The 56034-nt window shown below is 61.1% G+C and carries 56 protein-coding genes and 4 pseudogenes (2 of these 60 only partly in view); 18 read left to right on the top strand and 42 right to left on the bottom strand.

The genetic code is table 11. The features are described 5' to 3' along the window. Nucleotides 1–207, top strand: the 3' end of a protein-coding gene (locus KHO23_RS24490) for an amidohydrolase (RefSeq protein ID WP_211613948.1). The gene continues 1260 nt to the left of window position 1, outside the view; 207 of the gene's 1467 nt are visible here — the last part of the coding sequence; its start codon lies off the left edge, out of view; its stop codon occupies nucleotides 205–207. Between the two features lie 87 nt (nucleotides 208–294). Here the strand turns inward: KHO23_RS24490 and KHO23_RS24495 are convergent, their stop codons facing one another. The 17 genes from KHO23_RS24495 to KHO23_RS24575 all read right to left on the bottom strand — a co-directional run bounded on the left by KHO23_RS24495 (nucleotide 295) and on the right by KHO23_RS24575 (nucleotide 16394). Beyond that, the gene (locus KHO23_RS24495; protein ID WP_211613949.1) at nucleotides 295–1410 is read right to left on the bottom strand and encodes a porin; all 1116 of its coding nucleotides are present in this window, start codon (nucleotides 1408–1410) and stop codon (nucleotides 295–297) included. Between the two features lie 63 nt (nucleotides 1411–1473). Then, nucleotides 1474–2166: an ethyl tert-butyl ether degradation protein EthD gene (locus tag KHO23_RS24500; RefSeq protein WP_211613950.1), complete on the bottom strand. Its 693-nt coding sequence runs from the start codon at nucleotides 2164–2166 to the stop codon at nucleotides 1474–1476. Between the two features lie 7 nt (nucleotides 2167–2173). Beyond that, nucleotides 2174–3634, bottom strand: a complete 1461-nt coding sequence (locus KHO23_RS24505; RefSeq protein ID WP_211613952.1) for a M20 family metallopeptidase — start codon at nucleotides 3632–3634, stop codon at nucleotides 2174–2176. After that, complete coding sequence (locus KHO23_RS24510; RefSeq protein ID WP_211613954.1) at nucleotides 3631–5124, bottom strand: amidohydrolase; 1494 nt, start codon at nucleotides 5122–5124, stop codon at nucleotides 3631–3633. The genes KHO23_RS24505 and KHO23_RS24510 overlap by 4 nt, the downstream gene beginning before the upstream one ends. A gap of 288 nt (nucleotides 5125–5412) precedes the next feature. Next, a complete protein-coding gene (locus KHO23_RS24515; protein WP_211613956.1) occupies nucleotides 5413–6372 on the bottom strand; it encodes a LysR family transcriptional regulator in 960 nt (319 codons plus the stop codon). Nucleotides 6373–6736: 364 nt separating this feature from the next. Further along, nucleotides 6737–7822, bottom strand: a complete 1086-nt coding sequence (locus tag KHO23_RS24520) for a porin (RefSeq protein WP_211613958.1) — start codon at nucleotides 7820–7822, stop codon at nucleotides 6737–6739. Between the two features lie 65 nt (nucleotides 7823–7887). Then, nucleotides 7888–8595 (bottom strand): hypothetical protein, encoded by a 708-nt coding sequence (locus tag KHO23_RS24525; RefSeq protein ID WP_211613960.1) that lies wholly within the window; start codon nucleotides 8593–8595, stop codon nucleotides 7888–7890. A 55-nt stretch (nucleotides 8596–8650) separates the two neighbouring features. Beyond that, nucleotides 8651–9781: an asparaginase gene (locus KHO23_RS24530; protein ID WP_211613962.1), complete on the bottom strand. Its 1131-nt coding sequence runs from the start codon at nucleotides 9779–9781 to the stop codon at nucleotides 8651–8653. Beyond that, a complete protein-coding gene (locus KHO23_RS24535) occupies nucleotides 9778–10149 on the bottom strand; it encodes a non-heme iron oxygenase ferredoxin subunit (RefSeq protein WP_211613964.1) in 372 nt (123 codons plus the stop codon). The genes KHO23_RS24530 and KHO23_RS24535 overlap by 4 nt, the downstream gene beginning before the upstream one ends. After that, the gene (locus tag KHO23_RS24540; RefSeq protein ID WP_211613966.1) at nucleotides 10146–11084 is read right to left on the bottom strand and encodes a dihydroorotate dehydrogenase; all 939 of its coding nucleotides are present in this window, start codon (nucleotides 11082–11084) and stop codon (nucleotides 10146–10148) included. Before KHO23_RS24540 ends, KHO23_RS24535 begins: the two co-directional genes overlap by 4 nt. Continuing rightward, a complete protein-coding gene (locus KHO23_RS24545; protein ID WP_236066978.1) occupies nucleotides 11078–12019 on the bottom strand; it encodes a dihydroorotate dehydrogenase electron transfer subunit in 942 nt (313 codons plus the stop codon). Before KHO23_RS24545 ends, KHO23_RS24540 begins: the two co-directional genes overlap by 7 nt. A gap of 14 nt (nucleotides 12020–12033) precedes the next feature. Then, entirely contained in the window at nucleotides 12034–12618 is a 585-nt protein-coding gene (locus KHO23_RS24550) for a nuclear transport factor 2 family protein (RefSeq protein ID WP_211613970.1), read from the bottom strand. Beyond that, a complete protein-coding gene (locus KHO23_RS24555; RefSeq protein WP_211613972.1) occupies nucleotides 12618–13877 on the bottom strand; it encodes an NAD(P)/FAD-dependent oxidoreductase in 1260 nt (419 codons plus the stop codon). The genes KHO23_RS24550 and KHO23_RS24555 overlap by 1 nt, the downstream gene beginning before the upstream one ends. Further along, complete coding sequence (locus tag KHO23_RS24560; RefSeq protein ID WP_211613974.1) at nucleotides 13874–14248, bottom strand: cupin domain-containing protein; 375 nt, start codon at nucleotides 14246–14248, stop codon at nucleotides 13874–13876. Before KHO23_RS24560 ends, KHO23_RS24555 begins: the two co-directional genes overlap by 4 nt. Next, nucleotides 14245–14661, bottom strand: coding sequence for a cupin domain-containing protein (locus KHO23_RS24565; RefSeq protein WP_211613976.1), 417 nt, complete (start codon nucleotides 14659–14661; stop codon nucleotides 14245–14247). Before KHO23_RS24565 ends, KHO23_RS24560 begins: the two co-directional genes overlap by 4 nt. Nucleotides 14662–14694: 33 nt before the next feature. Further along, nucleotides 14695–15099 (bottom strand): hypothetical protein, encoded by a 405-nt coding sequence (locus tag KHO23_RS24570; protein ID WP_211613978.1) that lies wholly within the window; start codon nucleotides 15097–15099, stop codon nucleotides 14695–14697. A 5-nt stretch (nucleotides 15100–15104) separates the two neighbouring features. After that, on the bottom strand, nucleotides 15105–16394 hold the full coding sequence (locus tag KHO23_RS24575) for an aromatic ring-hydroxylating oxygenase subunit alpha (protein WP_211613980.1): 1290 nt from the start codon (nucleotides 16392–16394) through the stop codon (nucleotides 15105–15107). A 188-nt stretch (nucleotides 16395–16582) separates the two neighbouring features. Here KHO23_RS24575 and KHO23_RS24580 point away from each other — a divergent pair, with 188 nt between their 5' ends. The 3 genes from KHO23_RS24580 to KHO23_RS24590 all read left to right on the top strand — a co-directional run bounded on the left by KHO23_RS24580 (nucleotide 16583) and on the right by KHO23_RS24590 (nucleotide 19619). Continuing rightward, on the top strand, nucleotides 16583–17173 hold the full coding sequence (locus KHO23_RS24580) for a TetR/AcrR family transcriptional regulator (protein WP_211613982.1): 591 nt from the start codon (nucleotides 16583–16585) through the stop codon (nucleotides 17171–17173). A 234-nt stretch (nucleotides 17174–17407) separates the two neighbouring features. Further along, nucleotides 17408–18757 (top strand): MFS transporter, encoded by a 1350-nt coding sequence (locus KHO23_RS24585; RefSeq protein ID WP_211613984.1) that lies wholly within the window; start codon nucleotides 17408–17410, stop codon nucleotides 18755–18757. A gap of 88 nt (nucleotides 18758–18845) precedes the next feature. Next, a complete protein-coding gene (locus KHO23_RS24590; protein ID WP_211613986.1) occupies nucleotides 18846–19619 on the top strand; it encodes a maleate cis-trans isomerase family protein in 774 nt (257 codons plus the stop codon). 39 nt (nucleotides 19620–19658) lie between these two features. Here the strand turns inward: KHO23_RS24590 and KHO23_RS24595 are convergent, their stop codons facing one another. The 6 genes and pseudogenes from KHO23_RS24595 to KHO23_RS24620 all read right to left on the bottom strand — a co-directional run bounded on the left by KHO23_RS24595 (nucleotide 19659) and on the right by KHO23_RS24620 (nucleotide 26339). Next, a complete protein-coding gene (locus tag KHO23_RS24595; RefSeq protein ID WP_211613988.1) occupies nucleotides 19659–20897 on the bottom strand; it encodes a dienelactone hydrolase family protein in 1239 nt (412 codons plus the stop codon). Between the two features lie 51 nt (nucleotides 20898–20948). Next, the gene (locus KHO23_RS24600) at nucleotides 20949–21665 is read right to left on the bottom strand and encodes an SDR family oxidoreductase (RefSeq protein ID WP_211613990.1); all 717 of its coding nucleotides are present in this window, start codon (nucleotides 21663–21665) and stop codon (nucleotides 20949–20951) included. Nucleotides 21666–21732: 67 nt separating this feature from the next. Next, nucleotides 21733–22035 carry a zinc ribbon domain-containing protein gene (locus KHO23_RS24605; RefSeq protein WP_211613991.1) on the bottom strand — a complete coding sequence of 101 codons (303 nt, stop codon included), beginning with the start codon at nucleotides 22033–22035 and terminating at the stop codon, nucleotides 21733–21735. Beyond that, nucleotides 22032–23210, bottom strand: a complete 1179-nt coding sequence (locus tag KHO23_RS24610; RefSeq protein WP_211613992.1) for a thiolase family protein — start codon at nucleotides 23208–23210, stop codon at nucleotides 22032–22034. Before KHO23_RS24610 ends, KHO23_RS24605 begins: the two co-directional genes overlap by 4 nt. Nucleotides 23211–23235: 25 nt before the next feature. Further along, nucleotides 23236–24580 (bottom strand): annotated as a pseudogene (locus KHO23_RS24615) (MFS transporter). A 112-nt stretch (nucleotides 24581–24692) separates the two neighbouring features. Next, nucleotides 24693–26339, bottom strand: a complete 1647-nt coding sequence (locus tag KHO23_RS24620) for an ATP-dependent acyl-CoA ligase (protein WP_211613993.1) — start codon at nucleotides 26337–26339, stop codon at nucleotides 24693–24695. 86 nt (nucleotides 26340–26425) lie between these two features. Here KHO23_RS24620 and KHO23_RS24625 point away from each other — a divergent pair, with 86 nt between their 5' ends. Beyond that, complete coding sequence (locus KHO23_RS24625; RefSeq protein ID WP_211613994.1) at nucleotides 26426–27334, top strand: LysR family transcriptional regulator; 909 nt, start codon at nucleotides 26426–26428, stop codon at nucleotides 27332–27334. A 100-nt stretch (nucleotides 27335–27434) separates the two neighbouring features. On the opposite strand, the pseudogene KHO23_RS35150 reads toward KHO23_RS24625, so the two are convergent. From KHO23_RS35150 to KHO23_RS24665, 7 genes and pseudogenes are all read right to left on the bottom strand, one after another. Then, nucleotides 27435–28395: pseudogene (locus KHO23_RS35150) on the bottom strand (ISKra4-like element ISBte1 family transposase); the annotation flags it as partial. Nucleotides 28396–28749: 354 nt separating this feature from the next. Next, nucleotides 28750–28988: pseudogene (locus tag KHO23_RS24640) on the bottom strand (IS5/IS1182 family transposase); the annotation flags it as partial. Nucleotides 28989–29181: 193 nt separating this feature from the next. Beyond that, nucleotides 29182–29931 (bottom strand): GntR family transcriptional regulator, encoded by a 750-nt coding sequence (locus KHO23_RS24645; RefSeq protein WP_201129549.1) that lies wholly within the window; start codon nucleotides 29929–29931, stop codon nucleotides 29182–29184. Between the two features lie 82 nt (nucleotides 29932–30013). After that, nucleotides 30014–31396 carry an MFS transporter gene (locus KHO23_RS24650; protein WP_407946070.1) on the bottom strand — a complete coding sequence of 461 codons (1383 nt, stop codon included), beginning with the start codon at nucleotides 31394–31396 and terminating at the stop codon, nucleotides 30014–30016. Between the two features lie 175 nt (nucleotides 31397–31571). Next, nucleotides 31572–32381 (bottom strand): sterol desaturase family protein, encoded by an 810-nt coding sequence (locus KHO23_RS24655; RefSeq protein ID WP_211613997.1) that lies wholly within the window; start codon nucleotides 32379–32381, stop codon nucleotides 31572–31574. 47 nt (nucleotides 32382–32428) lie between these two features. Further along, nucleotides 32429–33706 carry an iron-containing alcohol dehydrogenase gene (locus KHO23_RS24660; RefSeq protein ID WP_211613998.1) on the bottom strand — a complete coding sequence of 426 codons (1278 nt, stop codon included), beginning with the start codon at nucleotides 33704–33706 and terminating at the stop codon, nucleotides 32429–32431. Nucleotides 33707–33724: 18 nt separating this feature from the next. After that, nucleotides 33725–34423: an alpha/beta fold hydrolase gene (locus tag KHO23_RS24665; RefSeq protein ID WP_211613999.1), complete on the bottom strand. Its 699-nt coding sequence runs from the start codon at nucleotides 34421–34423 to the stop codon at nucleotides 33725–33727. Between the two features lie 168 nt (nucleotides 34424–34591). On the opposite strand from KHO23_RS24665, the gene KHO23_RS24670 reads away from it, so the two are divergent. The 3 genes from KHO23_RS24670 to glcF are packed head-to-tail and all read left to right on the top strand — an operon-like array spanning nucleotide 34592 to nucleotide 38446. After that, entirely contained in the window at nucleotides 34592–36067 is a 1476-nt protein-coding gene (locus KHO23_RS24670) for an FAD-linked oxidase C-terminal domain-containing protein (protein ID WP_211614055.1), read from the top strand. Further along, a complete protein-coding gene (glcE, locus tag KHO23_RS24675) occupies nucleotides 36067–37203 on the top strand; it encodes a glycolate oxidase subunit GlcE (protein ID WP_211614000.1) in 1137 nt (378 codons plus the stop codon). Before KHO23_RS24670 ends, glcE begins: the two co-directional genes overlap by 1 nt. 4 nt (nucleotides 37204–37207) lie before the next feature. Continuing rightward, on the top strand, nucleotides 37208–38446 hold the full coding sequence (gene glcF, locus KHO23_RS24680) for a glycolate oxidase subunit GlcF (RefSeq protein WP_211614001.1): 1239 nt from the start codon (nucleotides 37208–37210) through the stop codon (nucleotides 38444–38446). Here the strand turns inward: glcF and KHO23_RS24685 are convergent. From KHO23_RS24685 to KHO23_RS24710, 6 genes and pseudogenes are all read right to left on the bottom strand, one after another. After that, nucleotides 38367–38602, bottom strand: a pseudogene (locus KHO23_RS24685) (transposase); the annotation flags it as partial. The gene glcF and the pseudogene KHO23_RS24685 overlap by 80 nt on opposite strands. 67 nt (nucleotides 38603–38669) lie before the next feature. Further along, entirely contained in the window at nucleotides 38670–39158 is a 489-nt protein-coding gene (locus tag KHO23_RS24690; RefSeq protein ID WP_211614002.1) for a hypothetical protein, read from the bottom strand. A gap of 1299 nt (nucleotides 39159–40457) precedes the next feature. Next, nucleotides 40458–43700 (bottom strand): LPD7 domain-containing protein, encoded by a 3243-nt coding sequence (locus KHO23_RS24695; RefSeq protein ID WP_211614003.1) that lies wholly within the window; start codon nucleotides 43698–43700, stop codon nucleotides 40458–40460. 4 nt (nucleotides 43701–43704) lie between these two features. Continuing rightward, nucleotides 43705–43932 (bottom strand): hypothetical protein, encoded by a 228-nt coding sequence (locus KHO23_RS24700; RefSeq protein WP_211614005.1) that lies wholly within the window; start codon nucleotides 43930–43932, stop codon nucleotides 43705–43707. A gap of 11 nt (nucleotides 43933–43943) precedes the next feature. After that, nucleotides 43944–44309, bottom strand: coding sequence for a plasmid mobilization protein (locus tag KHO23_RS24705; RefSeq protein ID WP_211614007.1), 366 nt, complete (start codon nucleotides 44307–44309; stop codon nucleotides 43944–43946). After that, on the bottom strand, nucleotides 44309–44566 hold the full coding sequence (locus KHO23_RS24710) for a hypothetical protein (RefSeq protein WP_211614008.1): 258 nt from the start codon (nucleotides 44564–44566) through the stop codon (nucleotides 44309–44311). Before KHO23_RS24710 ends, KHO23_RS24705 begins: the two co-directional genes overlap by 1 nt. 333 nt (nucleotides 44567–44899) lie before the next feature. Between KHO23_RS24710 and KHO23_RS24715 the strand changes: the two genes are divergently transcribed. Next, nucleotides 44900–45421 carry a hypothetical protein gene (locus tag KHO23_RS24715; protein ID WP_211614010.1) on the top strand — a complete coding sequence of 174 codons (522 nt, stop codon included), beginning with the start codon at nucleotides 44900–44902 and terminating at the stop codon, nucleotides 45419–45421. 344 nt (nucleotides 45422–45765) lie between these two features. Here the strand turns inward: KHO23_RS24715 and KHO23_RS35155 are convergent, their stop codons facing one another. Genes KHO23_RS35155 through KHO23_RS35165 form a run of 3 tightly spaced genes read right to left on the bottom strand, consistent with a single transcriptional unit; the run spans nucleotide 45766 to nucleotide 47814 of the window. Then, entirely contained in the window at nucleotides 45766–46923 is a 1158-nt protein-coding gene (locus KHO23_RS35155; protein ID WP_236066979.1) for a hypothetical protein, read from the bottom strand. Continuing rightward, nucleotides 46805–47344, bottom strand: coding sequence for a hypothetical protein (locus KHO23_RS35160; protein ID WP_236066980.1), 540 nt, complete (start codon nucleotides 47342–47344; stop codon nucleotides 46805–46807). Before KHO23_RS35160 ends, KHO23_RS35155 begins: the two co-directional genes overlap by 119 nt. A 53-nt stretch (nucleotides 47345–47397) precedes the next feature. Then, a complete protein-coding gene (locus KHO23_RS35165; protein ID WP_236066981.1) occupies nucleotides 47398–47814 on the bottom strand; it encodes a ParB/Srx family N-terminal domain-containing protein in 417 nt (138 codons plus the stop codon). Nucleotides 47815–48034: 220 nt separating this feature from the next. Here KHO23_RS35165 and KHO23_RS24725 point away from each other — a divergent pair, with 220 nt between their 5' ends. The 8 genes from KHO23_RS24725 (at nucleotide 48035) to KHO23_RS24760 (ending at nucleotide 52780) form a co-directional block, all read left to right on the top strand. Continuing rightward, nucleotides 48035–48448 (top strand): antirestriction protein, encoded by a 414-nt coding sequence (locus tag KHO23_RS24725; protein ID WP_211614012.1) that lies wholly within the window; start codon nucleotides 48035–48037, stop codon nucleotides 48446–48448. Between the two features lie 62 nt (nucleotides 48449–48510). Beyond that, entirely contained in the window at nucleotides 48511–49344 is an 834-nt protein-coding gene (locus KHO23_RS24730) for a DUF932 domain-containing protein (protein ID WP_097397483.1), read from the top strand. A 51-nt stretch (nucleotides 49345–49395) separates the two neighbouring features. Further along, nucleotides 49396–49695, top strand: coding sequence for a hypothetical protein (locus tag KHO23_RS24735; protein ID WP_097397482.1), 300 nt, complete (start codon nucleotides 49396–49398; stop codon nucleotides 49693–49695). 45 nt (nucleotides 49696–49740) lie between these two features. Continuing rightward, on the top strand, nucleotides 49741–50103 hold the full coding sequence (locus KHO23_RS24740; RefSeq protein WP_097397481.1) for a single-stranded DNA-binding protein: 363 nt from the start codon (nucleotides 49741–49743) through the stop codon (nucleotides 50101–50103). Nucleotides 50104–50550: 447 nt separating this feature from the next. Then, nucleotides 50551–50787 (top strand): hypothetical protein, encoded by a 237-nt coding sequence (locus KHO23_RS24745; protein ID WP_211614014.1) that lies wholly within the window; start codon nucleotides 50551–50553, stop codon nucleotides 50785–50787. A gap of 4 nt (nucleotides 50788–50791) precedes the next feature. Further along, nucleotides 50792–51385, top strand: a complete 594-nt coding sequence (locus tag KHO23_RS24750) for a DUF7673 family protein (RefSeq protein WP_211614016.1) — start codon at nucleotides 50792–50794, stop codon at nucleotides 51383–51385. Between the two features lie 182 nt (nucleotides 51386–51567). After that, nucleotides 51568–51834 (top strand): XRE family transcriptional regulator, encoded by a 267-nt coding sequence (locus KHO23_RS24755; RefSeq protein ID WP_115783782.1) that lies wholly within the window; start codon nucleotides 51568–51570, stop codon nucleotides 51832–51834. 385 nt (nucleotides 51835–52219) lie between these two features. Further along, nucleotides 52220–52780: a hypothetical protein gene (locus KHO23_RS24760; RefSeq protein WP_236066982.1), complete on the top strand. Its 561-nt coding sequence runs from the start codon at nucleotides 52220–52222 to the stop codon at nucleotides 52778–52780. A 211-nt stretch (nucleotides 52781–52991) separates the two neighbouring features. Here KHO23_RS24760 and KHO23_RS24765 read toward each other — a convergent pair whose 3' ends face one another. The 3 genes from KHO23_RS24765 to KHO23_RS35480 form a co-directional block, all read right to left on the bottom strand. Continuing rightward, nucleotides 52992–53468: an RES family NAD+ phosphorylase gene (locus tag KHO23_RS24765; RefSeq protein ID WP_201141711.1), complete on the bottom strand. Its 477-nt coding sequence runs from the start codon at nucleotides 53466–53468 to the stop codon at nucleotides 52992–52994. Continuing rightward, on the bottom strand, nucleotides 53468–53908 hold the full coding sequence (parS, locus tag KHO23_RS24770) for a type II RES/Xre toxin-antitoxin system antitoxin (RefSeq protein WP_211614019.1): 441 nt from the start codon (nucleotides 53906–53908) through the stop codon (nucleotides 53468–53470). The genes KHO23_RS24765 and parS overlap by 1 nt, the downstream gene beginning before the upstream one ends. Nucleotides 53909–54247: 339 nt before the next feature. Next, complete coding sequence (locus KHO23_RS35480; protein WP_268963576.1) at nucleotides 54248–54376, bottom strand: hypothetical protein; 129 nt, start codon at nucleotides 54374–54376, stop codon at nucleotides 54248–54250. Between the two features lie 716 nt (nucleotides 54377–55092). On the opposite strand from KHO23_RS35480, the gene KHO23_RS24775 reads away from it, so the two are divergent. Then, a protein-coding gene (locus tag KHO23_RS24775) for a ParA family protein (protein ID WP_236066983.1) crosses the window boundary here: on the top strand, nucleotides 55093–56034 show its 5' portion. 291 nt of this gene lie beyond the right edge of the window; only the first 942 of its 1233 coding nucleotides appear in the window; the start codon lies at nucleotides 55093–55095; its stop codon lies beyond the right edge, outside the window.

Consider the following 56034-nt stretch of genomic DNA (forward strand, 5'->3'; position numbering starts at 1 on the left):
GGCATGCTGCTCGCCGCCAAGACGCTTGCCGCCACCGGCATCGACCTCGTGGGACAACCCGCGACCTTGCGCGCTGCCCGTGAAGAACTGCATCGAAAACGCGGTTTGAAGCCGTATCAATGTCCAATACCCGGCGACGTCACTCCGCCGCCCGCACGCGCTGCGGGCACGCCCGCAGCGCGTGCGTCGCAAGACGTGATTGCCTGAGATCACTTCACAGTCAATTGTTCAATGGGATAGCTCGCCCCACCCAAACGCGTAGGGCGAGCTATGTTTAAAACGATCGTGGCCCAGTTAGAAGCGTTTGCGAATACCGATCGCGACCACGCTTTGATCATCGCCCGGTTGGCTCAACGAGCCGTTCGCCAGCGTGGCGATTGCATTCTTCTGGTTGACGACATAGCCGAGGCGCACATAGAGGGCCGTCACTTTCGACAGGTTGTAGTCGTAACCAAGCCCGAGTGCCAATGAATTCGATGCGGACCTGCCCGCGACATTGCGATAGACGGCGGAGAACTTGATGTCGTTGGTCCCTTGCCGCGCATTCACGCCGATCATGTGCGTCGTAGCAACGTAATAGTGCGCGTAATCTGGGACTGTCATATTGAACTCATACGACAGCCTAACGGCGCCAAAGTCGTACATCGCGCCGGCGCCAAGCCACTTGTTCTTCACCGAAGGCAATGCCGCCGTCGGGTCCGTGTGGATCACATCATAGAACACACCGAGATACAGCGGTCCGTTCAGGTATTCCAGTTGGGTGCCCTGAAAGTAGCTTTCCGGATAGCCCGGGGTCGTGACGCCGCGCGGCGCGGCCATTACTTCGAACTGGAAGCCGCCAAAGACCGGCGTCATATATGCGACCGCATTGCTGATCCGGGAGTCACCGATCGTCGCCGCCGCGCCGAGATCCAGGCTGAGCGACGCCAGCGAAGCATACGGAGAAAACGCGCCGACGGCGTAGAACGGATCGAGCGAAAGATTGAGCTCGGTTGGATACTGCCGGCCCATTCTGATGCGCCCCCAGTCGTTCGAAATGAGTGAGATATTCGCTTCGCGACTGAAGAACGTGCTTTCGTTCTGCGCCGTAGTGCTACCCGCCGTACCGTTCGTCAGCTTCAAGGCCGACTCCAGGTTAAAGCGCACATAGAGGCCGCTGCCCAGTTGCTCGACGCCAAGAAAACCGAATCGTGACGTTGCCCCCGCGCCACTTTCCATGCTCAGAACTTCCTTGCTGCCCGCATGGCTGTATTGCAGGCCGGCATCGGCGACGCCATAAAGGATCGTTCCACTCGTCCCTGCGAACGCATCCGGCACCAGAATCTGAAATGACTCACCCGCCCATGCATGTGATGCGAAAAGCAGGTCCGAAACGACTAACGCGATGAGGGTCTTTTTGCATTTTCTCATTATATGTACTCCGAACCAATTGAAATATTAATAGTTATTTGAATCGAACTTCCCCGCGACTGATCAAATCCCGTTCACGAAAGACGTGCACATCGCAAAGTGCTTCGCGCCACCGAAGAACGCGGGAAAGTTCTGGTTATCCTCCTGCATCCGCGCGTGCACGGGCGACTTGAGCGCGAGCATCAACGCGTCGATCGAAGGGAACGTCAACTGGTTTCGCTGCATGTGCGAGACGCGCTCGAAAGGCATCACGTCGCACCAGTCAAGACGGGTGAAGACCTGCACCTGCATCACACCGGGATAGTCGAGCATGATCTGCGGATGGTGGCTGACGTAGTAGGTTAGCCAAGCGTTAAAATCCTCCGCCTGTCCGGGGTAGTGCACGAGGTAGCTGCATGTTTGCTCGCTATCCGCGCCTTGCGGCAGGCGGCCGAGCGGCAGGAAAGTCCGCGTAAGCATGGCCTGCTGCGTCATTTGCTCGCCCGCAACATGCCGCCATAACGCGGAGCCCGCGAATTCGAGCAGTCGGCCTCCGGGCATCAACTGCGACTCCAGCGCCTCGATCGAATCGAATGCGAGTCTCATCGCCGCACGCGGCGCGGGGCCGTCGCGATGATAAGTTTCGACGGCCGCCGGCCTGTGCAATTCGCCACAGCGCAAATGCGGAATCCGCGCGAGCTCTGCGCGGAACTCGGCAAAAGCGTCGGCCTCCGCCGGTGACGTGTGTTCCCGGGCAGTCAGGAAGTAGGAAATCATGGTTACTTCAAACGTTCGCTTGTTCGGTTTCGGGATGCTTCGCCTCTCGCACGGGCGGCGCCTGTACGTCGGGAGGAATCGGGCTGACGTAGGGACGCCCGTTCGTATGAAGTACGAGCTCGGCTTTCGCGGCCCCGAGATGTGTGGGATCGATGCACAACTGGACCGCCGTGCCTGCCATGACCTTCGCGGCGTGCACCATGCCCTTGTGCGCAGCCGGCAGCTTGCCTTGAGCTACGAGCTGCCACGTGTGCATGTTCGTGCCGATCGCGTAGCATGCGCCTAGGTACTGCGCCGTGGGCACAATCCAGCTCACATCACCGACGTCGCTCGAGCCCGTCAGCGTGCCAGGCTCCTCGTGCAACACAAGTGCGCGCACGCTCAGGCCACGCTCGTTCGGATCACCACGATACGACTCGATGCACTCGCGCAGATCGGCGTCGGTAATCCGCTCTGTCAGTTCGTTCGCGAATGCCTGGTCGACTTCGTCAAAAGGCGGTGCGCCGAGCGTCGCGAGCATGTCCATCATCAATCGCTCGATCACGCCATTGCGCAGCACATTCGAGCATGCGCGATCGAATTCGATGCTAAGCTGCGTATCGGTCATCAGCGCCGCGGCACGGCCAATCTGCTCGACGCGGGCTGCCAGTTGGCGGGTGTCGTCGAGATCGGGAGACCGCACGACGTACAACACTTCAGCATTGGCCTGCACCACGTTCGGAGCGTATCCACCAGCATCGGTGATCGCGTAGTGCACCCGCGCATCCGGTGGCATGTGCTCGCGCATGAAGTTCACGCCGACGTTCATGAGTTCGACCGCGTCCAACGCGCTACGGCCGAGATGCGGCGACGCGGCCGCGTGAGACGCGATCCCCGAGAAACGGAACGCCATCTGAATGATGGCGAGGGATTTGTACTTGAATACGCCCGAATAGGGACCCGGATGCCAGGCCAGTGCCGCGTCGAGGTCGTCGAATGCATTTGCACGCGCCATGTAGGTCTTGCCCGCGCCCCCCTCTTCAGCGGGACAACCGTAATAACGCACGATGCCGGGAAGCCGGTGGCGCGCGAGATAATCGCGCGTCGCAATCGCCGCCAGCATCGCGCCGGCGCCGAGCAGGTGGTGGCCGCACCCGTGACCATTTGCGCCCTCGCAAGCCGGCATCGGCTCGACCGCTCCTGCGACCTGGCTCATATCCGAAAGCGCATCGTACTCACCGAGAAAGCCGATGACGGGACCATCCTCTCCGCACTGCGCGCTGAACGCCGTCGGAATGCCGCCGACATTGCGCGTCACGTGGAATCCTTCGCGCTCAAGCACGGCGATCTGCTCCTTAACGGATTGAAACTCCTGCCAGCGAGTTTCGGCGAGCCCCCATATCTCGTCAGACAACCGGATCAGGCCATTTTTCTTCGCATCAACGAGAGCAGCTATTTCGGCCACGCGCTCATTCAACAATTGACTCACGATTGCACTCCTGCGTATTGCGACGGAAAGCCGCCGCGCAACGTACCGCGCCGACGCGCATCAACGGCCGCTACGGCGACGGGCGGTTCGACATCGGAAGGAATGGGACACTGGTATGCCGCGTCGGCCGACTGTTCCTGTAGCGCCCGCTTCGCGGCGGCGAGAGTGGTCGGATCGTGATACAGCGCTGCCGCCGTGACGGCCAGCACCTTGGCGGTATGCGTCATCCCCTTGTGGGCAAGCGACGACTTGCCCTGTGCGACCAGTTGCCATGAGTGGAACGGTGTGCCGAGCGCGAAGCATGGCACGAGGCAGCGGGCCGTCGGCACCACCCAACTAACGTCGCCCACGTCGGTCGATGCGGGCAGCACGGGCGGCATCCGCTCCTCCGGCAAGATGGCGTCGTGGAGCTCGCCCTTCAGATGCGCAGCGCCGAATATGGCGAGACTCGCGCGCGCCTCTTCCTTTGAAATGGCTTGCTGCATCCGGTGCGCGAAAGCCCGGTCGTGGTCGTCGAACGGGACTGGGCCCAGTGCCTGCATGCGCACATACATCAGCTCCGAAATCGCGGGATTCGGGCGCATATTCGACATCGCCTTCTCGACGCGCACCTGCATCGCAGTCTCGGACATCATCGCGGCGCCCTCGGCGATCCGTACCAGACGCGCATGGATGGACTGCACGACTTCAAGTTCGGGCGCACGTATCTGGTAGACAACCTCGGCGTGAGCCTGCACGACGTTCGGCGCGCGGCCGCCCGTGTCGTGAATCGCATAGTGCAGACGCGCGTCAGCCGGAATGTGTTCGCGCAAGTAGTTGGCCGCCACGTTCATTAATGCGACCGCGTCGAGCGCGCTTCGTCCAAGATGCGGCGCGGCCGCCGCATGCGCCGCCCTGCCGGAAAACGCGAAGCGCGCGTGCAGTGTGGCAAGCGTCGACATTGCGTCGATCGCATAGATGCTGGACGGATGCCACGTCAATGCGGCGTCGACGTCGTCGAACACACCGGCGCGCGTCATGAACGTCTTGCCCGCGCCGCCTTCCTCCGCGGGGCAACCGTAATAGCGGATGCGACCCGCGACACCTGTGTCGCGCAAATGATCGCGGACTGCCAGCGCGGCGAGCAACGCGGCGCCGCCCAACAGATTGTGGCCGCAACCATGGCCGTTGCCGGCATTCACGACCGGCGCGCGCGTCGTGGAGCCCGCGACCTGACTCAACTGGGGCAATGCGTCGTACTCGCCCAGCAGGCCGATCACTGGTCCGCCGTCGCCCCATTCCGCAACGAACGCGGTCGGAATGCCCGCAAGGCCTTGTGTCACCCGAAAGCCTTCCCGCGTCAGTTCTCTTATCTGAAGGTCGGCGGACGCGTGTTCCGAGTACGCGGTCTCCGCAAGGTCCCAGAGCCTGTCGCTCAGGTGCGTGCACAGCGCGCGATGATGCTCGATGCGAGCGACCACGTCCCGTTCGGCTTCGTTGAGCTTCAACATAATGTGACTGATTGAAAGGTGTTTCAGTGCAGCGCGAGATTGCTCTGCAAGATCGCAGATCAATGACTTGCGCGGTATGTTGGTGCTGCGCGGCGGACACCTCACCAAGGCGAGGAAAAAGTCCCGGCACATCGTCTCTTCACAACAAACGCCGGAGCACTGTCATCGGCGTGAGAAATGGTTATGTTTATTCGTTGATGGGTCAAACCGCGAAAAAAAAGACGCGCAGATAACGCGCGTCAAATTGCTATGGCCCGGGTTTTGCTTTGCGCTGCGGCCGGTGCATTGCTAGGGTTGACTCAGCACGCATTCGACCGCATGAAAGACACGTCTGCTCATTGGGTCGTCCGCATTGGCCTCGTCGAGAATGGTGTCCTTCAGGCTTTGAATGAAGACCTTCGCCGCCGCGCTTAGCGGGGTTGCGCGCCGATACATCAGGTTCACTTCCACGTCGGGGATGGTCTCCGTCACGGGCAGCACGCACAGCCCCTCTTTCGCGACGAGCAGTTCCGCGAGTGGCCATGGCATGATCGAGAGAACGTCGGTGTTACAGATCAGGCCGATCATCATCGACGAGGAATGCGCGACGTGCACGCGCGGCTTGTAGCGGCGAAAGTACTCACCGAATGGCCCGTCGCCTTCGGCGTCGTTTTCCGTGAAGTCTCGGTTCAACACCCAGCTCGCGCCCTTCAGTTGCGGCAACGTGCGGCATTTCGCGAGCGGATGCCCAGCGCGACCCACTACCGCGTAACTCACGAGGAAGAGCGGCACTTGCTGGAATTCGTCCCGGCATGAAGGCGGACAGCCGCGATTCACCGAGAGATCGAGCGTGCCGTCACGCAGTTTCGGCAGGGCGACGCTCAGCAGGCTCTCGTAGAAGACGAGCCGGGTATCGGGCATTTCCAGTTCGAAGCGCTTCATGATGCCACCAAGCAGCGCGCTGGCGACCCACGTCGGCAGCGCAACCGTCAACCGCTCCCTGCCTGCTCCTGAGAAGCGGTCCATCTCGTCCTGCGCGCGTCGCAACTGCTGGATCATCAGACGCGCGTGCGCCAGCAAAGCGCGCCCAGCTTCAGTCAGACTGATCCCGGAGGCTTCGCGGACGATCAATGCCACGCCAACCTGGGCTTCGAGTTCGCGCATCGCCTTGGTCACCGCCGCCGGTGAAAGTTCAAGCGCCTTCGCTGCGTTGCGAATGCTTCCGGTATCGGAAATCGCGACGAGCGTGCGTAGTTGATGAATCTTCATGAGGGGGTGTCTCCATATCCAGTCCGCAACCAAAAGTGAACGAGCTTACTTCCATTGATGCCCGCCGCTGCCCTTCTCGCCTGTTGCGCACGCGAACGGGTACAGGTGTCCCTTGCGTGCCAATGGGCGGTATTGTCATCGAGTATCGGAGCACGTGACGGAACATGGTGCAAAGGTAATGCAGTCTGCCCCGTCAATAAAGCGAAAAGCGCGGCGTTGCCGGATCGACAGGCCGCACGACGCGTGGAGTGAATGACAGGAGCACAGACAGGCGGGGCAGCGCACGAGGCGCTGATGAATGCCGGCGAGAAGGCGCCGCGAGCAGCGCGACCCGGTCCTGCAGGGCCGACGTGCTCGCGCCGTATCAAAAGTAGTGTTGCACGCCGAAGCGCAGCGAGGCCTGCGAACTCGTCGACGAAGGAGCGAGCGACGGCAGGGCCGCCTTGGCGCCACCGCTCGCGTGCTGATACGTCGCTTCGGCGTAGAGCATGGTGCGCACCGAAAGATGGTACAGGTCCGACAGCGCGACCGTGGTGTAGGCGTGGCCGTTGAACCAGGTCGTCGAACCACCCGCGACGACCGCGTTGAATGGCGTCATGCTCCAGTTGACGCCCAACTCCGCAGTCGTGGCATGCGCCGCGTCGGCCGCATCCGCGATTCGCACCGTGTTCAATATGCCATGCACGGCCCACGTGCGATTCGGGGTCCACGAGCCAGCCATGCCCGCGATTCGCGTACTGCTCGCACGAAACGCGCTGCCGCCCGCGAGATTCTGACCCAGAAACGACGCATAACCGAGTGCCGTGTTGAACGCATAGGCCTTGTTGCGTGTGTCGCTGTACACGGCAGACAACTTCAACGGTCCCGATGCGTAGAAAACATCGGTGCCGAAGTAGCGTCCCTGCCCCGTCGACGAATCCGCGAAGCCGTACATCACGTGCGCGGACATGCCGTACCAGACGGGGCTCGCGTACCTGATCGTATTGCTGAGCGGGGTGACCGCGGCATTGTCGATATTTCCGGGATGATAGGCGAGATAGTTGTACTGAACCGCTCCATTCGCGTTCGGCGTAAACACCTCGTTGGTCAGGTCCCACTGCCGCCCCATGGTAACGGACCCGTAGCGCTCATTCGACAAGCCAATCCACGCCATTCGACTGAACAGCACGCCCGCCGTTGCGAAACTGCCGGTATTCGAAAAATAGCCGTTTTCGAGCCGGAAAATCGCGCTGGTACCGCCTCCCAGGTCTTCGCTTCCCTTGAAACCGAACTGGTCCGGGACCGCTATCGGCCCCATCATCACTGCATGGCCGCCCTTCGTGTTGTTCACATACCCCATGCTTTCGTCGATGCTGCCGTAAAGCGTATAGCTCGATTGTGCATTTGCATCCGCGCATGCGGACGCCAGCACGCTCGCAATCACGAGCGTGCCTGCTTTATGTAGGCTCATTGTTGTGTGGTGTGGAAGAGGCCGTCGCTTCTTGACCCCGTGTCACGACGGCCGTGAAAGGGCGATTAGGGCTTCAATACAGGGAGCGTTTCTGCCCACATCGGGTGATGAATGTTGCTGCCTTCAAACGGTGGGAATTTTTCGAAATCCGCGCGCATCTCGTGTCTGACTGGCGAATTCATCGCGCGCGTGATCGCTTCGGCGCTGTCGAACATTAACTTGTTGCGCTGCATGTAGTGCACCCGCTTCCACGGCATCGCATCGACCCAATCGACCCGCGTGAAGATCTCGATTTCGCGCACGCCGTCAAAGAATTTCATGATCTGCGGATGATGCGACAGATAGTACGCAAGCCATTCGTCGAAATTCTCGGCGCGGCCCGGATAGTGAACGAGAAACTGGCAAGGCAACGCCCCTTGCGGCACCTGCGCTTGCGAATCCAGCACCGGAAAAGGCCGCCGCGCCATGACCTGCTGCTCAACCACACATGTCGCGAGGCTCGGGTAATCGTCCCTCGCGAGTTGCTGCAGATGTCCGTCGGCGGCAATCGCCGACTCCAGCTCCGCAAGCCGTTCGAAGTCGAGCTGCATGGCGAAGATCGGCGATGGACCGTCGTCCGTGTAATAGTCATCCGCCGCGGATGGCGTGTACAGGCGCGCGCGGCTCAATGCAGGCGTATTTTCCACGCACGCGCGGATATGGCGCCGATCCTCGTCGCTGATACGCGCACTCGGGTCGGGATGCTGGAAGGTGACGAGATAGGAGAATTGCATGTTCGGTCCGAGTGGTTCGATCGAATGAGGTGGCGGCGCGGGCGGGCAATTCACTTCACAGTTCGAGCAAAATCCTTTGCACGGTGTCGCGATCCACCTGGGCGCGATCACGCGGGGCCGTCTCGCTCACGCCGAAGCTCGCGAGTATCAGCATGAGTGCGATGCGCAACTTCTGCGCGGAGAGATCGCCACCCGCGACTATTCCGTCGGCGGCGAGGAAACGCTGCTTCGGCACCGTGCCGCGCGGCGCGCGCGTGGCCTGCACCACCACCACACCAGCCGCGACGGCGTTGCACAACGCCTCCCCCTCCCCGGACGCGGGACGCCCAGGCGCAAGCCCCGCGGAGACGATGCCGCGCGCACCCGCCGCGACAAACGCTTCGATCGCCGCGCCATCGGCACCCGCATACGACATGGCAATGTCGACCCGCGGTAACGCGGTCGACGCGGCTGCATCCAGTATCGATGCGAAACGCGGGCTCTGCCGCGACGGCCCCGCATCACGAAACACGCGACGCCGCCAGACCACGCCGGCGTCCGCATCGATCCTGCCGAGTGGCCCATACGGCGCGGCCTCGAATGCCGCGAGTTCGAAGCTCGCCGCCTTGGTCACGTCACGCGCGGCGAAGAAAAGGCCGCCCATGGCAACGAGCACGCCCGCACCGCGCGACTCCGGCGCGGCGGCCACGGCAACCGCGCCGCGCAGATTCGCCGCGGCGTCGCTGCCATCCGTGTTTGCGGGGCGCTGCGCGCCCGTCAGCACCACGGGTTGTTCGAGTTCCAGCACAAGGCCGAGAAACCACGCGGTCTCCTCGAGCGTCGCCGTGCCGTGCGTGATCACGAAACCCGTCAACGCGGGATCGCTTGCAGCGGTGTCGCGGATCAGCGTGGCAAGCTCCAGCCAATCGCGCGGACCGATGGACACGCTCCCCAAGCTGCGAAACGGCAGGGGCACGATCTCGACATGCGGGACCAGCTCGCCCAGGCGTTGCAGCAGATCGTCGATCGGATGGATCACGCCGCTGTCAGCGTATTCGATCCAGTCGAAGCGATGACGCCCATGCATTGCAAACGTCCCGCCGGTGCCGATCACGGCGATGCGGGGACGCTTTGCAGACACAGCTTGCTCGCCGACGAGTGTGGACACCGCGGGAGCAATCGGCTCTTTCACGTCAGCGCCGTTCATGCCTGCACTCTCACGAAAAGCGCGTCGGCCTCGACCCTGGTCTCATGATGCCGGGTGTCGCGCGACACAGGCGCGGCAAGCGCACGGCCCGTTCGCACATCGACCAGACCGGCATGCAGCGGGCATTCCACTTCATGCCCCTCGAAATCGCCTTCGCTGAGCAAAGCCGCGCCGTGCGTGCAGATGTCGTCAAGCGCGTGAATCTCATGGTCGACACGGAACAGACCGATCTTGACGCCCTCGATCTCGATGCCACGGCACGCGCGCGCGCCGAACACCTCGTCAAGCGATCCGATTGCAAACCAGCCGTCGTCGCCGCGCACATACTCGCGTGCGTCGGCGGAATTTATCTGGATCACCGCGTTCATAGCGCCACCCGTTGCTGGAGACTGACAGGTTCGTGCATCTTCACCGCGCCGATCAGGTCGGTGAGTTTCGCCACGCCGTGCCGCTTGCACCACTCTGTCAGATCGTCGATCAAGCGCGGCATCGCCGTGGGCGAAACGAAGTTCGCGGTGCCGACCTGCACCGCGCTGCAACCCGCGAGAAGAAACTCGAGCGCGTCCGCGGCCGTGGCAATGCCGCCGCATCCGATGACGGGAATCTTGACGGCCTGCACGCATTGATAGGCGATCCGCAGCATGATCGGTTTCGTGGCGGCGCCCGTGAGGCCGCCCATGACGTTCGCCACACGCGGGCGAAATGTCTCGACATCGATCGCCATTGCAAGAATCGCGTTGCTCACCACGAGCGCATCCGCACCCGCGTCTTCAGCAGCCAGGGCTACCTCGACCACGTTGCCCGCATTGGGCGTCATCTTGGGCCAGACAGGCAGCGAGGTCGCGGACTTCATCGCCTTGACCACCTGCCAGGTGGCTTCCGGATCCATGCCGAACGCCTGACCGTTCTTCTTCAGGTTGGGACAGGAGACATTCGCTTCGATCGCCGCGACGCCTGGCACGCTGATTTTTTCCGCGAGCCTGCCAAACTCCTCGATCGTGTTGGCCGAAATGCTCGCGACGAGAGGCGGACTATAGCGCCGGTAGTAGGGCACGGTCTGTTCGACATAGTAGTCGCTGCCCTTGCTCGGGATGCCGATCGAAAAGAGCGTGGCGTCGCGAAACTCGGCGACACGCGGAGGCGGCACGCCTTCGCGCACGTCATGAGTAATCGTCTTAGTGACGATTGCGCCGAGACAGTTGAGGTCGAATATCTGCGACGTGCCTTCGGCGAAAGTACCCGAGGCCGGCATCACCGGATTCGCGAGCTTGAGCGAACCAATATTGACGCTGAGATCTACCATGATGTCGTTTCCTGAAGATCGAAGACCGGGCCTTCCCAGCACACACGGCGGTAGCTGAGCTCTGGTGAACCCGCCTCTTTCCGAAAAGGCCGCACGCATGCGTAGCACGCTCCGTAACCGCAACCCATGCGCTGTTCGAGCGCGACCTGGCCGCGGATGCCTAACTGCGCGGCCACGCGTTGCAACATGACGAGCAGGCGGTTCGACCCGCACGTGCTGACGAATGTGATGCGCAGTTGCCCGTGCACTTCCCGGATCAGGCTCTCGACCTGGACCACGTCGCTGGTCTGCTCGTCATCGGTGACAGTGATCACATCGGCGCCCACGGCTTTCAGATAATCGGCCGACATCATCAACGCCTCACTGCGTGCGCTGAGGATTGCGGTGACATGCGCACCCGCCGCGATCGCCTGCTGCGCGAGCGGCGTCATCGTCGCGAGGCCAACGCCGCGGCCAAGCAGCAGGACGTGTGCCGGTTCCGTCGATGCGGGCAGCGCAAAGCCGTTGCCGAGCGGGCCCAGCGCGTCGAGCGTATCGCCCGGCAGAAGTTGGGCCAGGCCACGTGTTCCCGCACCCTGTACCTTGTAGAGAAATTCGATGCGGCTGTCTTCCGCGGCCACGCAGTAGATGCTCATCGGCCGGCGAAGATAAGGCGTGTCGTCGTTCGAAGCCGGACACGCGAGATGAAAGAACTGCCCGGCGCGTGCCGTCAGCGCGAGCTCAGGCGCCGTCAGCACGAGATGCTTGTACTCCGCATTGAGCCATGCGTTCGAGCGCACGTGGCACTGGTTCTCCGCGATCGTCGGCGTACTCTGGCAGGTGTGAGCAGCATCCGCGTGCGCGTGATCCGGACACAAAGCAATCACGCGCGCGGTGGCGGGATCGGTGGCCGTGTCGCTTCGCGCCGCATTCGGCTCTGCAGAAAATGTGTTCATAAGAATTCCATCCATCAAACGGTTCGGGTCGTTTCGCTGAGTCCGGACTTGCGCAATGCGGTCAACGAAGCGAAATCGCTTGCCAGCGGCGACATCCGGTCGTCGGGCTCCATCATATGAAGCTGCGTGAAGCTCATTTCACTGATCAGCCACGTGCCGGAGGGCGTACGCTCATACTTCTCTTCGGTGACCGCCCCAAGCAGTACCGCGCGCGCATCGTCATCACGCAGCGCGAGTTGCCAGAGCCGCCAGCTGCCAGTCGCGTGCATGGCCTCGGTCACGTCGAGTGCTTCACTCACGTAGTAATGCATCGCGAAGCGCCACGGCGAACGCTGAAACCATTCGCACAGAGCGGCGCGTCCGACGAGGTCGTTGCCGAATCCCGCGCCGCCGGTCCACACCGCGCGCTCCGTGAAGCACATGGCCTGCTGCAACGCGATTTCGTGCATCACGGGTTGCGGCTGCCGTTGATAGTCGCTCGTGTATTTCTGATCGGCGAGCGCGGCGTAGCGTGCCTTCAGCGAGCGGATCGCGTCGATCGCTTCGAGCCGGGCGACGCGCGCCTCCAGCGACTGTATCGGCGAGTTGTGTTCCGTCATCACGCCAGCTCCTTCAAGGGAACCGACGTGTCGGCCAATCGGCCTGTATCGATGCGCCTGCGCGCGCTGACGAGACGTTCCAGATGCCGCCGTTCGCGGCTCTGGTTGACCGTCACGCCCGCGGCCACGCAACCGTCGCGCAGCGAAATCACGGTCGCGTCCGCCGATGAAAGCGAGCCGCGCACGACGATCTCATCGCCGGGTTCGTGCACGCCCGTCACCTGGATCGCGTGGCCGAGTTGATCCGTCCACATCCATTGAATCTCCGCATACGGTTCCATTCGCCCGGTGATGATCCCGGCTACGGCGCGCGCCTGATTCTCGGCGTTGCGCCACGTTTCCTGCCTGACGTGGCGACTGGATGCGCGGTCCAACGCGCAGGCCGCGTCTCCGGCGGCGTAAAACCAGGGCGCCGAGGGGCTGCGGCAGAACTCATCGACCAGGACACCGCGTTCGTCCGAGAGTCCCGTGCCGCGTAAGAATGCGGGATTGCAGTCGACGCCGATCGCGATCAGCACGCAGTCGGCATCGATGGACACCGGCGCGCCGTCTTGCAACGCGTCGATGCGCAACGCGAACGCACCGCGGTCCGCCCCGCCCGCGCGCACGATGTCCGTGACATTGACCCGCGTTCGCACATCGACGCCCTTCGCGGCATGTTCCTGTGCAAGCCATCCAGCCACTTGCGGCGGCAGACAGCGCCCCATGATGCCGTCGCCGGCCTCCAGCACCGTCACCGGCACGCCAAGACTGATCGCGCTAGAAGCCACTTCCATCCCGATGACGCCCGCGCCGATGATTGCAAGCTTGCGGCAGCCTTCCAGCGATGTGCGCAACGCGAGGCAATCGTCCAGCGTGCGCAGCGCATGCACACCTTCGACGTGCTGCGTGAGGAAACGCGGACGCCTCGCCATGCCGCCCGTCGCGACGACCAGCAGATCGAAATCCACGGTGGCGCCGTTGTCCAGATGCAGGCGCCGTGAATCGACGTCGAGTTTCCGCGCACTGGCGCGCACACGCTCGATGCCGGCTCCCGTCAGCGACTCGCTGGTCCAGTAGTCGGGCGAGGTCAGCACGAGGCTCTCTTGCGTCTTCGTACCCAGCAGCAGTTCCTTCGACAACGCGGGACGCTCATACGGTGCATGCGGTTCATCGCCGATCAGCGTGACTCGCCCGGGATGGCCCAGGGCTTTCAGATGCTGGGCGACACGTCCGCCGGCATGACCCGCGCCGACAATCGCGACATGTGGCGAGTTCATTGTTGCGGCTCCTTGTTTGCTTCGGCGTTGCACGTCACGCGATACAGCACGCAGCCTGGCGTGATGCAACGATAGCGGCGCGCTTCGCGCGGCGGGATCAGGATGGCCTCGCCCGCCGAGAGGACGTAGTGCTCATCCGCCGCGACGATGTCGACGCGCCCTTCCAGCACTGCGGCGAGTTCTTCGCCAAGAAGGCCCGCTTCAAATTCGACCAGCTCGTCGCGTTGCATGCGTTGGGTCGACGCTGAAAGCGCCGCGCCGTCGGCAACATGTCGCACGATCGGCAACTGAGCCGCCGCGCCTTCATGGGGAACGGCCGGCAACAGCGTGCAATGCGCGGCGCCGCCGTTCGACAGAATCGCTTCGATCACGATCCGTTCTCCCGATCGGCCAGCGGGTAATAGGGAGCCTCGTCGTCGCCGCGATATTCGGCACGCGGCGGCGTCACCACGTTCAGACGCATGCTCATGCCCGCGCCTTCGTAGGTGTTGACACCGTAGTGGCTCAAGCCGGCGGGAATGATCATCACCTCGCCCGTGTTCAGGCGCCGCTCGATCTCCGCGCCGTTGTCGTGCACCTCGAAAATCGAACAGCCGCCCTTGATCTGCAGCGACGCCTCTTCTCCGTGGCTATGCGCTTTCGCGGGCAGGCCGTGGCCCGCCGTTTCAACGAACTTGATGACCGCGACGCTCATCGTCTCGCCGATCATCGTCTTTATATAGAGGCCGTCGGCAACAACCTCCTTGAGTGCGTGGTCAACACCAAAAATGCGGCACTTGGGCATGATCTGATCCTTTACTGGCCGAGCGTGTGAGCGTCAGATGGCGGGGCGCATCGAAAACGTTTCGTCCGCCACGAAGCGGAAGGGATCGTATCCGTCGATCACGAAAGGCTGCTGGTAGAACTCGATAGCGGGCGCGACTTCGGCCAGCGACAGCAGCAGACACATCAGCGTCTTCGCGTCTTCGGGCAGCTTGTCCAGTTCGAACTGGTTAAGCCATGCCACGATGTCGTCGACCCTGGCGAGCATCGCGTCCTTGAATTCGACGATGGCCGGCATGCCCGCCGTATGGCGTCGCGTCGTCCGTTCGGTTTCGGTCGGCAACGCCCACACGTCGACAAAGCGGTTCAACTCCTCGAAGGCGGCAGGCAGCGGCGCGCGTGACGACGCGTCCTGCGTGAAATCCGCGCGCTTCGTGACGACGATGACTTTCTGTTCCATGACGTTTACTCCACAGTGGCTTCGGCTTGCGCCAACAGGCGTTCGATGACGTGATAGCTGTGCCGCACCAGCAGCTCGTTGTCCTGCAGCACCATGAATTTCTTCACGCCGGTTTCCGCCGCCCGTTGCGTACGTTCGAGCGTGCTGAGGTCCTCGAGCAGCACGTCGCGCAACGCCACCTTCATGTACTCGAGGAAGAATCGGCCACCTGGCGTCGTCATTTCCGGGTAATACACGCGCGCTTCGAAAAGCGTCTTGTTATGCGCGATCGGACGGAAGTTGTAGGCCTGGCAGTAGTTGGGACGCAGCGACAGATAGAAGTCCGGAAACATCACGTTGATGTCGAACAGCCAGTTCTCGCTCTTCGTCCAGTTGACACCCTTGGGCAACGCGTCGAGCGGAAACTCATGGCGTGCGCTGCCGATGCCCGCGCGCAATGCCGCCGCGGCGATCGGGCGTTTCGAACCGGCGTCGGACAATGCTTCGGCCGCGGCCGCGCCGCCCGATGTCACCGCTTTCGGGTTCCCATAGACCGACTTCTGGTTGCCCGCCAGCGACAGACGTCGATGGAACTCGCCGCACAGCGCGTCGAGCGGCGGCATGCTGCCGCCCGCGCTACTGTCGATGGCGTCGGCGATCGAATTGCCATGCACATACGCGACGTGATAAGCCTCCTGGAACGCGTCGAGCGCGAGCTTCCAGTTGCAGTCGACCACCGTTTCCCACGCGAAGCCCACCTTCAGCTTGTCGAACGGATAGCCTTCGACCTCGCCGTACATCGGCCTGAGAAAGTCGGCGAGCGAGAGCCTGGGCTGCGGGTCCATGTTGACGAAGATGAATCCTTGCCATACGTCGCACGCGACGCGCGTCAGTGCGTAATCTTTGAAGTCGAGCCCGAAAAAACATTGCTCGTCCGGCACGCCCGTCAAATTGCCGTCCAGGTCGTACGCCCAGCCGTGGAACTTGCAGAAGAATTTGCGCGTATGTCCGGTCTTGTCGTACGCAATCTGATTCAGCCGGTGCGAGCAGACGTTGTGCATTGCGCGAATCTCACCGCGCTTGTTGCGCACGACGATGATCTCCGTGTCGCACGCGTCGAGCTTCTTGACGAAGTAATCACCCGCCTCGGGGATTTCCTCCACGCGGCCGACCTGCAACCAGGTCTTCTTGAAGATGTGCGCCTTTTCGCGCTCGTAGTACCCGGGAGAAATATAGGGCTCGACGGGAATCAGTCCAGCGCCTAGTTCCGCGTAGCGCGCGGTCAATGTGCCCTCCGGGGCGGGAATCGCATTCATGAACGGCGTCCTTCGTGAGGTGAGTGCTGAATCGCTGAATAATGAATGGCATTCTGTTTTCAACGAAAAATGCTGTCAAGCTCTTTGTGAAAACTTTTTGAAGCGGCGTCGCTGACGAGACATCCGGCGTGCAGGCGATTGTTAGAATGGCGGGTCAATCAGTTGAATCACCTACCGAGGGAGGCGCGGTGCCGCAGGTAAAAAAAGCAGGAATTCGCGAGGCAATTCTGGCGTCGGCGTTCGCGGCGTTCAGCCGCAAGGGCTATTCGGCGACCACCATGACCGAGATCGCGCGCGAGGCGGGGACCACCGTGGCGAACCTGTATGTGTACTTCGATTCGAAACTGATCATCCTGTATGAGATCTATCAGCCGTGGTTGACGCGGCAACTGCACGCGGTGCGCACCGAGGTGATGCTGCTGTCGAATCCGCGCAGCAAGATTCGCCGTATCATCAGTGGAATCTGGGCGGATATTCCGGCAGCCGATCATGCGTTTGCCAACTCGCTCATCGACGCGCTGGCGACCGCGCCCGCGGACCTGCGCAAGCCAGTCAATCTGCTGCAACCTGTCGAGGCGTTCGTCACACAGCTTTTGCTCGACTCGCTTCCGCGGGAACGGGCGGGCGTGGTGCACGGCGACTTGCTGTCCCACCTCATCTGGATGGCGTTCGATGGCTTCGTCATCAATCACCGGATCGGCGACGATCGCGACATCGACCAGATCTCGGCCATGATGGCCGACCTGCTGCTAGGCGAGCAGGAGCCGGAAGCGCACTAGCGGTTCATCCGCAACGAAGCGGAATTTTGAAAACTTTGACAGCACGCAAAAAAGAATGTCATTCTGTATTTAGGCTGCTGATTTCAGCGGCCGGACTCCCTGATCCTCGGATTGTTCAAGGCCTGAGACCTCGCTGCAGCGCACACTGAATCAGCGCTGCAGCGCGGGCCGAACCTGCCGGACAATCGGATGGCCGGGCAATCAATGGCGTTACTATTTGCCTGAGGTGCTGGCATGGCCGCAATCTCCGAAAGCGCGCAATTACGTTCGTTCAACCCGCCGTCTAGAACTACCTATCTGGTCCTGGTTCTGTGTTTCCTGACGATCGTCGCCGAGGGCTACGACATCGGCGTGATGGGAACGATCGTCCCGTCCCTGCTGAGCGACCCGGTCTGGAAGCTCACCCCGATGGAAATCGGCGCCATGGGTAGTGCCGCCCTGTTCGGTACCTTGTTCGGGTCGTATTTCATCAGCGTGATCAGCGACCTGGTTGGCAGAAAACTGCTGCTGATCAGTTGTGTCGCCCTCTTCTCGTTATCGATGCTCGGCGCAGCGTGGGCGCCGACGCCGTTCGTGTTCTCCGTCAGCCGCTTCATTGGCGGGCTCGGCCTTGGCGGGGTCATTTCAGCGGCGGCGGCGCTGACCGTCGAATATTCGCCGTCTGCCAAGCGCAATCTGAATTTTGCGCTGATGTACTCGGGCTACTCGCTCGGTGCGCTGCTATCCGCGGTCATCGGTATTTTCTTTGTGCAATCGCACGGATGGCGCTTCGTCGTTGCGCTAGGGGCGAGTCCGCTGCTAGCGCTTCCTCTTCTCGTGTGGCTTCTGCCTGAATCACTCGACTTTCTGCTTGCGAAGGGCCGAGAAACTCAGGCGAAGACTTTGGCCCAACGCCTGGGTATCGATTCGTCCGTCTTTCAACGTGCAAGCCGCAGCGCGGCACCAAAACCCTCGCTTGGCGCCGTGTTCCGCGAAGTGTTCTCGCCGCAGAATTTCTGGGCCACGGTTTGTCTGTGGGTTGCGCAGGTTGCCGCCGTGCTGGTGATCTACGGCTTGGGCACGTGGCTGCCGCAACTCATGCGCAAGCTCGGTTATGACCTCGGTTCGAGCCTGTCGTTTCTCGCGGTGTTCATGCTGTCGTCCGCGTTGGGCGGCATCCTCATCGGTCAGATTAGCGACCGCCTGGGCGCGCGCAAGACCATCGTTGCGGGCTATATCATCGGTGCGCTCGCGGTGTGCGGTCTCACCCTCAAGGGAAGCCTCGTCTTCAACTATGCGCTCGTCGCACTCGCCGGCTTCGGTAGCATTGGCGTCGCGATGGTTCAGCTGGGCTTCATCGCCAACTTCTACCGCGCACATGCGCGTGCGAGCGCGACAGGATGGGCCGTTGGCATTGGACGTTTCGGCGCGATGAGCGGTCCGATGGTCGGCGCCTATCTCGCCGCGCACAACATCGAAGTCCAATGGAATTTCTACGCGTTTGCCGCCTCCGCACTCGTTGCCGCGCTGGCGATTGCGTTGACCGGCGACCCGCAGTCACGGACGGCGCGTGTCGACTCGTCGAGCGTTTCGCTGGAAGGCTGAATGGATTTGCAAAGCGCGTGCAGATCGCGCGGCACTCGGCATTGACGCGCCGCGCTCTTTCCACAAAACAGACCACGGAGACAAAACGATGAGCATCGGCTTGGGCACCCTGGCCCGGATCGGTCATCTCTATCCGTCTGGAGGACTCTGCGACTTCGAGGTTCAGTTGATGGCGCCCGAGGGCGTGCAGTTCGTGACAACGCGCTTGCCGTTCCGCGATACGTCACTCGAATCCGACACGAAGATCATCGACAACCTTGAATACCATGCAGGATTGCTCGCCGACGCGAAAGTCGATCTGATCGCGTTGAATTGCACGGCGGCTGGTGTGGTCAATGGTCCCGAGGCAATCAGGCGGCGAATCACAGACGCGACGGGCATTGCCGCCGTGACGACGATCGATGCGGTACTCGCGGCTTTGGAAGCACTGTCGGCTTCAAGAATTGCGCTGCTGACACCCTATCGGCAAGAGGTCGTACTGACGGAAATAGGCTTTCTGCGCGGACATGGGATCGACGTCGTTGACCATGCAAGCCTGCCATGCCAGACGCCTTTGGAGCAGGCGGCTATCACGCCGGAATCCTGGCTCCATCTTGCGGCAGGAATTGCAGGCGGCTTTGACGCCTTATTGATAAGTTGTGCGGGTATTCAAGTCAGCCCGGTGATCGAGACGCTTGAAAACGAGGTCGGGGTTCCCGTCGTCACGAGCAATGCCGCTTTGCTTTGGCATTGCCTGTGCCGGTTCGGAATTGTCGAGCGGCCCACGCGCTACGGCTCGCTTCTCGCGAAGACCCTCGCCCGCGAACCGGCCCTGCCCGAGGCGCGCGCCACGACTTTGCAAGAAGTATCGCCACTGCGGTAAGGCGCGCTGAGCCGGCTGAAGCCGGCCACGCGCCGCGCTTCAGACCGGCTTGCCTTCGCTGCTGGCCCAGTTGCGCATCAGCGTATTGCTTGGCAAGCTTTCGTCGATCAACTTCTTCGCGGTTTGGATTCCGGCAATCGGCAACCCGGCTGGATCGAGCACGCCGATCTGCACCAGCACCGACGCTTGATCCCAATAGATGTGCTCGTTGTAAAGCTTGTCCCCGCGAAAATGAACGACGGCTAGCATCGGAATTTCGATGTACTTGCCCGTCGGCGCAAGACCCGGTAACAGCCAGTCGATTTCGCGATCGTGAGTCGCACAAAAAACAAACTCGTCGACGAGGCGATCCGCGCCGATGGTGCGTGAAATCGGAATGAGCCGCGTATCGTCGGGGTTGGCGTGGACGAAATGGTATTTGTAAAAGCGCTTGAGTTGATCGTGGCCAACGCCGCCCGTCATCGTCGGAACGTGATTGACGTATGGCTCAGCAATCATCGTGGGCAACACGGCGTCGACATCGCGCCTAGCGAACTCATAGTAGCAGTGCAACTCCCACAACTCATTCAGATCGTAGATAGGCCCAAGCACCTTGCGCAGCATCGCTAGCGTGCGCGAATAGGCCATCATCGCGGCTGGCTTGTCGAAATGCTCGCGCTCCGGCGTGGCGAACGCGTGATCGCAACCGGCATAGACATACTGCTCAATTCGCGGATTCGCGCGCAGCGCGGCCTGGATCTTCTCGCGCGTCGCCGGCGGGCACAGCGCATCATTGCCCGCAAAGTGGAACACCATCGGACATTGAATCGACGGCACCTCATGCAAGAACGCTTCCAGACCCACGCCGTAGTAGCTCACCGCGCAGTCGATATCAGTTCGCGCAGCGGCGATCAGCGCCAGCTTGCCGCCGAGACAGTATCCGAGCGCACCGACCTTGCCGGCCTGTTGCGGGAGCGCACGCAGCGCCTTGATGGTCGACGCCACGTCCTGAACCGCGAGCGTCAGGTCGAGCCGTTCGTCGTAGCCGAGCGCCGCGGCAAAGTCGTCTTCGCCATAGCCCAGTTCGACACGCGGCTTCATTCGCCAGAACAGATCCGGCACAAGCACCACATAGCCTTCTTCCGCGAAGCGGTCGGCCATGGACTTCATGTATCCATTGATGCCGAAAATTTCCTGCAACAGGACGAGGCCGGGCCCCGAGCCCTGTTTGGGCTTCGCAAGATAAGCGGAAAACGCCGCCCCGTTATCTGCATTGATCTGAATGAACTCGCCGCTCATGATGCTTTCCCTTTCGTTTCTGAATAGCTTGAGTTGTGGCTTCCGAACCGTTCACGCGACGCCTGCGAGACTCTTCTGCACCGCCTGCCGGTCCGCCGCCAGGCCGGCCGCAAGCTGTTGCGCCATCGCGCCGACGTAGACTTCATCGACGCCATTCGCGAGCGCCGCAAGCGCTGCGTCGACGACCTCCGCGGCCGGGAGTTTCGGCGGGGGAAAATCGCGGCTCATGTCGGTATCGATCGGACCGGGAAGAATCGACAGCACGCGCACGCCGTGCGGCGCGAGCTCGGCCCGCGCGCCTTCGGTCATGCGCAGCGCGGCCGCCTTCGACGCGCACAGCGATGCCATCGACGGCAACGCGACCCGCGCGAGAATCGACGACACATTGACGATCGCGCCGCCCTCGCGTTGCAACGACGGCGCAAACGCCCGGATCATGTCTAGCGTGCCGAAGTAATTGACCTCCATCTCGGCGCGCGCCGCGTCGCGATCATTCGCGGCAAGCAGGGGCTCGAGCCGATTGATGCCCGCGTTGTTCACGAGCAGATTCACATCGCTTGCGAGGGCTGCCGCCCGCGCCACCTGCTGCGGGTTCGTAATATCGAGATCGACCGGCACGACACGAGGATCGCGATACGCGGGAGCCCGAACATCCCGCGCGCCCGCGTAAACCTTGCGCGCGCCCTCTTGCAGCAACTTCGCCACGAAGCTCGCACCGACACCGCGATTGGCGCCTGTCACGAACGCGACACAGCCTTCAACCTGCATACTTGCCTCCGAATGTTCAGCCTGCCTGGAGCTGTGCCACTGCGCCACGATCCGCCGAATGCGCCCATCAAATGCCGTGAGCGAGAATGCGGCCCGCATCGTCGATGTCGAGACGCACCGCGTCGCCCGATCGCATCGCGCGATCGAGTCGCGCGATCACAATGGGCCCCGCGCTCGTCACCACGCTCGCAAGATGCACATCGTGACCGCCCTCCGCGCCGACGCGATGACGCACAACGGTCGACTCGGCGACGAAGCCGCCCTCCACCGCGCGCTCGACCCATTCGGCGCCGCCGCATGCGGGGCAGCCATAGCGCGCGGGGAACAGCGCCGTTCCACACTGCTTGCACTGGAATACGTGGAATATCATTGTGTACCTCGCCGATCTCGCTCGAGCACCACCGCATTCGCGCACATGCCGTAGCGATACTGGACCATGCCGTAGCCGCTCACGACCGCACGTTGCGCGTCGCGCACCTGACGCTCGCCCGCCGCGCCGCGCAACTGCGTGATCGCCTCGACGAGGCCGTGCATGCCGCCCGCGGCGCCCGCCTGTCCCGCGGACAACTGGCCGCCGGATGTGTTGACGGCAAGCTCGCGCAAGCCGATGCGCGCGATCAACGCGCGCAGATCGCCGTCCGGAGCAAAGCCGAGATCGGCAAGTTGCGCGAGAACCATCACGGGGTAGTCGTCGTAGACGGATACCAGGTCCATGTCGTCCGGCGTGAGCCCGGCTTCGCGCCAGAGATCGCCGGCAATCGCCGCGAGCGAGGTCTGCTGGCCGTCGCCCGACTGATGGTCGGGATTGTACAGACATTGCAGCGCGCGCACGCGCACGTTCACCGTGTGGCGCACCAGATCGGCGCGCGCGAGGATCACGGCATTCGCACCGCTCACGACCGGCACGCAATCGAAGCGGCCAAGCGGCTCGGCGACCATCGGCGCGTCGAGATACGCGTCGATCGTCAGCGGCGTGCGATAGACCGCCTGCGGGTTCTGCGCGGCCCAGCCGCGTTGCGCGACGCACAGCGCGCCGTAATCGCGGCGCGTCAGGCCGTGCCGTTTCGCATGACGCTGCGTGAGCATGGCGAACAGACTGTTCGGGCCGCCGTTCTCCAGCGGACGCAGCAAGTTGCGTGTCGTCAGGTTGTAATGCTCGACCAGTTGCTTGAAGTCCGCCGGTTCGAAACGGTCGCCGGACACCAGCGCGATGACCTTCGCGTCGCCGTGCTGAATCGCGCGGATCGCGTGCTGAAGCAGGTTGATCGCGCTCGCGCCGCCGTGGCAATCGTCCATGCACCAGCGCGGGCTGAGGCCGCGGCGCCACGCGACGTCGATGGCGTGATCGGGCGCGAGCGTGAAGGACGCCACGCCGAGCCCGTCCACGTCCTTCGCCGACAAACCCGACTCGGCGAGCGCCGCGCCGAACGCTTGCGCAAGCAGATCTCCGGTGGACGCCGCCGTCGGCTGACGGCGGTACGGCACCTCGACGGCCGCCGTCAGCAGCACATCATGGAGCACGTCGGGGAAGTGGCTGGATGGCATGAGGGAAGTCCTTGCATCGTCGGAATCAATGCTCACGCCGCACCACCGTCTCGTGCGTGAACAGCAGCGTGATCACGGTGACCATGCCCATCGTCATCAGCAGCACAGCCACCGGCCAGGCCGCGTGATAGTGCGCGAGCAACGCGGTCGCAATGAGCGGCGACAGTCCGCCCGCGAACACCGAAGCGATCTCGTGCCCCGAGTGCGAGGCCTGAGTAACGCACCTCGGTACTGAACAGTTCGCCCATGAGGCTCGGCTGCGTGCCGATCATCGCGCCGTGGCAAACAGCGTTACCCAGCAGGAATGCGAGCCAGACGAGCGCGGGCACCTTGGTGCCGAGCAGCCAGAAAAACGGAAACGCGATCACCACGAGGCCCACCGCGCCGATCATGTACACGGGCTTACGGCCGATGCGATTGGACAGGCGGCCCCACATCAGCATCGTGCAGAGCTCGACGAGCATCGACACGATCAGGCCTGCCAGCATGATCTGATTCGGCACGCCGACGAACTTGCCGTACACCAGCGAGAACGCGATCACTATGTACGAGCCGCCGTTTTCCGCGACCCGCAAGCCCATCGCCATCAGAATCTCGCGCGGATGCTTGCAGATGACGTCGAGCACGGGCAAGCGCGCTTTCTTGCCGGCCGCCGCGGTCTTCGTGAATTCGACGCTCTCCGGCAACCGCGAGCGAACATAGACGCCCACGCCGAAGATGCCGATCGACAGCAGGAACGGAACACGCCATCCCCAGCTCATGAACGCGTCTTTCGGCAGCATCTGTACAAGGAAAAATACCGCCGCCGACAACACGAAGCCGCCGCCCACGCCGATCTGGCTCCACGCCGTGTAGTAGCCACGCTTTTCCGGCGGTGCGGACTCGCTGATCATCAACACGCCGCCGCCCCATTCGCCGCCGGCGGCGATGCCTTGCAGGAGACGCAGAACGAGCAGCATGACCGGCGCCCACACGCCGACATGCGCGTAGGTCGGCAGCAAGCCGATCAGGAACGTCGCGCCGCCCATGATCGACAGCGTCCACACAAGCGCGCCCTTGCGGCCGTAGCGATCGCCGATGTGGCCGAACAGCACGCCTCCGAACGGCCGTGCGGCGAAACCGACCGCGAAGCCGGCGAACGCGGCCAGCGTGCCGACGAGCGGATCGGTGCCCGTCGGAAAGAACAGTGCGCCGAATACGAGCGCAGCGGCCGTGCTATACAGGAAGAAGTCATACCATTCGAGCGCGTTGCCCACGACCGAGGCGAAAACGACGCGCCGCAGCGACCGGTTGTCGAGCGGACCGGCCGGCGGTTCGCTGATGTGCTCCCGCTGTGTGCTTGCGGCAGAAAACGTTCGCGTGCTTGCCATCTTGAGCTCCTGGTGTGCATCCGGAGATGCACTCGACGTTGCTGATGCGTCTGCCGTGCCATGCTCGCGCCAAGGGCGTTCGGGGCGACGGAATGAGGGTTACGTCATGAACTCATGAACGCTTGAGCCGGTATCCCGACGCGTCGAGGTCCCAGGTCGCCCGCGTGACGCCTTGCTCGCGCAACTTGAATTTCTGGATCTTGCCGTTCTCCGTCTTCGGCAGCTCCTGCGCGAAGTCGAGATAACGCGGCACGGCGAAATATGGCAGACGGGGTTCGCAGTAGCGAATCAGCTCGAGTGGCGCGAGCGTTTCACCAGTGCGCAACACGAGCGCGGCCATCACTTCGTCTTCGGCAAGCGAGGATTTCACCGCGAAGACTGCCGCTGTTTCGACTGCCGGGTGGCTCAACAGAACCTGCTCAACTTCGAACGAAGAGACGTTCTCGCCGCGCCGCCGGATCGCGTCCTTCTGCCGGTCGACGAAACGGTAATAGCCGTCGGCTTCACGCACGACGCGATCGCCGGTGTGAAACCACAGGTTGCGCCACGCCTCGACCGTCTTCTCGGCCATGCCGAGATAGCCGCTTGCGAAAGCGAACGGTTCGTCGGCGCGCAGGATCAGCTCACCAGCCTCGCCATCGGGCACCGGCTGGTCGTGTTCGTCGACGACGCGCGCGTCGAAGCCCGCGGATAGCTTGCCCATATAGCCAGGCCGGTGCTCGCCGATGACACTGCTGATCACGCAGTTGGTCTCCGTTGAACCGTAGCCGTCGATCAAGCCGATGCCGCAGCGCGACGTAAAGTCTTGCTGGAAATGCCCAGGCACGCCCGGCGCAAGCGCGATGCGCACGCGGTGCTCGCGCTCGTTCCCCGCGACCGGACGGCCCAGCTGGATCGGCACCATCGCGCCGAGCACAAAGGTCACCGTCGCGCGGGTTTCGACCAGCGCGTCGAAAAAGCCGCTTGCGGAGAAGCGCCGGTCGGCGACGAGCATGGCGTCGTGAATCAATGCCTGAAAGAAGCTGTTGAGCGCATTCGTGTGAAAGAGCGGCAGGCAGGTGTACAGCACATCACCGGCCACGACGCCGAGATCGCGCGCCGTGTTCTTGCCCCACCAGTAGAACTGCGCATGCGGACAGACCACACCCTTCGAGAGGCCCGACGTGCCCGAGGTGTAGAGCACGGCGAACGGGTCACCATCCGCGAGCACGGCCGCGTCGAGCGGCTCGCCTGCAGGCGGCAGTGGGACCGCCGTGTAGCCTGCGGCGCCTGCCGTCTCTTGCGCCTCGGCTTCGGCATCGCCCGCTTCGCCTATCAGCCAGATGGTTTGCGGACGAAGGCCTCGCGCATCGAGTGAGAGAACGGCATGGACCAACTGCGTTTCGGCGACGAGCAGGCGCGCGCCGCAGTTGCGCAGAATATGTTCCAGTTGCAGGCCGCGCGATGCGGTATTGATTGGGACCACGACCGCGCCGAGCCATCCGCAGCCCAGCACGATCTCCATGAATTCGGTGCGGTTGCCGCACAGCAGTGCGACGTGATCGCCACGCTTGACGCCTTGCGCGGCCAGGGCGCCGGCGCGACGCGCGGCGATCCCGACGGCGTCGGCGCCCGTCCATGTCGTCGTACGATCCGAGAAGAGCGGCGCACCGCCGTTTCGGGCCGCGCGCGAGGCCAGCAAGGCCGGCAATGTGCGATTGGCGACGAGCTTGTGCGCCTCGCTGTTGCAGTGCTCGACGATTGTCTCCGTGGATCCCATTTGCTCGTGTCTCTGATGTGCGTGAGGCGAGTCTAGGATCGGGTAGACTATCCGTCAAATTAATCAATTTCTCTACACTGATAAATATGACTGATTTCGATAAGGTCGATCTGAACCTCTTGCGCGTCTTCCTCGTGATCTTCGTGGAGCGCAGCCTGACACGCGCCGGGCAGCAGCTCGGGCTGTCGCAGCCGGCGGTCAGCTACGGGCTGGGGCGTCTGCGGTCCCTGTTCGACGATCCGCTATTCATCAGATCAACTGAGGGCATGCTGCCGACTCCGAAGGCGGAACAACTGGCTGTGCCGCTCGGCCGCGCAATCGGGTCGATCCGGGAAACGCTGGGCCATAGCGAACGGTTCGATCCCGCTGCGAGCTCGCGCGAATTCCGGCTATCGATGTCCGATATCGGAGCCCAGGTGTTTCTCCCGCTCATCTGCGAGAAGTTGCAGCGCGTGGCGCCGCTGGTCCGCATCGCGGCAGAGCAGGTGCCGCTTCCGGCGATCGAGGAAAGACTGCGGCTGGGACAGCTCGACTTTGCGATTGGAAATATGTCCGCCCTAAAGCGGGTGACGAGTTCCGCGCTCCTCTTTCACGAGGAATACGCGTGCATGACGCGCAAGCGGCCGGGGCTGCCGGCGCAGCGTCTGTCGGAGAAGAAGTTTCTCGAGTTATCGCACGTGACCGTGGCGTCGAGCGACAGCAGCCACGTGGAGATTGACGATGCATTGCGCACGCGCGGCCTTCATCGGCGCATTGCTTTGCGCGTGCCGCATTTCACGGTGATTCCGCAAATCCTTCTACGCACCGACTGGATGGTGACGCTGCCACGCGGGGTGGCGCGCGTGTTCAACGAATCGGGGCAATTTCTGATTTATCCGGTGCCGGTGGAACTGCCGCACATTGCATCCACCGTGTATTGGCATCCTTCGTTCGACGCCGACGAGGGCAACCGCTGGTTTCGTGAGATGCTTGTCGAAACCTTACATCTGGATTAGAAGCGCCTACGCACGGGGGAATTGTCACAGTTGTCGAGGCGGTCGCATAACATCGCGTGATGTGGAAATCCTAATCGGAGAGCGCGCCAAAGCGAGGGCCCTACGTCGCGATATGGTGAGCGCTATTGTTGGCCGCGAGCGCCGGATACCATCGCTCGAAGTATGAACGCAACTGCTCATTCAGAACGGCGGTCCTCACCTGCGGAAGGCCATGCGCATGAGCCGGTCTCCACGCCATCTGCCGCCGCTTCACAAAACGCTTGCTGACCACCTGGTTGACCGCCGACTCGACGAAGTTCGATGTGATCGGCTCGCCGTGACGGCAGCGGTCCCCGTAGTTCACGATAAAGTTCTGGTTGTTTTCAAGGTAGCCGATGAACTCCTCAAGTCTGGCGAGCAGTCTGGCTTCCTCGGGACTGCAATTCGTGTCGAGTTCCCAACCCAGGCTTTCAAGCCGGCTTAGTGCCGGCTTAGTGCCGGGTAAGGGCAGCCGTGCCAGAGGTCCCATTTGGCCCGATGCAGCGTATTGATCAGTGCGTCGGCGCAAGGCCTATCGTCGCGTTCCGGGAGCCCCTTGATCATCTGTTCGAGATTCTGTACCCGCATGGCGACGTGAAACCAGTCGAGCACACGCTCGCCACAATCGCCAAGGTCAATCTGGGCGCGGCGCACGGTGTCGCCGCCATCGGAGAGGAAAGTGACCGGCTGATCGCGCGCAAGAAAAGCCCGCATACGATCGGCCGGGTTGTCCCCGAGCTTGTGAACGTACGCGAAGCTATGCCCCCGACAGTCGTCTCGCAATGATTTACCGACAATGACTTCGAACCAGCCCTCAAGGCGGCTACTGTGCCCGGCGAGTCGAATGTCGCCGCCGTCGATGCCGACGGCGCGCACTGAGCTGCGTCGAGGAATATCGCACCGGCCGGCACCGGGATCGATGTGTCGCCGTTGCTCAACCGCGATCGCTTCGGCGTCCGTGTTCTCGAGGCGGTGGCCCAGTGTGGCGACATGGTGGCCGCCAGCACATGCCCGAGCGGTAACACTTCCTGGCGTCCGCGTAATTTCCTTGCAGATTACGACGGTAGCGTGATCTAAGCGCGACAAGGGTTAGCGGACTGCCCCGAATATTTTGTCTATGTAAATCAAGTATTTGCTGTTTGGATTTCGCGGCCAGCCGCGCGCTAGGAGGTTCCGACAGTTGCTCGTTGATTTGCGAATTTTTTCCGGCTAGTCTCGTCTGAAATGTGCGAAGCGGGCGCCCCGCACACCTTGCCATGCGACGCGCGTATTCACGCGATACACCACGGCGCCGCCGACCTTCACCGTTTCGATAAAGCTAGGGGTTTGAGGTGCAGTGGAACAGTTGTGAACGGCGGCCTTAAATCTGCCACTAAACTGCGGCGTGTGTTTTCCGGCGAGCGAACGCTATAGAGCACTTGCAACAGCATCGCGCGCAGCAGCTTCTCCGGGGCAATGCCGGGGCGCCCACCTTTGATCTCAGCCTCGTACATCCCGGCAAACTAGCGATCCATCTTGGCCAGCGCCGCGTTGGCCATCTTGCGAATCGAGCGCAACGGGTGATCGGCTGGAACAAAGTCCTCCAGCTTAAGCAAGGTGAATAAAAGTTCTCGGTAAAGGGATCGGCGCCGCGCATCGCTTCTCACAGTTGTGGGTTCGCTATTAACAACGCTTGCACTTGTCACTTCGGGTGACTTGGCAGGGAGGTGTTTCCGCAGCCTGCTAGGGAGCGAAGCATCGGAACGTACCGACATACGGTCGCGTACTGACAGTCTGCGGATATGAGACAGCTCCCAGATTGACAAAACGAGGTTGAGGAAACCCAACTTTCAAAACCCTACGAGTGTCGCGCGGGTAAATGCTTCGATGTTGTCGAGCAAGGCGTCGAGTGTGTCCCCGGCCGCATCGACGTTGCCTTCGGCGATCGCCTTGGCAACCGCGCCATGAAGACGTGCCATCTCGGGAAGATCGGCCGCTTCCCTGTAATGCACATACCAGAACCGTCTAGCCAGGCCGTGCATCAGGCGCATGGCAGCCTCGGCGAATTCATTTCGCGCGGCGATCAGGCATAGCTCATTGAATTCGCGATCGAGCCGCACGAAGCTGACGTCATCATTTGTCTTCGACGCTTCCTCGAACTCCTCCGCCAATTGCGCGAAAACCTCGCGCTCCGGAGGCGTGGCGCTCTTGGCGGCGCTTCGGCAAATCAGGCGCTCGACCTCCCGGCGCGTTCTGAGCAGCTTGAGCTGCTTTTTCACGTCTATCTCGGGAACCAGCAGGCCGCGCTGGGGCATGATCACGATCAGGTGTTCCCGTGCCAGGCGCTGAATCGCCTCTCGAATTGGCGTGCGACCGATGCCCGTCATTTCACTGAGCGAGAGCTCGGAGACCGTAGAGCCCGGCGCGAGCTGCAGCGTTACGATGGCCTCCTCGATCTGTGCATAAGCCTGTTCGGTCAAGCTCTCTTTGGCACCGGGCCGCTTGTTGCCCGCTTTCGGCGCGCGTGCGGGCGTCGACGAACGCGCACGCAGCGTTTTTGGTTGAGCGGCGGCCTTTCGGGTAACGATTTGTTCAGCCATGGGTACACCTGCAGATGCGTTCATCAGATATCCGCATTGTATAGCAGTTGCTTCGCAGTGTTCTTGCGTGGCGAGCATGCGGCTATTGCGAAAGAGCCTCGAGTGGCCACCCCTTGGTCTCCACGCCCAGGATCACCACGACGGCTGCCGCGATCACGAAAGATATTGCCCCGAGGGTGAAAACACCTGATTGGCCCGTATAAGGCAAGACCATTCCAACGATGGACGGACCCAGCAATGAGCCAAGGCGCCCGATCGAAGATGCAAAGCCAGATCCGGTCGCCCGAATGCGCGTTGGATACAGTTCCGGTGTGTAGGCGTAAAGCACCGACCACATTCCGAAAAAGAAGAACTGCATGCATAGGCCGGCGCCGATCAACTGAATCAATGGCGCATGCGTGGCCGCCGCCTGCCCGTACAGATACGCAAACGCCGCGCTGCCTAATAACGTAAGCGCACACGTCGGTTTGCGGCCCCACGCCTCCAGAAGCCACGCGGCAAACATGAATCCAGGAATGCCTGCGAGGGAAATGATGATCGTATAGAACACGGACTTGGTCACTTCATAGCCGGCACTCTGGAGCAGCGCGCCTAGCCACGTTGTCAGGCCGTAGTACCCGAGGAGCGCAAAAAACCACAGGGACCACGTCATGATGGTGCGGCGTGCATATCCGTCGGTCCATAGTTGTACGAATCGTGCCGCACGGGGAATTTCGGAGACAGTTGCAGCCGACACGGGCGCAACAGGCGGCAGATCCCTTCCGCGCAAGCATTTCCTCACACTCGCCTCGATGCCCGCAACCACCGAATCGGCCTCCACCACCCGGCCCGCGCTTTCCAGCCAACGCGGCGATTCCGGCACATAACGCCGGACAACGAAGACGAAGACCGCCGGTACGGCAAGCGCGATGAAGATGCCTCGCCAGCCAATCATGGGCAGCAGGAAATAAGTGGCAATGCCTGCTGTGATGAACCCGATCGGCCAGAACCCTTCGAGGACGGCGAGATACCTGCCGCGATTTTTGGCCGGGACAATTTCCGAGACAATCGACAGACCGATGGGAAACTCCATTCCCATTCCGAATCCAAGCAGTACCCGGAACACCATCAGCCATCCAACGCTTGGTGCGAAGCCACACAGCAGACTCCCTACTCCCCAAAATATCATGCTGACCTGGAACACCGGCTTGCGCCCGAACCGGTCCGCCAGCATACCCGCGATCGCCGCGCCGATCAGCATGCCAAGGAAGCTGGAACTGGCGAGCATCCCGGCCTGTGTCGCACTCAGGCCGAACTCCGCTTTGATCGAGCCCAGCACGAACGTCATGATGCCGAGATCCATTGAATCAAACAGCCACGCGGTCGCAATAACAGTGAAAATCAACTTCTGATATTGCGTGAGGGGCAACCTTTCCAGCCGCGCGGCTACGCCGTCTCTCACGTTGACTACGGCAGGGTTATGCATTTCCATTGTCTCTCTCCAGCCTGTCGAGCAGGTTTTGTGGAATCTATTGATTCGTTATACTTATACGTTGGACCATCAGCTTCCAATCGTGCATTATCGAGCGAGGGTCATTCAGCAGTTGATGCAGGTACTACAAGCGGCCCTGGAAACGAATGCGCTTACTGGGGCCGCTTATTCAAATTGCTGTCATGACTTGACGTTCTTTTTCGGAGAGATCCGGACCGTCGAGTGTCACACGTGAGTGGTCGTTCCTGAATTTGGCAATCACTGGCCGCAGCTCTTCCTTGACGTGTTTGTCGCTATATCCATTGAAAAGCGTCCCGAGGAAACCGCGGCGCAAGTCGCTTGAGCCCAGCACCCAATCAGCAATGGGAAAGGTGAGGTTCATGTTGTACTTCATCATGATCCCCATATTGTGGTGCGCGGTATGGTGGCGGCGGATCGTATTGATAAACGGCATGTTCCGGACGAACCAGTTCTCGTGAACGTGGCAGCAGTAGTGGAACGTCTCATACACCAGATACTGCGCGACCATGGTCAGAAAGGCGATGTATCCCGCGTTCAGGTCAATCAGGCGGGAAGCCGCGAAACCCAGGATCGTTCCTCCAACGCCAAGCGTGATCAGGACGCGCCACGGGAAAAACACGATGCGAAACTCGCGCGTCGTATCAATCGTCGGTTCAATGTCCGAGAAGTACTGGTGATGCTCACGAGTGTGCCGCTCGTAGATCGCCCGCAGGGCAAAAACGTCAATGCGACGATGCATCACGAAGCGATGCATGCCCCATTCGACAAAGTTGCCTGCAAGAAAGATCGGAATAACGAGAAGCCATTCCCACCGCGCTGCGTTCAGATGCGACAAGCAGTAGTAGATCGCCGCAGCGCCGGTCAAATACATTACCGAAATGTGCAGCAGCCCGTTGTACATCGGACTGATATTTGCCTTGTAGTTCTCACGGAATTGCCGCTGTCGCTCGGTCATCATGATTTGTCTCCTGTTGCGTTAGCCGGTACTAATATGTTAGGTGAATATTAGATTGGATCAAGTAGTTTATCAGCTGCTTTTCTAGGGAATTTCCCTAGATCGCCGTGATAGGCGTTTCGCACAATCCGGCTGTACGCCTGGGCGACATCGGGCACTGGAAATGACTTCGCAAGACGCGTCACGGCGAGCCCGTCGCGGGTCAGCGAATCGAGTGAGCCCTCTCCGACTCCAAGGTCTCTGAGGTTTGTAGGGATTCCGAGGTCGGCGACAAGGTCGCGTAAAAACTCACATAACTCGCCCGACGTGTCCTCGGGGTTTTCGCCGGAGATACCGAAGATCTGCGCGATCTCTGCCATCTCCACTAAGCGATGCGGACTAAGCGCTTCCATCGCGTACGGGAGGATCACCGCATTCGTGGTGCCGTGCGAGCGGTGCGTCAGGCCGGCAACTGCGTAAGCAATGCCGTGCACGGCATTCAGGCCGGCACTTCCATAGGACAAGGCGGCGTAGATGCTCGCGTAACACATGCCGGTGCGTGCTTCGACGTCATCGCCGTGGTCATAGCAACGTGTCAGGAATCGCGCACACAGCGAGATGGCCTCGCGCGCGAACAGCATGGTCAGTGACGAGCGACCGCTGTATCCAGGATCAGGATGACCGTTTCGATCGTATTGCGCGGAGTCCAGCGTCAGATATGACTCGATCGCATGCGTCAAGGCATCGATCCCCGCATCTGCGGTCACGCGCGGTGGACAGGTGTACGTGAACTCGGGGTCGATGAGGGCAATGTGCGGACGCAGCGAGTTGTCCATGACGGCCACTTTGGTGGCGTTGTTCGGATCGAGCAAAATCGCACCGGGAGTCACTTCCGAACCGGTACCAGCGGTCGTAGGAAGCGCGATCAATGGAATCGGCTTGTCCGCCGAGCTCAGGCCACCGACAAAGTCCCGCACCGGTCTTCCGGATGGCAGGGTGATACAGAGCGCCTTCGCGAGGTCGATGTTGCTCCCGCCACCCAGCGCGATGACGTGATCGGGCGCTGCGCCCTTCAACGCTTCCCGCACCAACTGCGTGGCGCTGTCGCAGAGTGTGGTGGTGGGGTCTGGCTCGCCTCCGTCGAATACGATCGTTTCGATTCCGAGCAGGGAAGCGGATTTCACGTACTCGTCTACCCAGGGGGTGAAATTCACAAAGAACCTGTCGGTCACGAGCACGCCTTTGTGGTATCCAAGGTGGGCGACCAAGGCTGGAAGCTGCGCGCGTGAGCCAGCACCGATAATCAATCTTCCGGGCGGGCAAAAATGAATGAGGTCTTCTGTTCGCATATGAACTCCGTGGAAAAATTAATGGTCAACGAAGCGGCGTATGGCTTTCGCGACCAGGTCGGCGTGTGTGACGGGCAAGGTGTGCCCGGCGTCGATGAACATCTGCCGTTGAGCACCGTGGATTTGTTGAGCGAGCGAATCCGCGCATGAACTCGGACAATCAGTGTCCTGGGAGCCGTGCAGAATCAGCGCCGGGAGATCAAGCCGTTCGAGAATGGCTCGTTGATCAGTCGATCGAATGGCCTGCCAGGTCCACGCGACCGCGTCGTGGTCTGCTGCCTCCTTCAACTCAAGGCACTGTTCCCGCGCTGCAATCTCTCGTAGCAGCGACTCTTCGTCCTCTGCCCTGAACCAGCGGACCTCGCGTATCGCGGCCGTTCCGGATACCAGAATGACACCCTCCGGCGGCCGCATGGCTGAGCGCGACAGGTATTCAAGCGCAACCGATACACCCATGCTCCAGCCCGCTAACCAGTAGGGTCGTCCCCGCACTTCTGAATCGATCGCGTCCGAAAGATCATCGGCGAATGCGCCGAGACCGTAGTCTTCAGCCGACAAGCCGCGTGCAGCTTGGCCTCTGCCCCTCAGATTGGGCAATATGAACATCGCCTCTTTTTGCAATTCCCGGGCGACCGGCATCCAGACAGATCGCGTTCCCTGAATGCCATGCACGGGCACGACAATCGCTGCGCCTTCTCCCACCACTGCAACGTCCATATCCACTCCATATATTGCTTATATCCAGCTAACATATTAGACTGATGTCGATGATGCGCGTCAAGCGACATTTGTTTATCAAGCACTTTTCCTTACAGGACGGCCTCATTGATAGCGGATCCAGGGTATCTGCCTGACAGAAGTATTTCGCCGGACGACAGCGAATCAATGGCGCTTGGCCGGCGGGCTCGACGCATCGACGCGTTTGCGCAGGAATTGAGACGCGAGCTGCCTGGCTGCACTTTGTTGACGGACAAGGAGGATGTCGCGCCTTACGAATGCGACGGTCTTGCCGCGTACAGGCAGTTACCGCTGGGAGTCGTGCTGGCTGAGTCGGAGGCGCAAGTTCAGGCGGTCCTCAGGCTGTGTGCGCACCACAGCATTCCGGTAGTGCCACGTGGCGCGGGCACCGGCTTGTCGGGCGGCGCCATGCCGCTCCGCGAAGGCGTGGTGCTCTCGCTTGCGCGCATGCGCAAGATCATTAATGTCGATCCTTACGCCCGCACGGCCACCCTGCAGCCCGGGGTGCGCAATCTCGCGATTTCCGAAGCAGCGTCACCGTACGGGCTGTATTACGCACCTGATCCGTCATCGCAGATCGCGTGCACCATCGGCGGCAACATCGCGGAGAACTCCGGCGGGGTGCATTGCTTGAAGTACGGCCTCACCGTCAACAACGTATTGCGCGTTCGCGCCGTTACGATGGACGGCGAAATCTGTGAATTCGGTTCCCATGCTCCCGACGCCCCGGGGCTCGATTTGCTGGCAGTACTGATTGGCAGCGAAGGCATGTTCGCGATCGTGACCGAGGTGACCGTCCGCTTGATCCCGAAACCTAAAGTCGCGCAAGTCGTGATGGCGAGTTTCGATGATGTCGAAGTTGGGGGAGCGGCTGTGGCGGCGATCATTGCAAGCGGGATCATCCCGGCAGGACTTGAGATGCTCGATCGCGCCGCAGCGCAAGCTGTAGAGGAGTTCGTGCATGCCGGCTATGACACGGGCGCGGCCGCGATCCTCCTTTGCGAGTCGGACGGAACGCCAGAGGAAGTCGCCGAGGAGATCGAACGGCTCACCACGCTGCTCGAAGCGCAAGGTGCTACGCGTATCGAAATTTCGACCTCGGAAGCAGAAAGGCTTCGCTTCTGGTCCGGACGCAAGAACGCATTTCCTGCCGCGGGGCGGCTTTCGCCTGATTACTACTGCATGGACGGGACGGTCCCTCGCCGCGCAATCGGCCCGCTCCTGCTGCGCATCCGCGAGATGGAAAAGCGCTACCAGCTGCGTTGCATTAACGTCTTTCATGCGGGCGACGGAAACATGCATCCATTGATCTTGTTCAACGGCAATAACCGCGATGAATGGCATCGCGCCGAGGATTTCGGCGCGGACATTCTGGAAACATGCGTTGAACTCGGTGGCACCGTCACGGGCGAGCATGGCATTGGCGTGGAGAAAATCAACTCAATGTGCGTCCAGTTTTCCGACGGCGAGCGCGATATGTTTTTTGCCGTCAAACACGCCTTCGACCCGCAACGGCTTCTTAACCCGGATAAGGGCATCCCCACCCGGGCCCGATGCGCGGAATACGGCCGGCTGCACGTGCGCGGTGGCCTGTTGCCTCACCCCGAGATTCCGAGGTTTTGATGAACGATGTGACCGCAGATGTGAAGATCACGAAGACGGAGACGCTTAACGCCCCGGTTGCAGGCGTCCAGGAACAGTTCAGGGAGAGGATCGAAAAGGCTTATGCCCGCGGCCATCGTCTATGCATCCGCGGCGGGGGCTCAAAAGACTGGTATGGCGCGGCCACTACTGGAGAAGTGCTCGATACCCGTGCGTATCGTGGTGTTGTCGCGTATGACCCGGCGGAGCTTGTCATTACCGCAAGAAGCGGCACACCACTCGCCGAAATTGAACAGTTGCTCTCGGCACGTCAACAGATGCTGGCCTTCGAACCGCCTCATTTCGGACCAGGCGCGACCTTCGGCGGCTGTATCGCAACCGGTCTTGCCGGACCACGACGCATGAGTGTTGGGGCTTTGCGTGACTTCCTCCTGGGTGCGTCGATTCTCACCGGTCAAGGGGAATTTCTCCAGTTCGGCGGTCAGGTCATGAAAAATGTCGCGGTCTACGATGTGGCCCGGCTGATGGCTGGATCGTTGGGGACATTGGGCTTGTTGATGGACATCTCGGTCAAGGTGCTGCCGATACCTCCTGCATTCGCGACGCTGAGACAGGAGATGGGCGCACGCGACGCTGTTCGCAAGTTAAACGAGTGGGCCGGTCAACCTCTGCCAATCACTGCGAGTTCGTGGCACGAAGGAATGCTTACTATTCGTCTGGAGGGAGCCACCGCGGCGGTGCGCGCAGCGTGCTCGGCTTTGGGCGGTGAATCCATGCAAAATCAGGCGGCCGCAATGTATTGGCAATCGCTACGCGAGCAAAGCGCCGCCTTTTTCCAAAAGTCTCCAATTGGTGCCACGTTGTGGCGGCTTTGTGTTCCTTCCACGACCGTGCCTGCATTACTTCGCGACCCGGATTCCCAGCTCATCGAATGGGGCGGAAGCCAGCGTTGGCTCTTTGCGGCGGACGATGACGACTCCTTGCGTCGAGATGCGGTAGCCGCAGGAGGTCATGCAACACAGTTTCGATACGCGAGGAGCGGTATCGATGTTTTCACCGCGTTGTCCGCGCCCCTGACAGGCATTCACCAACGTCTTAAGACCGCTTTTGATCCAGCGGGCGTGTTTAACCACGGACGCATGTTCGTAGGGATGTGATCGTATGCAAACCGAGCTGGCTGATTTCATGATTGGAACACAGGACGGCGACGATGCGCAGGCCATTATTGGGAAGTGCGTGCATTGCGGCTTCTGCACGGCCACCTGCCCCACATACCAGTTACTCGGAGACGAGCTCGATGGACCCAGAGGGCGCATCTACCTGATCAAGCAGATGGTCGAAGGGCAACCGGTTACGAGAGAAACCCAATTGCACCTCGACCGGTGTCTGACATGCCGCAACTGCGAAACGACGTGTCCATCGGGTGTCCAGTACAGCCGCCTGCTCGACATCGGCCGGCGTATCGTCGAGACGAAGGTCGAGCGACCAATGAAGGAGCGCGTGCTGCGCTACTCGCTCGCTCACTTCGTCCCTGAGCGTCGCTTGTTTTCTGCAGCCATGGAACTTGGTCGGCTTGCCCGACCGTTCCTGAGTGCAAGCCTTCAGGCAAAGATGCCTGTGGGTCAGGTTCCACGACCGACGCCGATCGGACATCACGCAAGAAAAATGCTTTTTCTTGAGGGCTGTGTGCAACCAGCGATCTCCCCGAACATCAATGTTGCGACCCGTCGCGTGCTCGACGCGCTTGGCATAGAACTGATCGCGCCAGCAAGTGCGGGTTGTTGCGGCGCCATACGCCTACACCTTTCCAATTTGGATTCCGGGCTTGACGACATACGTAGAAACATTGACGCGTGGTGGCCTTACGTCGAACAGGGCGTTGAAGCAATCGTCATGAATGCGTCCGGCTGCGGGGCGACGGTGAAGGAATACGGCCATCTGTTGCGTGACGATCCGGTCTACGCTGAAAAAGCCAACCGGATCGTCGCGCTTACCAAAGATCTCGCTGAACTGCTTCCAGGCTATGTCGACAAACTACGGCCTTTGATCGCTTCACCGGAACGACGCCATGTTACGTTCCATCCGCCCTGCACGCTGCAGCACGGACAGCAAATAAAGGGGGTTGTCGAAGGCCTGCTGCGCTCGCTTGATATCGACGTACGCGTTCCTTCCGACGCCCATCTCTGCTGCGGTTCCGCGGGGACATACTCCATCTCGCAACCCGCCCTGGCTTCGGAATTACGAAATAACAAGGTGGCTGCCCTCGAGGCGACGGAACCGGAACTGATTGTTTCGGCTAACATCGGATGCATTTCCCATCTTGCAGCTGCGTCGAAGACTCCAGTTCGGCATTGGATTGAATTGGTTGACGACATGCTGTCCCGAGCCCAGGGCCATTGAGCTTGCCGTTTCCGACGCTTTGAGCCAGTTGCGCAGCGTCTGCATCGACATGCCCAGTTCGCGGGCCACAGCGCTTACGCTTTGCCCGTCCTTAACTCGTTGCCCGGCCGCTTCCTTGAACTCTGCCGTGTAGACCTGGTGCAGTACCTTGAACATCTCTTCTTTCCTTCCTTTGGGTCGAGTTTATACGCGACCTGCTGGAAGGCGAAATTTCGGGAGAAGCTCATCTCGGATGCTCGTTTTGTAAGGAGTAACCTTGTAAGGAAAGCAAGTATTTTCCGTCCTTGGCGTTCATGTAATGCACGAAGCAACTTTTCGAAATATCGACATTGCCCGCCTCCATCTCTTGGTGAAACCAAAGCAACTCCGCGTACCACTCATCCTTGAGGCGAAAGAGCCATAATCGCTTTTTGTTGTCGAACGTCTTCGCAGCAGTCTCGGAAAACGAGATTTCGTACCCACCTTCGGCAGCAATTCTCATCAGTTTGTGCACGGCGACAACGTTCAGATTCGGCATCCATGATGGGCCTCGAGACAGGGAGCCTCTCAACGTGCTTTCATTCAGCACCGCTGCAGCGACATCGGCGATGAGACCGACCTGACGACCGTAATCTGTTCGGAGTCGATCGGTGCGCGAAACAGTCAACTCTGGATTGAGCAACCGGCCGTCGCGCTCAGCGGCGATGGAGGCACTGTAGTTGCGGCCAAACAAAAAGTGCGCGATGACGTCGCGCGCGGGACATCAACAATGTCGCACCGGCTTTCTCGGCGCGGAGACGGATGTCTTCAATGAGGGGCTTAATGGACATGGAAGCCTCGAAATGTCAGCGGAAGTCCGGTTAAGCCCATGCCGACGTTCGAAGGCACCATGAAACGAGGAAACGCTGTTGAAGTAGGACCAACTTGCCCAGCGCGGGCCTACTCTCAAAGTGGCTAGGTCGTAGTTTACACCGTTCGCGCCTTGTGGAAAATTTGTTGGGCGACTACCATAATGCCGTCGGACACCGCTCCGATGTAACCGTGCCGTGTCCGAGAAGTACGGCTTTGGCGCCTCGGCGAAACTTCCCATTCGAATGCTGCCCTTCATCACCTGATTCCCAGGCCATACCTTCTCTCAGCAATTTATGAAGGTGGGACGGGTGGACTGCAACAACGAAGAAGAAATTGTGTTATGGGAGTTGCGCAATGCGACTTACCACGAAGCAGGTCACAAAATGATTTGCGAGCGGTTCGGCGGAATTGGCGAAGCCGTCATCCGGCGGCCTGCCGACCGCTCCGGACGCGCAAAGTCGTAAATATCGCGTCCCCTTGCAACCATGCACATCGGCGACAACGCCGGTTGCCACCGAAGGCAGATTGAGGCAGAACTCCAGACGGACAAAGCCTCTGGATTATCTGGTCAACCGTGGCCGGTACATTGCAGACCATCTGCGACGGGAAGTGAACGATGAAATCTTCCTGCGCCGACCGCAAGCTGTGCTGGTATGTGACTTGATAGTCCATGCTATGGGTGTTCAGCCCTCTTCTGCTCGTGCCCTGCGTTCTGGGCAACTTCTGCGCCATATCACTGGCGATCCCGTAGGACGAATGCCGGCCGGCTACGCGTTGGCGAGGCAGCGTGGCTTTGAACGCGCGGTGGCCAGTCGAGGCGATTCATTTCCATTCGGTCGTCCAAAGCGCGCAAACGAAGGTTCGGAAACTGAAATTATCCGACCATTCACATTTCCCCCTCATTCAAAAATCCGGGCTCGTCACGGTTTGTTCATGCCATGAGCCACCAAGGCACGATTATCTAATAATCCTCAGGTTGCGAATTCGACCAATCGACGGGGACCGTTCGAGAATCAGTTTTGTGATGAACTCGGGCAACAAGGCCCGAGGCCCGGACGCGACCGCGACCGCAATCGCAATCGCAATCGCAGTCGCAATCGCAGTCGCAATCGCAATCGCAATCGGGCCGTCGCGGTCGATGTGTGCAAGCTGGTTCATTTTCTTCTCTCAGTTTGATGATTCATCGGTCAATATCTGGCCCACTGTCGGGTGCATCGGGATCAGCAGGCGATGCCGCATCCTGGTCTGGATTGGACGGATCTTCCGGAGTGGGTGGCGGCGGATGGCGCACGGCATTGCGTAGCTCGTCGCGCTCCCATGCGTCGCGCTCACGCTGCGCTGCCCGACGTTCCAGCACCTCGGCATCGAGCTCCGCAAGCCGGACCTGCCGGATACTCTCCAGGTGCGGCTGATCGAACACGATGCGTATGCGAGTGTCGGCTGCTACGCGCGCGGCGGCTGCTTGGAACGCCTCGGGTCCGGACAGCGAGAGCGTGGAGCCGAACTTCTGCTGCGCGAAATGCAGCGCAATCTCGATCGCCTCGCGCTCGCTATCCCACAGGCGCAATGTGCGGCCCTCGTCGACGAGGAACGCCACGCCGTCCTTCCGGTAGTCGACCTCGCCACTGGCCCGCACCTCGTACGTGATCGCCGGGCCCGCGTAGATGATCTCGTTGCGGTCGTGGGCTGCCGGTGGCTTCACCGCATGAGACGGCGCACTGAAAATGACCGCGCGTTCGTCGTCTGCACGTTTCGTCCGCAGGCGGATCTGCTGCATCCGGCGCAACTCACGCAGCGACCTTTCGTCGCCTTTCTGAGCGCGCTCCTGCAGGAAGTCACGATACTGCTCGGTCAACGGCCGGCTTGCGGCACCCTTCAGCGCATCCCGCTCTTTCGCGATCTGCACACGCAGCGCGGCCTCTGCCTCAAGGCGTGCAACACGTGCTGCGGACAGCTGCTCGCGGCGCTGCACGCCTGACAGGTCCATGCGCGGGCGTTCAATGAGCGCGCTGCGGGCACTGTAGAACTCAGATTTGACCGCCTTTCGCCGCTCACTCTCATGATCGGCCTGCGCATCCCACGCGCGACGTAGCTCGTTCCGGAATGCCGATCGCCATTGCTGGAACTCGCCCCATAGGTCCCGTTCAGGCGTATGCCTCGGTGCATGCTCCGGATCACGTCCTGTCTGCGCACGATAGGTCTCGCGCAGCAGCTGCGCCGCCTCCTCCCATGACAGGTTCATCTCTTTGGTGAGGAAGTCAGAGACATTCAGATTGCGCGAGCCGGCCTGGACTCTGTCACCGCCGTCCGCGCCTTTACCGATCGAATACTTTTCGACGAACAGTCCGTGCGTATGCGCGAGCACGGCCAGCAACCGGCCTGCGTCGAGCGTCGCACGAATCTCGGTGAACTCATCCCGCTCCCGGGCACGTCGCGCCGTGCGAGCCTCGGACAGGTCACGCGCAAACTGGTCGCGAACGGTATCGGCGGCCCGGCCCGTCGACGCGCGCGCACCTGCATTGAAATCGACCGACGCCGCGTCCGTCGGCAACGGCGTATCAGTTGGCCGGATCTCGAACGGCAGCGATTCGATCGCATCGAACGATTGCACATCCGCAAGGCTGCGGATTTCCTCACCCGGTCCAAACCCTGCAGGCAGGCGGCGGCCGCTCAGACCAAAAGGCTCGCGTGAGCCGACCGGTCCTCCGGCCCGCATGAACTTCCCGGCCGCGGTGCGCGTGAGACGCGTCCGCCCTGCCTCGTCCGCCTGGTCCCACGCGACAAACATGCGATCGACGATCGCTTTCCATTCAGGCTCGCCGGCGGACCTGTCAACGACATCGGGCCCGCCCGGCCATTGCCAGTGATCCCCGATCTCGCCGTCACTGCGGCCCACATCGACGTCGCCGTCGGCACCTTCGCGCGATCGCCGCCGGGGGAGCGATGTTTCTAGCTGTTCTCTTCCCGCTCGCTCGCGATCGCCAGACCATCGCAATGCGTCAATTCGTTCGGCTTGCTCGTTTCCCAGCTCCAGTAATGCATCAGGCGGCAGAAGCACTTGACGTCGCGCGGCGTCGCCATCCACACCGCGGCCGGGCATGCCATGCACACGGTGGGCGGATTGGGACGGCGCGCCGGATCGATCGAAGCGAGCGTCAAGGTCGTGATCCGCTCCGGTTCGCCATCGCTCGGTGATTTCGCGGTGCGCGCGTTCGAGCTCGTTCCACCATTGCTGCGACTGCCCTGCCCTTTCCGGCTCCCGCCCGGCGCCGCGCTCTCGCGCCCGCCCTCCCGCTCCGGCGGCTCCAGTTCGCTGCCAATCTCGCCAGTATCCGGATCGATCGTGGCGCTGTTCCGTTCGCTCTCGTGTGCGCTCATTGAGCCCTCCTGTTGCATCGTAGAACCGCTGTTCGCGGTGATCGAGAATGCGCCGCTGCTCCGCCGGCGACGCGGCCTGATACGTCCTGTAAAAACTGCTACCGCTGTTCAGATACTTGATCTCTCGCGCGCGCGTGTCGTGCCACGTCTCCAGCGAATCGAGATAGATCCGCGGCGTATCGCGCGATACGCATGGCGCGACGTACTGCGCATGCACATTCGATTCGAGCGCCTCACGCTTGGCCGTAGCATCCAGCTCGATGAACTCGCGCGAGAACACGAACTCCTTCAGGTTCACACCCTTCGCGGCACCGGCCGGTTTGACGTTCTCGTACTCCGACTCCCTGCCGGCATTGCGTGTGCGCGTCTCGCCGAACTCCGTGATCAGGGCCCTGAAGTCGTCATACCGGGTCACATCACGTGTCATCACTGCCTCAAGAATCGAGGCCTTCAGCTCGCGATTGGCGCCCTCGAAGACATCGCCCTTGTACCGGCTGATCATTTCGGACGCGTCCGTGAACTGCACACGCCGGTTGTCCTTTGGGCTCGCGAGTCCGTACTTCGCGTTGATGTGCTCCTGAAAGGCCTCCAGATACCGCTCGTTATGGTCAACCTTCCCGAACGGATCAAGCCGTCGGCCCGTTACGAGATTCATTTCCGGGATCACGACATGCACGTGAACTTTGCGCTCGACAGCCTCGCCCGTCTTGCGGTCCGCATAGCTCTTGATACGCGGCACATGCGCTTCGGCGTAGAAGTTGTATTCGTCCCGACGGTACGCGGCAAACGCAAACGCCTCGAACTCGCGCACGATCTCACCCAGCAGCTCGCGGTCGACCTCATCCTCCTTGAACGACAGCGTGACATGCAGGTAGCGTTCAGCGTCTGTGTCGATCGACTGGATGATGTCGTTCGTCAGATCGAGATCCCCGGCGAGGATCACGCGCTCGTCCATCTCGTCGCGCTCCATCTCGCGACCCTGCTTCTGGCCTTTTTCCAGATACGCCTTGATCCCGTCGTGATAGCCGCGCACGCGTATGAGCATCGTCCTACCCCTGCGTCCCGCGCCCGGCGAGCCAGCGCCCCGCCCTTTCGATGTGGAAAAGCAGCGTGCTGTGCGCGATCGACGGCAGCAGATGGCCAGCCGCAAAGACCGACGCGCGGGCACTGTCGCAGTCTGTCTGCGTCAGCGTGTGCGCACCGTCGTGGCCGCCATCGAAGTGCAGCTTCGTCTCAAGTTCGATCACCGCCATGATGGCTGCCTGTTTCGGATCCATTCCCATCGCTATCAGTCGACCTTGTTCAGGGTTGCCTTGAGGTACTGCCCGATCAGTTGCATTTGCGTGAGCAGTTGCTCGTAAGTCGCCTCCGAAAGCTTCCCGCGAACGTGCTCCGAGTTCGCCCGGTGCGCGATCTGGTTCAGGTTGTTGCTGGTCTTGTTGAAGATGTACAGCAACCGCTTGCGATCCCCGCTCGCCACCGGGCGCGCAATCACCTGCGTCCGGTTGGACAACACTGCCTGCCGGAAGAACTCCGATTGCGTCATCCCGCTTTGCGCCACCTTGGCAAGATACGCTGCGCGATCCGCATCCGACAGACGGAACGCGATCGGCTTGCCCAGCCCTGCCCCGCCATTGCTTTTTTGCTTCGGCATCACCAGAGCCCCGTCGAGCGGCCGCAATCGATCTCAGCGCCGACCATCGCGAACGGCCTGCCGTCGTCATCGATCGGATGCGCGCGAAACTCGTATTCCGGCCACCGCAACTCGCACTCGCGCAGCGCGCGCATCGCCTGGTCACCCGTCATTGGCCGCGTATAGCCTGCCCACGGCAAATAACGCGGCTCGCTGCCGCGCTCATCGGCACGCGGCCCCACTACAAGCTGGATCACCCATTCGCTGCGCGGAATCATGACTGCACCTCCGTATTCATTACGCATACCAGGCAGTGCTGAATGTCGGCGGCGGAGCCACCGACCGGAATGACGCGGCAGTAGATCGCGTCGGGGTTTCAAAGGGGCTCGCCCCTTTGGCACGAAATATTTTACGGAACGCGTAGCGTTGCGTAAACATATTCGACGTGCCTCGCCCCGCTCTCGCCACATATTATTTCCTACGCATATTCTACGACCCTACTACACCAGTACATCACGCATTCCATGGGAGTACTACCCAATACAACCTTGCCTCTACATACGGTCGTCATTCATACTACGCCCATACTACATTTATTCGCCATTTTCCCAATGGATCACGAACAACTTGCTTCCGCGCTGCGCCGCCTTGCCAGCACAAGCCCGAAACGCAGCAAGGCTTCCCATCTCAAGGCCCTCCTTCCGGACATCGAGGCGGCGCTCGCCGCTCGCGTTCCCGCCGCTGATATCCTGAATACCTTGCGCGAACAGGGACTCGATATCTCCCTTCGGACGTTTCACGGAACCCTGTACAGGCTTCGAAAGACCGCCTCTCCGCCCGGTTCCGAACGCAAATCCGGCGCTGCGGCAGCCCGCCCCAGCGCCCCGGCCCCCGTAATAGCCTCCCGAGCAACAGCCCCTCTCGAAGCGCACAAGCCTGCGCCTCCCACGACTAATGCACCGGCACCGGCCCAGACTCGCATCAAAACCTTCGAGCAATTGCAGTCTGAGAATCCGCACCTCTCAAGCATGCAGTTGAACCGCCTCTACGCCGAACAGTACGGCGAACCTCGCGTGAGCAATGCCGATATTGACGCGCTCAAGAAAAAATATCCTCAGCACGCGAAACCCTGAGCCGCATCGCCCCGCCGCACTGCGCCGGGTCGGGCCGCTCCCCATGCATTCTGCATGGGTCCCCGTAGCCCTCGATACGGGCGCGCGGCGCGCGCGATACCACCCTGGTTCGCACCACGCAGTTACATTCTGTTTCGCAAAACGCGGCGCCTTCAGGCGTGCTCCCTGGCACAATCGCCCTGCCGCTGCTTGGCCCCAAAAAGAGCGCGGCAGGAGCCTCGGAAAGCCGATCTTCGTCCCGGCTTCTTTTTTCCTATGCAGTACTCGTAGAGCAAAAAGCCGCCCGGGCTTTCACCCGGCCGGCGGAATGTGACAATTCGCACTTACGCGAAGTGCATCACGGCTCAGGCGACTTCGGCTTCCTCCGTATCCCCGTCGTTGCACTCATCCTGCGTGCTATCGGCCTCGCTTTCCTCGTCATCCTCCCAATGGCCGTACGTGACGTGTTCCGGCACCTCACGGTTGCGCAGCACTTCCGGCAACCAGCCCGAGTCCGTCATGCGAAGCTCGGCAGCAGCAGCGGCATCCCCCTTTTTCATCCCGCGCAGTTCGCCTGCTGCCTGCGGCGAAACCGTCTCGCCGACAACGGTCACAATACGATTTTTCGGGACGTGCTCGAAATACCCTGCACGCGTTGGCTTCCAGTAGCGCGTGAGGTCCAGTTCCAGCGTGTTCGCCACTTCGTTGACCGGGTGCGCCCGGTCAACGGGACTGATGCTGTCTACCGTCGCGGCCACGCAGAATGCAAACAGGTTTGACATCACGTCCACGTCCTGTTGCAGCAGCCACGCGAGCAGTTCATCGGTGCGCTTCGGCAGCATCCGGCTCCACTTCGCCCGCTCAACTTCAAGCGCCTTCCATGCAGCGCTGTCGGCCATGTCGTCGGCGTTCGACATAAGCGCATCGCGCGACGTATGCACGTCGATCCGCACCGCATGGTCGATGTATGACTGTCCGTACACGTCATTGAACACAGCCGGAATCATCCGGTACATCAGCACGGCCAGCGCAACGGTCGGCTGCTGCGCAAGCTCGATCTGTACCGCAGCCGTGCGGTGCGCGGTAAGCCGTTTGCACAGCTTTTCGCCGTGCAGGGGCCGGGCCTTCGCGGGCAGGTCGCGATTTCGCTGCGCATGCGTGAAGTGAGCGATACTGCCCGCGTCTGCGTCGTTGATTTCCCGGCACCGCAGGCCGCGCGTGATCTGCACCTTCCCGTCCTCGTCAATGGCGACGAACGCACCGGCCTGCTTCATGTCGTCGGCGGCGAACGTTTCGAAGCGCTCGGCATAGGCGTCAACAGCAGCCGAAGCATCGTCGAGCGCGTTGTCCAGCTTTTCCCAAAGCGCCTCGTCTTCCTCGCCGTCCTGATCGGCGTAATACGCATCAAGCGCGGCCTTCGCCTCGTCGCGCGTGGCAACAAGCTTCGCAAGCTCGGCCTTTTCCGCTTTGGTCGGCTTGCGCGTGGTCGATGCGGTCGTACTGGAACAGTTCGGCCTGGTCACAGCGGGTCCGCGTTTCCACGAAACACCAGCCCTCAGCGGCCACGGCCTGGGATAGCTCGATCAGGCGGTCAGTTGCCAGGCGATGCAGCAGGTCCGCGTCCGCGATGTATCCGGCGTTCTGGTCGTCGGAAAACAGATCGCGACGCACGTAACCGCCTGCCGCCTCGTAAGCGTCCAGCCCGACAAACTTCGCGAGCGGATTCTCGCTGGCGTCGAGCTCCTCTTTCGTCAGCGCTGCGCGCAGTTCGGCAGGACGGCGCAGCCAGGGCGTCTGCGCGTCAGTCCACACGCGCTCCTGCGCTGCGTGATCGTCGGCCAGTGCAAGCACCTTCGCCTGCTCATAGTCCAGCTTGTCGTCGCGCAGCAGATCGAGCAGCACCGGCGACAGGTTTGCTATCCTGAGCGCGCGGCGCACCACCATTTCCGACACCTTAAACAGTGCCGAAATGTGGGCAATGCTCTTGCCTTCCTCGGTCAGCAGCCGGAACGCGCCACATTCGTCCGCGACATGGTCTCGCGTTCGCGGTTTTCGATCAGCGACGCGGAAACGGCTTCGCCCTCACTGACGATCAGCACCGGCACCTTGAAGTCCTTAGTGATTTTGCCCTGCGAGAACAGCAAATCGAGCGCGGCGAGACGCCGCTGACCGGCGCAGACCCCAAGCTTCGGCTGCTTCGCGCGCGACCCTTTGACAGGGTGCACGACGAGATTCTGCATCAGTCCATTCCCAAAAATCGTCCCGGCCAGCGCCTCGATGCCGGTGGGTGCCTTTTTGCGGGCATTCAGCGGTGAGCGGCACAGCCGTCCGTACGGGACGTATTCGATCTGCGCTTCGTTGCCGGAGCTAGCTTCGAGAACGGATTCAGTTACACGGATTTCAACGACTTCCATTATGGGTGCCTCCGGAAATGGGCCGCAGCGGAATGCCGGGCCACATGGATTTGATAGGTCTAATTGACCGTATACAATGGAATTATTCGATTTATATTTTAAATAAACATATGTTTTTAATTGAAAAACAAGATCGTTAAAATCTTGATATAACGGTCAATACGACCTAATATAAAAGCGTGGCCCGGCATTCCGCTGCGGCCCATTTCCGGAGATAACCGTGATTGACAATGAAACCAGAATCTCGTCGGCAGTCGTTGTCGATGAGTTGCGTCTGAATTTCCTTCCTCACTACCTGGGCGCGCAATACCTTCGGGGCGAGGCATTGGTGTTCGACTGGGCTACGCGCCTTTCGAGTGCCTACAAGCGCGGTTCGTGGGACTTCTTCCAGTTGTCGAACGGCGGCTTCTATATGGCTCCAGCGAACTGCGGACGGGTGCATGTGCGGTGGCACATGAACGGTTACAGCGACACGATGGGCGCTGACGCGTTCGGCATCGTCGTCACGCTGTTTGCCCTGTGCCATCTGGCGGAAAAGTGCGGCGATGACAGGATCGTTGACCACTACCACGCGCTGCGGGCCTACGCGGCGCAGCACGTAGAGGCCGCCAACATCCTGCGCGCCATCGACTGACGCATTGACCACTCACGGCTCCGGCCTGTGGGCTGGGGCTGATCCTGATATTGGGGAACAGCATGGACACCACTTACCTGACAAGCCGCTTCGGACGCACCGCAGTTGGCACGCGTTCGGATCGCCCGCTGACGAACGACGAGATTGCTGAGGTTGCGCCGTCGATCTTCGCGCTGTCCGCGCACGAAAGCCGCTCGGAACGGTACACCTACATTCCGACCAGCGACGTACTGGACGGCCTGCGGAAGGAAGGTTTTCAGCCCTTTATGGCCTGTCAGACCCGCGTACGCGCCGACGACAAGCGCGCGCACACGAAACATCTGGTCCGCCTGCGCCATGCCGACCAGATCACGGGGCGTGAAGCCAACGAGATCATCCTCCTGAACAGCCACGACGGCAGCAGCAGCTACCAGATGCTCGCCGGGATGTTCCGGTTTGTGTGCCAGAACGGTATGGTCTGCGGAGACACCATTGGTGATATCCGCGTGCCTCATAAGGGCGATGTGGTCGGCCAGGTGATCGAGGGAGCGTTCAAGGTGCTCGACAGCTTTGAGGCAGCGACCCATCAGCGCGAGGGGATGGCCGGTCTGGCATTGACCAACGGCGAACAGACCGCTTTCGCGAGGGCCGCACTTGCACTGCGGTACGACGACGAGAAGCCCGCGCCCATCACTGAGCAGCAACTTTTAACACCGCATCGCATGGAGGATCGCGGACCGGACCTGTGGACGACATTCAATCGCGTGCAGGAAAACATGATCAACGGCGGCCTGCGCGGTCGTAATGCGAATGGGCGGGCAACCACAACCCGCGCCGTGACCGGCATTGACCAGAACATCAGGCTCAACCGCGCCCTCTGGGTGCTCGCCGACGAACTGTGCCGCCTGCGCGGCTGACAGGTGCGCCCGGCCTTCGGGCCGGGCATGACCTCAACTATGGAAACCGACATGGATACCGCTCACATCCGCCCAACGTGGCTAACCGCCCTCCTTCCGCTGCTGGCCGTCTATCAGTACGGCGATCGTTCCCTGGTGCGCGCGGAACTGTTTCGCATGGCCTTGTCCGCCGATGCCGCAGCGCGCTCCGCCGAAGCACTCGACCGGATTGCCAACATGCTGGACCGCGACGGGCACCCAATCGACATGCACCGGGAAGAGTTGCGCGCGATAGCCCGCAACGCTCTCTCCGAGTTTCATCGTGTGCCGCCCCGTGCCCCGCAGCCTGCCCTACCCGAGTCAGGATTTTAACGAAAGTTTCCCTCTGTTTCATTCAAACCGTCAGGAGTACCAATCATGAACAAGCTTTTCTTTACTGGCCGTGTTGCCGCCGCCCCAGTGCTTGCGAATCACGGTGATTCGAAGGTGACGAAATTCACCCTGATTTCAAACGAGTACGCCGGTCGCGACGAAGGCAGCGGCGAAGCGAAAGAGCGTCAGGTGAGAATCCAGTTCACCGCGTTTGGTTCGCGCGGTGAGGCTATCGCCAGAAACGTTCTGAAGGGCGATCAACTGATCGTTGAGGCGAAGCTGTCGAACAACGATTTCACGGACGGTGAAGGCATCGAGCGTTACGGATACAACTTCACGGTCGATAACTTCGACTTCGGCGCGCCTGGCGAACTCAAGCGGGCGCAACTCGCGCGGCGTCAGGAATGATGCATGTCGGCCCCGGTTCATGCCGGGGCTGTTGACCAATACAGGAGTTGACGCTGAGACCCTGGGCTGCGGTGGTTCCTTCCGGCTCATGCCTGCCCGAAATAGCCTCAGCGGCATGGGCGTCCCAGCCGTCCGGAAAGGGCACCCCCTTCCTGCCAAACCTTGAGCCCGGATAACCGCAGGCGTCACGCGCGCGCCGGCGCGCCCGGATCGAGGCGCACGGGGACCCGCGCCAGTAGGCGTGGGGCGAGCGCTGGCGCGGCGCAGTAGCGCCGGGACGATCCGGTACAGCGCAAGCGAACCGCAGCCGGGGTCGTCCAGCAGCCGGAGGCTGCGTGTTTCCTCCGCGGCGAAGCCGTGGGGGCTGGATCCTGGATCGGCTTGCGGACCGCCGACGCCAGCGGTGACGTACGATCGCATACACGGACTCAATCAACAGGATCAGAGATGGAAGGCATAACGATTTACGCTGGCGCCGACGGACTGGCACGTCTTAAGGTACACATGGCTGTGGCCTGGCGCGATCGGAAGCGAGGAACCGGCGTTGGGTACAGTAGCGAATATTTCTGCGGCATGGTTTCCGGGCTTGCATTGGCCGATGCCCTCGATGTAACGGTGCCGTTCGGCATCGCCGCTTTTATCACCGACTGCGGGTACGCGGTCGAAGTCCCCTACTCCGGGTAACACCATGAACATTCCGCCCCGCCCGAAAACGCACCGGATTACCAGCGACGTGCCCGATCACCTCCTCGAGGCGTTCCGGCACACCATCACGGGGTCTTTTGCGAACGCGCACGGCGGCCAGACACCAGCGCAGCGCGCAGCGGAAATCCGCGTTGGCGATCGTGACCGCGGTCTCGATTCGCTCCTGCAGCTCGTTGACGTGGCCGAAGGCGAAACCGGACAGGCGGAGACCGTCGCCGAATTTCTCGCGGGCCTGTACAACGACACCGACTACCGTTTCGACCTCACGGCACTGCGGGCGCTGGACGACGATCCGTTCGAGCACTGTCTCGCCGTGCTGCGACTCCACCACCGCCCGACTGTTGAAGTGCACGGCTATTTTCCTGGCGGTGAGCAGCGCTGGCAGCAGATAATCACGCGCTGGAATCTGGACAAACGCCCCGCGCCGGAGCTGCCGCCGGTTCATGGCGAACGCTATCAGGGCCGCTATGTGACGAATCAGGAAGCACCAGGTTATCGCGATATGACGCTGGTGGTGGCGATTGACGGGGACCCTGCACGCCAGTTGCCGATCGAACTACATTTTTCAGCTGGCTGACTCGGAGCGTATAGCCACGATCTTATCGACCTGCATCGCGGGACGTGGCGGCCGCGTGAGTGGCACGAAGGGCCACTCGACATGTAGGAAGGCGAGCTGCGGCCGCAGTAGCTTTAGATTCCGGGCGCACGCCTTATGCGCCAGTAGTTGAGACGAACGTAAGAGTACCAGGGGGAAAGCATATGGCAGTTGACACAAACACGACAATCCGGCGCGAATGCTTGCAGCCCGCGATCTATTGGGCCAAACCGACCGGGGCGGAAATCCAGGAGGTAGTCCGGCTGGCCGGTTTTACCGGACGTAGTGCAGCGGAATTTCTGGACCTCGCTGACAAGAGCGGGCGGCAGATACGTCGTTGGATCAGCGGCGAAAATGAAATCCCCTATTCCGCATGGGCGCTACTCTGCCATGCCGCCGGATTTGGCCACATCTGGGAAACAGAAGAGTAGCCTCGAAACGCTGATGATTCGCAATCCTGCGGTTCCTGTATCACGCCGGGGGCGCGACTGATCGGGGTGCCCCTTCAAGATTCGGACGTTTACGTACGCGAGGCTGGGGCCATCCCAGTATTTCCGAATCTTCAGATGCCCTCTTCCCTGACGGCCTCCCCGAGTGCGTCACGTAACAAAACGAAAAAAGATAAAGCGATGCCATGTCGGGTTGCTACCGGCTTTGCGCCGTGAGCGATCCTCTCCGGGGAACGACACCCGGGGGTGGGACCCGACACCTGCAACCATCTGCCCGGATGAATACATGCCGTGCAAGGCATCTTGTGCATATTTACGTTACGCGTAACGAAATACCATATTTATCGTTATGAATAACGTAAAATAGATGGGGTCAACCGCACCAGGATGGATCATGCCTTCACCGGTAAACGACAAGGTCACCGGCACCAAGGAAAAGCGTGGCCGTGGCCGGCCACGGAAGCCGGACGCGATGTCGAACGCCGAGCGCCAGGCAGCGTGGCGAGCCCGACATGGCGCGCGCACAAAATCCGTTACTGTAACGAAAAATATTCCTCCGCCTGCCGACGCCCATGATGCCTTGGTGCGGGAGTGCGAGCAGCTGCGTGGTGAACTGGCACAGGCGCGGCGCGAGCTTGAAACTGCGTCACGGGCGAAGCCGTCCGCCCGGGCTCCTTCCGATGCGGCGGCGGTCCTCGGACGGCTTCCGCGTCAGGAAGACGCCGTTTCTGGCGAGCGGCGTCTGAACCTGACGATGACTGGCACCCAGTTTTTCGCGCTGGAGCGGCTGGTCGCGCACTTCGGCCTGTCCCGGCGCGCGGTGATCGAGCGCCTGATCGACTGGGCCGACGACACGTTTTCGAGGTCACTTTACGACGACGAAGCCGCATTTAACCGTTACATCGACCGTGACCGGAACGAAAAATAATCCCCTGTTGACTGGATCGGCGCGAGCCAGCTCAAGATCCTGCAGGACAGGTTCCGCCGGTGGTGCATGACTGGCCACGTCCCTGAACGCATGATGTAACCGGTTTTGACAACACACAGGCACCTTGAATGGCGGCACCCCGCGAAGCATGGCCGGCGGGTTGGTTGATCACACGCCGTCGTCCGCTTGCCACCGCCACACGAGATGCTCGTCACGATCCCTTTGCAGCCGAGCGCCGCAATAACCGGGGGTCGGTCAACCACTCATCACGCGTTCCAACCACGACGAGCGCGAAGTCCGGATGATTGGGATTGAGCAAATAATTGGATTCCGCAGGAACGACCGCACTGGGAACAGCCAGCACGGCGCTGGTTCGCTTCCGCTCCCACGCCGATCCAAGTTGCTGCAGTTCGGCCCGCGCTGAAATGTCCCGCCAGTCGCGAGGCAAACTGGCGGGATCGATACGTTCGACGATTTTCTCCGGGATACTGGCCGGGATCATCACGTAGCGGGCGCGCAGCGGTGAATCCTGGACCAACATCTCGAGCAGCGCGAGCGATTGCGTCTGCGCCGTATACACCATCGCGACGCCTTTGGGGTTCCACCGGCCACCGTACAATCGCGCTCCTTCCCCAGAAAAAGCGGTATCCGCATATCGTTCAGTCACCACCCGCCATGCCGTGAACATCACGCAAACACGCCATGCTCGATGCGTCCCAGCGTATCCATCACGCTATCGGTGCCAATGTCGGTATCGACAAGACTCAGTGGCGTGGCGTCTCCCAGGGCAGCAACCGGCATCTTAAGCCAGGCGAGTGCCAGGTCGAGATCGTCAAACACCTCGGCCGCGCGCGCGGCGACACGCGCGAGTCGCAGCAGCTTGGCTGACTCCTCACGGCTCAACACCCCTTCCCGCTTGCGACGCGCCAAGGTCCGCTCCGGGATATCGAGCGCCTGCGCCAGTTCTGCTTGCGAAAGTCCGATGGATTTGAGCATCGCGTCCAGCGCCCGCGACGAAATGCCGTGGCGGACCACGTCCACCCATTCAAGGCCGGATCGGGGAGAACGCGGAAATACCGACCGTCCTCCAAGCAATGAATCGGCTGATACCTTCTCGATGACGTTCACGATTTCACCTCCTGCCATTTGGCATCTATTTTACACCAAAATGGCAGAGACAGTAGTTGCCATCGAAACATCGCCGGTCCGGGACGGACTGCTGGCTACTTTCAGCGAAAGAGCGCGCCAAACCCCCTTGGGGGGAGATCGACAACACGCCCAGGCACCGCTCCGACGAGAAGGTGCGCTCGAATGCTAGGAATCTGAAGACCCTGGCGTAAGGGAGCGAAAGAAGGCTGAGGCGGGCGATGCGCAACATGTAGGCTGCGGAGGCCCACGACGGCACCTCACGGAGTCGCAAGATGCAAACGGCAAGCAACGGCCACGCGCAGCAGTGGACCTTTGCATCTACTTGTGTTGCACACGTGCGGCGTTTCTAAGTTCGCCGGCGACAAAGGAGCCAAATGTAATGGCGATATCCGGCACGGTCAGGATGTTGGCATCTGTGACCTGAGCCGGTTTGAGCATTTGATCCATCGAGCGTGCAAGTGCGGTTCGTGCGCCGGCCGATATAAAACCTTTTCTTGTTTGATTCCTTGTTGGTATAAACCCTAGTTTCGCGCAGTTCCATTCCCCAAGGAGTCGACGATGACAGACGAGATTGACCAGGCAGCAGTGAACCGGTTCGAGGATGCGCTATTTATTCACGCGAGCGCAGTAACCTGAGTGGCGTGGCGCGGACGTTGGTACGAGCAATCAATGCCTGCTATCAGGAAGACGTGCGGGCGCGCGAGGGTCCGGCAGTACGGCTGACCGTCCATCAGCTCGCGTTTCTCTGCGGAGTCTTCGAGGTCGACAACACGCTGAATGTCTACGGGAAGGTGAGCACCGAGTGCAGAGAGAAAGGACGTGGCCATAAAAGCCGCCCGCGCGGGAGCCAAAGAAACCACACCGAACGCGAGGTGAAGACAGGCGCTTCCGAAAAAATAGTGCCAAAGAAATCAATGACTTTGAACTTTGAATCCGATCGGGCGGGCACACGTTCCAGTCTTGCGCCCGCTTTTCTTACATTTTAATTACTCCAATTCGGCGATTTCCAACCCGTGTCCAACTACTCCGCGCGGTGACTCGGAATCCCCGTGTGATTGGTCTCGCAACAAATACCTAAAGTAAACCTTCAAGTTTACGAGTTTACCGGCTATTATTCGCCGAAATCGCACGTCATCGAACTTTGATGATTGTCGCGGTTTTCGATGACAACACCAATTCGCAGGTACCTCATGGTTACTAAGGAACTACCCCCGCCTCGCAAGGCAATTGGTATCGACCAACTGATCGCCATTGCTGACCGGGCAGAGGCGACGCTCGCGCAGCTGCGCGACGACCTCCTTGAGCCTTGGCCCAGAAAGATGGCGCCCATGCTCACGGCGTCGCGCGTGGCTAAGCTTTGCAAGATCGAGCGCACCCAGATCCAGTACCTGTGTACACGAGGTAACAAGAAGGGAGAGTATCCCACGGGCACCCTTACCGGCAATGGACGCAATCGTGAGTTCACGCTCGCGGAAGCACAGCAGTTCATTCGTATCGCGGCGCCGTACAAGCGCCGTCCGGAAGGGGCGCTCGGCCTCGCGATGGCCATCGGCAACTTCAAGGGCGGCGTTGGTAAAACGACCAGCGCTGTGGCAATTGCTCAGGGTCTGACCCTTCATGGTCACAAAGTCCTGCTGATCGACCTCGATCCGCAAGCTTCGTCGACAACGCTCATGGGCTACGTTCCGACGCCGGAAGTCACCGAAGAAATGACGGTGATGCCGCTCGTCTACGAGGAACAGCCGGACCTGAACTACGCAATCCTTCCGAGCTACTGGGACAACCTAGATTTCATCCCGGCTTGCCCTGCTCTGTTCGGCGCGGATTTCTACCTGCCGAACCGGCAGTCGAAGGATCCGAACTATCAGTTCTGGCAGGTCCTAGAACGGGCGATGGGTCCGATCCGAGAGAAGTACGACGTGATCGTGATCGATACACCGCCGAGCCTTGCGTACCTCGCCACCAGCTGTTTCATGTCGAGCGACGGCCTGATTGTTCCGCTGCCGCCCGAGACCCTCGACTACGCCTCGAGCGCGTCGTTTTTCCGGCAGTTCGCAGACCTGTTCAAAGCCTTGGCCGACGACCGCGACGTGCAGAAGGAATTT

The organism is Paraburkholderia haematera, assembly GCF_905220975.1.
Lineage (GTDB): Bacteria > Pseudomonadota > Gammaproteobacteria > Burkholderiales > Burkholderiaceae > Paraburkholderia > Paraburkholderia haematera.

What these genes read in the sequence shown, in the direction of transcription:
- KHO23_RS24495 (WP_211613949.1), bottom strand. Translation starts at nt 1,410, where the DNA reads ATGAGAAAATGCAAAAAGACCCTCATCGCGTTAGTCGTTTCGGACCTG.
- KHO23_RS24500 (WP_211613950.1), bottom strand. Translation starts at nt 2,166, where the DNA reads ATGATTTCCTACTTCCTGACTGCCCGGGAACACACGTCACCGGCGGAG.
- KHO23_RS24510 (WP_211613954.1), bottom strand. Translation starts at nt 5,124, where the DNA reads ATGTTGAAGCTCAACGAAGCCGAACGGGACGTGGTCGCTCGCATCGAG.
- KHO23_RS24515 (WP_211613956.1), bottom strand. Translation starts at nt 6,372, where the DNA reads ATGAAGATTCATCAACTACGCACGCTCGTCGCGATTTCCGATACCGGA.
- KHO23_RS24520 (WP_211613958.1), bottom strand. Translation starts at nt 7,822, where the DNA reads ATGAGCCTACATAAAGCAGGCACGCTCGTGATTGCGAGCGTGCTGGCG.
- KHO23_RS24525 (WP_211613960.1), bottom strand. Translation starts at nt 8,595, where the DNA reads ATGCAATTCTCCTATCTCGTCACCTTCCAGCATCCCGACCCGAGTGCG.
- KHO23_RS24530 (WP_211613962.1), bottom strand. Translation starts at nt 9,781, where the DNA reads ATGAACGGCGCTGACGTGAAAGAGCCGATTGCTCCCGCGGTGTCCACA.
- KHO23_RS24535 (WP_211613964.1), bottom strand. Translation starts at nt 10,149, where the DNA reads ATGAACGCGGTGATCCAGATAAATTCCGCCGACGCACGCGAGTATGTG.
- KHO23_RS24540 (WP_211613966.1), bottom strand. Translation starts at nt 11,084, where the DNA reads ATGGTAGATCTCAGCGTCAATATTGGTTCGCTCAAGCTCGCGAATCCG.
- KHO23_RS24545 (WP_236066978.1), bottom strand. Translation starts at nt 12,019, where the DNA reads ATGAACACATTTTCTGCAGAGCCGAATGCGGCGCGAAGCGACACGGCC.
- KHO23_RS24550 (WP_211613970.1), bottom strand. Translation starts at nt 12,618, where the DNA reads ATGACGGAACACAACTCGCCGATACAGTCGCTGGAGGCGCGCGTCGCC.
- KHO23_RS24555 (WP_211613972.1), bottom strand. Translation starts at nt 13,877, where the DNA reads ATGAACTCGCCACATGTCGCGATTGTCGGCGCGGGTCATGCCGGCGGA.
- KHO23_RS24565 (WP_211613976.1), bottom strand. Translation starts at nt 14,661, where the DNA reads ATGCCCAAGTGCCGCATTTTTGGTGTTGACCACGCACTCAAGGAGGTT.
- KHO23_RS24570 (WP_211613978.1), bottom strand. Translation starts at nt 15,099, where the DNA reads ATGGAACAGAAAGTCATCGTCGTCACGAAGCGCGCGGATTTCACGCAG.
- KHO23_RS24575 (WP_211613980.1), bottom strand. Translation starts at nt 16,394, where the DNA reads ATGAATGCGATTCCCGCCCCGGAGGGCACATTGACCGCGCGCTACGCG.
- KHO23_RS24585 (WP_211613984.1), top strand. Translation starts at nt 17,408, where the DNA reads ATGGCCGCAATCTCCGAAAGCGCGCAATTACGTTCGTTCAACCCGCCG.
- KHO23_RS24590 (WP_211613986.1), top strand. Translation starts at nt 18,846, where the DNA reads ATGAGCATCGGCTTGGGCACCCTGGCCCGGATCGGTCATCTCTATCCG.
- KHO23_RS24595 (WP_211613988.1), bottom strand. Translation starts at nt 20,897, where the DNA reads ATGAGCGGCGAGTTCATTCAGATCAATGCAGATAACGGGGCGGCGTTT.
- KHO23_RS24600 (WP_211613990.1), bottom strand. Translation starts at nt 21,665, where the DNA reads ATGCAGGTTGAAGGCTGTGTCGCGTTCGTGACAGGCGCCAATCGCGGT.
- KHO23_RS24605 (WP_211613991.1), bottom strand. Translation starts at nt 22,035, where the DNA reads ATGATATTCCACGTATTCCAGTGCAAGCAGTGTGGAACGGCGCTGTTC.
- KHO23_RS24610 (WP_211613992.1), bottom strand. Translation starts at nt 23,210, where the DNA reads ATGCCATCCAGCCACTTCCCCGACGTGCTCCATGATGTGCTGCTGACG.
- KHO23_RS24620 (WP_211613993.1), bottom strand. Translation starts at nt 26,339, where the DNA reads ATGGGATCCACGGAGACAATCGTCGAGCACTGCAACAGCGAGGCGCAC.
- KHO23_RS24625 (WP_211613994.1), top strand. Translation starts at nt 26,426, where the DNA reads ATGACTGATTTCGATAAGGTCGATCTGAACCTCTTGCGCGTCTTCCTC.
- KHO23_RS24645 (WP_201129549.1), bottom strand. Translation starts at nt 29,931, where the DNA reads ATGGCTGAACAAATCGTTACCCGAAAGGCCGCCGCTCAACCAAAAACG.
- KHO23_RS24650 (WP_407946070.1), bottom strand. Translation starts at nt 31,396, where the DNA reads ATGCATAACCCTGCCGTAGTCAACGTGAGAGACGGCGTAGCCGCGCGG.
- KHO23_RS24655 (WP_211613997.1), bottom strand. Translation starts at nt 32,381, where the DNA reads ATGATGACCGAGCGACAGCGGCAATTCCGTGAGAACTACAAGGCAAAT.
- KHO23_RS24660 (WP_211613998.1), bottom strand. Translation starts at nt 33,706, where the DNA reads ATGCGAACAGAAGACCTCATTCATTTTTGCCCGCCCGGAAGATTGATT.
- KHO23_RS24665 (WP_211613999.1), bottom strand. Translation starts at nt 34,423, where the DNA reads ATGGACGTTGCAGTGGTGGGAGAAGGCGCAGCGATTGTCGTGCCCGTG.
- KHO23_RS24670 (WP_211614055.1), top strand. Translation starts at nt 34,592, where the DNA reads ATGGCGCTTGGCCGGCGGGCTCGACGCATCGACGCGTTTGCGCAGGAA.
- glcE (WP_211614000.1), top strand. Translation starts at nt 36,067, where the DNA reads ATGAACGATGTGACCGCAGATGTGAAGATCACGAAGACGGAGACGCTT.
- glcF (WP_211614001.1), top strand. Translation starts at nt 37,208, where the DNA reads ATGCAAACCGAGCTGGCTGATTTCATGATTGGAACACAGGACGGCGAC.
- KHO23_RS24695 (WP_211614003.1), bottom strand. Translation starts at nt 43,700, where the DNA reads ATGCTCATACGCGTGCGCGGCTATCACGACGGGATCAAGGCGTATCTG.
- KHO23_RS24700 (WP_211614005.1), bottom strand. Translation starts at nt 43,932, where the DNA reads ATGGATCCGAAACAGGCAGCCATCATGGCGGTGATCGAACTTGAGACG.
- KHO23_RS24705 (WP_211614007.1), bottom strand. Translation starts at nt 44,309, where the DNA reads ATGCCGAAGCAAAAAAGCAATGGCGGGGCAGGGCTGGGCAAGCCGATC.
- KHO23_RS24710 (WP_211614008.1), bottom strand. Translation starts at nt 44,566, where the DNA reads ATGATTCCGCGCAGCGAATGGGTGATCCAGCTTGTAGTGGGGCCGCGT.
- KHO23_RS24715 (WP_211614010.1), top strand. Translation starts at nt 44,900, where the DNA reads ATGGATCACGAACAACTTGCTTCCGCGCTGCGCCGCCTTGCCAGCACA.
- KHO23_RS35160 (WP_236066980.1), bottom strand. Translation starts at nt 47,344, where the DNA reads ATGGTGGTGCGCCGCGCGCTCAGGATAGCAAACCTGTCGCCGGTGCTG.
- KHO23_RS35165 (WP_236066981.1), bottom strand. Translation starts at nt 47,814, where the DNA reads ATGGAAGTCGTTGAAATCCGTGTAACTGAATCCGTTCTCGAAGCTAGC.
- KHO23_RS24730 (WP_097397483.1), top strand. Translation starts at nt 48,511, where the DNA reads ATGGACACCACTTACCTGACAAGCCGCTTCGGACGCACCGCAGTTGGC.
- KHO23_RS24735 (WP_097397482.1), top strand. Translation starts at nt 49,396, where the DNA reads ATGGATACCGCTCACATCCGCCCAACGTGGCTAACCGCCCTCCTTCCG.
- KHO23_RS24740 (WP_097397481.1), top strand. Translation starts at nt 49,741, where the DNA reads ATGAACAAGCTTTTCTTTACTGGCCGTGTTGCCGCCGCCCCAGTGCTT.
- KHO23_RS24745 (WP_211614014.1), top strand. Translation starts at nt 50,551, where the DNA reads ATGGAAGGCATAACGATTTACGCTGGCGCCGACGGACTGGCACGTCTT.
- KHO23_RS24750 (WP_211614016.1), top strand. Translation starts at nt 50,792, where the DNA reads ATGAACATTCCGCCCCGCCCGAAAACGCACCGGATTACCAGCGACGTG.
- KHO23_RS24755 (WP_115783782.1), top strand. Translation starts at nt 51,568, where the DNA reads ATGGCAGTTGACACAAACACGACAATCCGGCGCGAATGCTTGCAGCCC.
- KHO23_RS24760 (WP_236066982.1), top strand. Translation starts at nt 52,220, where the DNA reads ATGGGGTCAACCGCACCAGGATGGATCATGCCTTCACCGGTAAACGAC.
- KHO23_RS24765 (WP_201141711.1), bottom strand. Translation starts at nt 53,468, where the DNA reads ATGTTCACGGCATGGCGGGTGGTGACTGAACGATATGCGGATACCGCT.
- KHO23_RS35480 (WP_268963576.1), bottom strand. Translation starts at nt 54,376, where the DNA reads ATGGATCAAATGCTCAAACCGGCTCAGGTCACAGATGCCAACATCCTG.